The sequence below is a fragment of the Terrabacter sp. 2YAF2 genome (genome assembly GCF_052114705.1).
Taxonomy (GTDB): Bacteria; Actinomycetota; Actinomycetes; order Actinomycetales; family Dermatophilaceae; genus Terrabacter.
The window spans coordinates 1-57,671 of the sequence record NZ_JBFRFG010000007.1; the positions used below are offsets into that span (position 1 = coordinate 1).

General features: G+C 71.3%; 50 protein-coding genes and 1 pseudogene (1 of these 51 running past the window's edge). 22 read left to right on the plus strand and 29 right to left on the minus strand.

Translation table 11 applies throughout. The annotated features are described in order from the left end of the window. From AB4030_RS10260 to AB4030_RS10270, 3 genes and pseudogenes are all read left to right on the plus strand, one after another. A pseudogene (locus AB4030_RS10260) lies at positions 1-299 on the plus strand (TasA family protein); the annotation flags it as partial. A 74-nt stretch (positions 300-373) separates the two neighbouring features. Then, positions 374-1,303, plus strand: coding sequence for a signal peptidase I (locus AB4030_RS10265; protein WP_442279123.1), 930 nt, complete (start codon positions 374-376; stop codon positions 1,301-1,303). Position 1,304: 1 nt separating this feature from the next. Continuing rightward, entirely contained in the window at positions 1,305-1,718 is a 414-nt protein-coding gene (locus AB4030_RS10270; RefSeq protein ID WP_442279124.1) for a hypothetical protein, read from the plus strand. 42 nt (positions 1,719-1,760) lie between these two features. Here the strand turns inward: AB4030_RS10270 and AB4030_RS10275 are convergent, their stop codons facing one another. From AB4030_RS10275 to acs, 6 genes are all read right to left on the minus strand, one after another. Then, positions 1,761-2,630, minus strand: a complete 870-nt coding sequence (locus tag AB4030_RS10275; RefSeq protein ID WP_442279125.1) for a helix-turn-helix transcriptional regulator — start codon at positions 2,628-2,630, stop codon at positions 1,761-1,763. Between the two features lie 215 nt (positions 2,631-2,845). Continuing rightward, complete coding sequence (locus tag AB4030_RS10280; RefSeq protein WP_442279317.1) at positions 2,846-4,654, minus strand: DEAD/DEAH box helicase; 1,809 nt, start codon at positions 4,652-4,654, stop codon at positions 2,846-2,848. A 73-nt stretch (positions 4,655-4,727) separates the two neighbouring features. Next, positions 4,728-5,273: an NADPH-dependent FMN reductase gene (locus AB4030_RS10285; protein WP_442279126.1), complete on the minus strand. Its 546-nt coding sequence runs from the start codon at positions 5,271-5,273 to the stop codon at positions 4,728-4,730. Positions 5,274-5,434: 161 nt separating this feature from the next. Further along, entirely contained in the window at positions 5,435-6,463 is a 1,029-nt protein-coding gene (locus AB4030_RS10290; RefSeq protein ID WP_442279127.1) for a hypothetical protein, read from the minus strand. Between the two features lie 32 nt (positions 6,464-6,495). Further along, positions 6,496-6,975, minus strand: coding sequence for a TadE/TadG family type IV pilus assembly protein (locus AB4030_RS10295; protein ID WP_442279128.1), 480 nt, complete (start codon positions 6,973-6,975; stop codon positions 6,496-6,498). Positions 6,976-7,246: 271 nt separating this feature from the next. Further along, a complete protein-coding gene (acs, locus tag AB4030_RS10300; RefSeq protein ID WP_442279129.1) occupies positions 7,247-9,241 on the minus strand; it encodes an acetate--CoA ligase in 1,995 nt (664 codons plus the stop codon). A 218-nt stretch (positions 9,242-9,459) separates the two neighbouring features. Between acs and AB4030_RS10305 the strand changes: the two genes are divergently transcribed. Next, positions 9,460-10,284, plus strand: coding sequence for a lysophospholipid acyltransferase family protein (locus AB4030_RS10305; protein WP_442279130.1), 825 nt, complete (start codon positions 9,460-9,462; stop codon positions 10,282-10,284). Here the strand turns inward: AB4030_RS10305 and trpS are convergent. Further along, the gene (gene trpS, locus AB4030_RS10310) at positions 10,278-11,408 is read right to left on the minus strand and encodes a tryptophan--tRNA ligase (RefSeq protein ID WP_442279131.1); all 1,131 of its coding nucleotides are present in this window, start codon (positions 11,406-11,408) and stop codon (positions 10,278-10,280) included. The two genes, AB4030_RS10305 and trpS, sit on opposite strands and share 7 nt — an antisense overlap. Before the next feature lie 845 nt (positions 11,409-12,253). On the opposite strand from trpS, the gene AB4030_RS10315 reads away from it, so the two are divergent. The 9 genes from AB4030_RS10315 to AB4030_RS10355 all read left to right on the plus strand — a co-directional run bounded on the left by AB4030_RS10315 (position 12,254) and on the right by AB4030_RS10355 (position 20,456). Then, entirely contained in the window at positions 12,254-13,576 is a 1,323-nt protein-coding gene (locus tag AB4030_RS10315) for a ferredoxin reductase family protein (RefSeq protein WP_442279132.1), read from the plus strand. A gap of 520 nt (positions 13,577-14,096) precedes the next feature. Beyond that, a complete protein-coding gene (locus tag AB4030_RS10320) occupies positions 14,097-14,939 on the plus strand; it encodes a hypothetical protein (protein ID WP_442279318.1) in 843 nt (280 codons plus the stop codon). Positions 14,940-15,624: 685 nt separating this feature from the next. Then, complete coding sequence (locus AB4030_RS10325; protein ID WP_442279133.1) at positions 15,625-16,452, plus strand: hypothetical protein; 828 nt, start codon at positions 15,625-15,627, stop codon at positions 16,450-16,452. Between the two features lie 10 nt (positions 16,453-16,462). Next, positions 16,463-17,692 (plus strand): TadA family conjugal transfer-associated ATPase, encoded by a 1,230-nt coding sequence (locus AB4030_RS10330; protein WP_442279134.1) that lies wholly within the window; start codon positions 16,463-16,465, stop codon positions 17,690-17,692. Beyond that, complete coding sequence (locus tag AB4030_RS10335; protein WP_442279135.1) at positions 17,689-18,636, plus strand: type II secretion system F family protein; 948 nt, start codon at positions 17,689-17,691, stop codon at positions 18,634-18,636. The genes AB4030_RS10330 and AB4030_RS10335 overlap by 4 nt, the downstream gene beginning before the upstream one ends. Further along, positions 18,633-19,316 carry a type II secretion system F family protein gene (locus tag AB4030_RS10340; RefSeq protein ID WP_442279136.1) on the plus strand — a complete coding sequence of 228 codons (684 nt, stop codon included), beginning with the start codon at positions 18,633-18,635 and terminating at the stop codon, positions 19,314-19,316. The genes AB4030_RS10335 and AB4030_RS10340 overlap by 4 nt, the downstream gene beginning before the upstream one ends. Positions 19,317-19,459: 143 nt before the next feature. Then, positions 19,460-19,687 (plus strand): DUF4244 domain-containing protein, encoded by a 228-nt coding sequence (locus AB4030_RS10345; RefSeq protein WP_442279137.1) that lies wholly within the window; start codon positions 19,460-19,462, stop codon positions 19,685-19,687. Between the two features lie 89 nt (positions 19,688-19,776). Then, entirely contained in the window at positions 19,777-20,100 is a 324-nt protein-coding gene (locus tag AB4030_RS10350) for a TadE family type IV pilus minor pilin (RefSeq protein ID WP_442279138.1), read from the plus strand. Next, entirely contained in the window at positions 20,097-20,456 is a 360-nt protein-coding gene (locus AB4030_RS10355; protein WP_442279139.1) for an Rv3654c family TadE-like protein, read from the plus strand. The genes AB4030_RS10350 and AB4030_RS10355 overlap by 4 nt, the downstream gene beginning before the upstream one ends. A 136-nt stretch (positions 20,457-20,592) precedes the next feature. On the opposite strand, the gene AB4030_RS10360 is transcribed toward AB4030_RS10355, so the two are convergent. The 6 genes from AB4030_RS10360 to AB4030_RS10385 form a co-directional block, all read right to left on the minus strand. Beyond that, positions 20,593-21,057, minus strand: a complete 465-nt coding sequence (locus tag AB4030_RS10360; RefSeq protein ID WP_442279140.1) for an RrF2 family transcriptional regulator — start codon at positions 21,055-21,057, stop codon at positions 20,593-20,595. 319 nt (positions 21,058-21,376) lie between these two features. Continuing rightward, a complete protein-coding gene (locus AB4030_RS10365; protein WP_442279141.1) occupies positions 21,377-22,381 on the minus strand; it encodes a sulfate/molybdate ABC transporter ATP-binding protein in 1,005 nt (334 codons plus the stop codon). Beyond that, positions 22,378-23,187, minus strand: a complete 810-nt coding sequence (gene cysW, locus AB4030_RS10370; RefSeq protein ID WP_442279142.1) for a sulfate ABC transporter permease subunit CysW — start codon at positions 23,185-23,187, stop codon at positions 22,378-22,380. The genes AB4030_RS10365 and cysW overlap by 4 nt, the downstream gene beginning before the upstream one ends. Next, positions 23,184-24,152 carry a sulfate ABC transporter permease subunit CysT gene (gene cysT / locus AB4030_RS10375; protein WP_442279143.1) on the minus strand — a complete coding sequence of 323 codons (969 nt, stop codon included), beginning with the start codon at positions 24,150-24,152 and terminating at the stop codon, positions 23,184-23,186. The genes cysW and cysT overlap by 4 nt, the downstream gene beginning before the upstream one ends. 91 nt (positions 24,153-24,243) lie before the next feature. Continuing rightward, positions 24,244-25,275 carry a sulfate ABC transporter substrate-binding protein gene (locus AB4030_RS10380; RefSeq protein ID WP_442279144.1) on the minus strand — a complete coding sequence of 344 codons (1,032 nt, stop codon included), beginning with the start codon at positions 25,273-25,275 and terminating at the stop codon, positions 24,244-24,246. Between the two features lie 208 nt (positions 25,276-25,483). After that, positions 25,484-27,799: a DEAD/DEAH box helicase gene (locus AB4030_RS10385; protein WP_442279145.1), complete on the minus strand. Its 2,316-nt coding sequence runs from the start codon at positions 27,797-27,799 to the stop codon at positions 25,484-25,486. A gap of 124 nt (positions 27,800-27,923) precedes the next feature. On the opposite strand from AB4030_RS10385, the gene AB4030_RS10390 reads away from it, so the two are divergent. The 6 genes from AB4030_RS10390 to AB4030_RS10415 all read left to right on the plus strand — a co-directional run bounded on the left by AB4030_RS10390 (position 27,924) and on the right by AB4030_RS10415 (position 35,431). Then, on the plus strand, positions 27,924-28,295 hold the full coding sequence (locus tag AB4030_RS10390; protein ID WP_442279146.1) for an anti-sigma factor antagonist: 372 nt from the start codon (positions 27,924-27,926) through the stop codon (positions 28,293-28,295). After that, complete coding sequence (locus tag AB4030_RS10395) at positions 28,292-29,899, plus strand: DUF7059 domain-containing protein (RefSeq protein ID WP_442279319.1); 1,608 nt, start codon at positions 28,292-28,294, stop codon at positions 29,897-29,899. Before AB4030_RS10390 ends, AB4030_RS10395 begins: the two co-directional genes overlap by 4 nt. Positions 29,900-30,065: 166 nt before the next feature. Then, positions 30,066-30,776 carry a TetR/AcrR family transcriptional regulator gene (locus AB4030_RS10400; protein ID WP_442279147.1) on the plus strand — a complete coding sequence of 237 codons (711 nt, stop codon included), beginning with the start codon at positions 30,066-30,068 and terminating at the stop codon, positions 30,774-30,776. A 73-nt stretch (positions 30,777-30,849) separates the two neighbouring features. Further along, positions 30,850-32,580, plus strand: coding sequence for an ABC transporter ATP-binding protein (locus AB4030_RS10405; protein WP_442279148.1), 1,731 nt, complete (start codon positions 30,850-30,852; stop codon positions 32,578-32,580). Beyond that, positions 32,580-34,700 (plus strand): ABC transporter ATP-binding protein, encoded by a 2,121-nt coding sequence (locus tag AB4030_RS10410; RefSeq protein ID WP_442279149.1) that lies wholly within the window; start codon positions 32,580-32,582, stop codon positions 34,698-34,700. Before AB4030_RS10405 ends, AB4030_RS10410 begins: the two co-directional genes overlap by 1 nt. A 239-nt stretch (positions 34,701-34,939) precedes the next feature. Next, entirely contained in the window at positions 34,940-35,431 is a 492-nt protein-coding gene (locus tag AB4030_RS10415) for a hypothetical protein (RefSeq protein WP_442279150.1), read from the plus strand. Positions 35,432-35,709: 278 nt separating this feature from the next. On the opposite strand, the gene AB4030_RS10420 is transcribed toward AB4030_RS10415, so the two are convergent. Both AB4030_RS10420 and AB4030_RS10425 read right to left on the minus strand, forming a co-directional pair. Beyond that, entirely contained in the window at positions 35,710-35,871 is a 162-nt protein-coding gene (locus tag AB4030_RS10420) for a hypothetical protein (protein WP_442279151.1), read from the minus strand. An 86-nt stretch (positions 35,872-35,957) separates the two neighbouring features. Beyond that, positions 35,958-39,029, minus strand: coding sequence for an AfsR/SARP family transcriptional regulator (locus AB4030_RS10425; protein ID WP_442279152.1), 3,072 nt, complete (start codon positions 39,027-39,029; stop codon positions 35,958-35,960). Between the two features lie 257 nt (positions 39,030-39,286). Between AB4030_RS10425 and AB4030_RS10430 the strand changes: the two genes are divergently transcribed. Next, positions 39,287-39,823 (plus strand): hypothetical protein, encoded by a 537-nt coding sequence (locus AB4030_RS10430; protein WP_442279153.1) that lies wholly within the window; start codon positions 39,287-39,289, stop codon positions 39,821-39,823. A 93-nt stretch (positions 39,824-39,916) separates the two neighbouring features. On the opposite strand, the gene AB4030_RS10435 is transcribed toward AB4030_RS10430, so the two are convergent. The 14 genes from AB4030_RS10435 to AB4030_RS10500 all read right to left on the minus strand — a co-directional run bounded on the left by AB4030_RS10435 (position 39,917) and on the right by AB4030_RS10500 (position 56,387). Beyond that, complete coding sequence (locus AB4030_RS10435) at positions 39,917-40,594, minus strand: peptidoglycan recognition protein family protein (protein ID WP_442279154.1); 678 nt, start codon at positions 40,592-40,594, stop codon at positions 39,917-39,919. 94 nt (positions 40,595-40,688) lie between these two features. Further along, complete coding sequence (soxR, locus tag AB4030_RS10440) at positions 40,689-41,120, minus strand: redox-sensitive transcriptional activator SoxR (protein WP_442279155.1); 432 nt, start codon at positions 41,118-41,120, stop codon at positions 40,689-40,691. Beyond that, positions 41,121-41,684, minus strand: a complete 564-nt coding sequence (locus tag AB4030_RS10445) for an AAA family ATPase (protein WP_442279156.1) — start codon at positions 41,682-41,684, stop codon at positions 41,121-41,123. A 183-nt stretch (positions 41,685-41,867) separates the two neighbouring features. Then, entirely contained in the window at positions 41,868-42,773 is a 906-nt protein-coding gene (locus AB4030_RS10450) for an FHA domain-containing protein (RefSeq protein WP_442279157.1), read from the minus strand. Next, on the minus strand, positions 42,770-44,068 hold the full coding sequence (locus AB4030_RS10455) for a VWA domain-containing protein (protein ID WP_442279158.1): 1,299 nt from the start codon (positions 44,066-44,068) through the stop codon (positions 42,770-42,772). The genes AB4030_RS10450 and AB4030_RS10455 overlap by 4 nt, the downstream gene beginning before the upstream one ends. Next, entirely contained in the window at positions 44,061-45,440 is a 1,380-nt protein-coding gene (locus AB4030_RS10460; protein WP_442279159.1) for a protein phosphatase 2C domain-containing protein, read from the minus strand. The genes AB4030_RS10455 and AB4030_RS10460 overlap by 8 nt, the downstream gene beginning before the upstream one ends. Then, positions 45,437-47,881, minus strand: a complete 2,445-nt coding sequence (locus AB4030_RS10465) for a tetratricopeptide repeat protein (protein ID WP_442279160.1) — start codon at positions 47,879-47,881, stop codon at positions 45,437-45,439. Before AB4030_RS10465 ends, AB4030_RS10460 begins: the two co-directional genes overlap by 4 nt. Then, positions 47,878-49,116 (minus strand): hypothetical protein, encoded by a 1,239-nt coding sequence (locus AB4030_RS10470; protein WP_442279161.1) that lies wholly within the window; start codon positions 49,114-49,116, stop codon positions 47,878-47,880. Before AB4030_RS10470 ends, AB4030_RS10465 begins: the two co-directional genes overlap by 4 nt. Further along, positions 49,113-50,099, minus strand: coding sequence for a glutamate ABC transporter substrate-binding protein (locus AB4030_RS10475; RefSeq protein ID WP_442279162.1), 987 nt, complete (start codon positions 50,097-50,099; stop codon positions 49,113-49,115). Before AB4030_RS10475 ends, AB4030_RS10470 begins: the two co-directional genes overlap by 4 nt. Continuing rightward, positions 50,096-51,424, minus strand: coding sequence for a hypothetical protein (locus AB4030_RS10480; RefSeq protein WP_442279163.1), 1,329 nt, complete (start codon positions 51,422-51,424; stop codon positions 50,096-50,098). The genes AB4030_RS10475 and AB4030_RS10480 overlap by 4 nt, the downstream gene beginning before the upstream one ends. Continuing rightward, on the minus strand, positions 51,421-53,154 hold the full coding sequence (locus AB4030_RS10485) for an AAA family ATPase (RefSeq protein WP_442279164.1): 1,734 nt from the start codon (positions 53,152-53,154) through the stop codon (positions 51,421-51,423). Before AB4030_RS10485 ends, AB4030_RS10480 begins: the two co-directional genes overlap by 4 nt. 13 nt (positions 53,155-53,167) lie before the next feature. Then, positions 53,168-53,761: a hypothetical protein gene (locus AB4030_RS10490; protein WP_442279165.1), complete on the minus strand. Its 594-nt coding sequence runs from the start codon at positions 53,759-53,761 to the stop codon at positions 53,168-53,170. Positions 53,762-53,912: 151 nt separating this feature from the next. Beyond that, positions 53,913-55,172, minus strand: coding sequence for a toxic anion resistance protein (locus AB4030_RS10495; protein ID WP_442279166.1), 1,260 nt, complete (start codon positions 55,170-55,172; stop codon positions 53,913-53,915). Positions 55,173-55,607: 435 nt separating this feature from the next. Then, positions 55,608-56,387 (minus strand): DODA-type extradiol aromatic ring-opening family dioxygenase, encoded by a 780-nt coding sequence (locus AB4030_RS10500; RefSeq protein ID WP_442279167.1) that lies wholly within the window; start codon positions 56,385-56,387, stop codon positions 55,608-55,610. 207 nt (positions 56,388-56,594) lie between these two features. Between AB4030_RS10500 and AB4030_RS10505 the strand changes: the two genes are divergently transcribed. Both AB4030_RS10505 and topA read left to right on the plus strand, forming a co-directional pair. Continuing rightward, entirely contained in the window at positions 56,595-57,053 is a 459-nt protein-coding gene (locus AB4030_RS10505) for a GyrI-like domain-containing protein (RefSeq protein WP_442279168.1), read from the plus strand. Between the two features lie 204 nt (positions 57,054-57,257). Continuing rightward, positions 57,258-57,671: the start of a type I DNA topoisomerase gene (topA, locus tag AB4030_RS10510; protein ID WP_442279169.1), read on the plus strand. The gene runs 2,352 nt beyond the window's last position; 414 of the gene's 2,766 nt are visible here — the first part of the coding sequence; its start codon is at positions 57,258-57,260; the stop codon falls past the right edge of the window.

A 57,671-nucleotide genomic window follows, 5' to 3' on the forward strand; every position in this document is an offset into this window, starting at 1 on the left:
ACGCCACGAACGGCCTGCAGCTGAGCATCGACTCCTGCTCCAGCGCCTGGACCGAGGCAGGCACCGCACCGGCCTACACCTACACCTGCTCGGGCACCACCAAGACCGTGCTGTCCTCGCAGAAGGTCATCGGCGCCAACGTCGCGCTGGCCAACCTTGCCGCACTCACCAACGGCCAGACCGACAACCTGCGCGTCAACCTCGCCTTCCCGGTTGCCGCGGACAACACCTTCCAGGGCCAGAACAGCGTCATCAACTTCGACTTCACCGGCACCCAGCGCGCCGCCACCAACCGCTGACACCAGCGGAGCGCACCGGCTCCCGCCGCACGAGCGCTGGGTGCAGAGAACTGTAGACAACTCGGAGGAGACCGATGTCGACGAACCTGGCGGTGACAGGGCGGTTCCTGTGGCGTCTGGCGACGCGGCTGCTCCTCCTCGCGGCCCTCCTGTCGTTCGTCGTGGTCGCCCTCGGGCCGCGTGTCCTGGGCTACCGCACCGCCACGATGCTCACCGGCTCGATGTCCCCGATGATCAACCCGGGCGACGTCATCGTCAGCACGCCGAAGCCGGCGAGCGAGGTGAAGGTCGGTGACGTCGTGACCTACTACATCCCGGTCGAGGACCACCGCGTCGAGACCCACCGGGTCGTCAAGGTCACAACGGACGCCAACGGACGCCTGGCGATCGTCACGAAGGGTGACGCGAACGCCAAGGCGGACCCTTGGGTCGCCACGCTCGAGGGCGACACGGTGTGGGAGACCCGCGCCGTCGTCCCGCACGCCGGTAGCGTCATCCGCGTGCTGCGTGAGCCGTTCGTCCAGACCTACGTCCTCTGGGGCGCGCTGGCTCTCCTCATGGTCGTCGCGCTGCGCCGCATCTGGTCGCCGTCGCCGGCATTCGATGTCGAGGTGCTCGACGAGCTCGCCGACGAGCTGGGCAGCGTCGACGCCGCGTACGCGTTCGCCCGCACTTTCAGAGAGCTCATCGACGTCCGGATCCAGCGGATCGAGGAGGCCGTCGCCGCCGACGACACGACGGACGTGGTGGAGGCGGGACTCAGTCTCGAGGTCACGGCCGCCACGGTGGGGGCCGTGCGTCTCTCGGAGTGCAGCCACGCTGTCACCTCCGCCGTCGAGGCCGGCAACCGCCGGCGTGCCCGACGCGCCCTGCGCTCCCTGCGCCGGACCGCAGCCCCGACGGCCCGGGCCTTGGACGCCGTGCGTGACGTGCAGGTCACGACGTCCGTGAACAACCCGACGTCCGTGAACACCCCGGGGGACGCCACCAGGGTGGAGGCCTGAGGTGAGCCTCCGCCGCCGACTCCTCGCGGCTTCGCTCCTGCTCCTCGTCGGGGTCGGCGCGCCGGCAGCGGCCTGGGCAGCCTTCACGGCCAAGGCGTCCGGCACCGCGCGTGCTGCGACCCTGACGTTGCAGGCCCCGACCAACGCCGCAGTCACGTTCACCTGCCCAGCGAACGCGAACCAGAGCGTCGGCGGGGTGTCGATCACCGGCTGGGACGCGGTCACGGGCGCCACGAGCTACGTCATCACGCTGGCCACGCCTGCGGGCCCCACGGCGACGACCACGGCGACGGGGTCCTCCCCGCAGAGTCTGATGGTCGACCGCTTCCCCAACCACGGCACGTGGACGGTGACGATCGTGGCTCGCGTCGGCGCATGGACAGGACCTGCATTGTCGCAAAGCACCAGGTGCTGAGCGCCGATCGCACCGGTCTGGCGACCGGGGCATGGTGCCGGGTCAGTTCCGGTCGCGCAGCTCCGTCCACCATGCCGCCGCCGCGGCGCGGCCGCGATGGCCCGACTGCTCGTAGACGGAGCCGAGGTGCTTGCGCACGGTGCGCTCCGTGATGCCCAGCCGACGGGCGATGCGCACGTTGGTCCAGCCGGCCGCGGCAAGAGTGAGCACCTCGGCCTCGCGCTGGGTGGGGCGGTAGCCGGCGCTCAGCGCCGCGGCGGGCAACAGCGCCTTGTCGACGATTCCGGCGGTTGGGTCGGGGTGCTCGGTGCGAAGCAGCGCCGTGGTGGCCTCGAGAGCCGCCCGGAAGGTCAGCGCCGCCACGAGCGGCCGCTGGATCTGCTCGATGATCTCGACGTCGTCCGGTCGGAAGTCCGTATGCGTGCGGTGGGCTCCGAGGAACGTGACGGCCGTTGGTGACTGGTGCAGCATGGCGGCGATCGGGTAGCGGCCGTCGGCATGTCCATGCATACGCTCGTAGACGTCGGTGTGCCAGAACTCCCGAATCGACAGGAGATCACTGACCCGCGTCGCGTGGTCGGTCGAGAGCGTGAGGATCGCCGGGTGCTGGTCGGCGACCTCAGCTGCGAGACGGCCCATCTCGGCGGTGACAGGCCGCGACCCGTGCACGTCGACGGACACGTCGATGCCGCTGCGGCCGAGGTTCAGCCGCGTCAGTCCCACGCCGGCGTCCGCGCGCAGCACGGCCATGACGTCGGCCAGCAGCGGCGACAACGACTCACCGCGAGCCGCGGCGACGGCGAGGTCGCGCGCAGTGGCGGCCGCCGCCACTCGTCGCAGGTGCGCCATCCGTTCTCCCCCCGCGGCTGCCCGCGCCTGCACATCAGCCGTCGTCGTGGTCGGCTCGGCCACGACAGGTGTCAAGGTGTCGGAAGAGACACTCGTGCCGTGTGGAGCCGTTCTTCACAATGGCACGAAGGGGGACATCCGTGGCGGAAATGGGGACGTTCGGCGGTGGGAGGCCGAGCGGTTGCCACGCCGCGGGACATGTCGCCGGGATAGGGGCAGCAGCCCGTCAGGCACCCTCGCGTGGGGGTGCCTGACGGGCTGGGGGTCGACTGGCGCCGTCAGTCGCGCGGGCCCTTGCGGTGGGGCTTGGCCGGGCCGGAACGGCTGCCCCGCTCGTGCGACTCGCTCAGCTCGATGAGCTGGCCGGAGATGCGGGTCGACCGCAGCTTGTCCCAGGTGCCCGGCGGGAGCGTCGCTGGCAGCTCGACCAATGAGTGGTCGGCGCGGATGTCGATGTGGCCGAAGTCCTGCCGACCGAGGCCGCCCTCGTTGGCGAGGGCGCCGACGATCTGTCGCGGCTCGACCCGGTGGCGACGCCCCACGGCGATCCGGTACGTCGCCATGGGGCCCGAGGCGCCACGCCGTGGCCCCCGGTCACCGCGCTCGCCGCGCTCGCCTCGATCGCCTCGGTCGGCGCGGTCTCCGCGCCCCGACCGCGGGCCCCGGTCGTCACGACGATCGCGCGGGCCGCGGTCGTCGAACGTCCTTGCGGGACGGACCTGTTCAGGGTCGAGCAACATCGGCTCGTCGCCCTGCATCACGACCGCCAGCGCCGCAGCCACGTCGACCTCGGGCACGTTGTACTCGTTGACGTAGTGCGCCACGACGTCGCGGAAGGCCTCGATCCGGTCGGTCGTCAGAGCCGCCGTGATGGCGTCGTCGAAGCGGGTCAGGCGCGTGGCGTTGATGTCCTCGACGCTCGGCATCGTCATGGGGACGAGCGATTGGCGCGTGGCCTTCTCGATCGCCTTGAGCAGGTGGCGCTCTCGCGGCGTCACGAAGGAGATCGCGTCACCGCTGCGCCCCGCGCGACCGGTGCGGCCGATGCGGTGCACGTAGGACTCGGTGTCGGTCGGGATGTCGTAGTTGACGACGTGGCTAATCCGCTCGACGTCGAGCCCGCGCGCGGCGACGTCGGTGGCGACGAGGATGTCGAGCTTGCCCGACTTCAGCTGGTCGACGGTGCGCTCGCGCTGGTTCTGCGCGATGTCGCCGTTGATCGCCATCGCCGAGAAGCCCCGCGCCCGCAGCTTCTCCGCAAGGGTCTCGGTCTCGTTCTTGGTGCGGACGAAGACGATCATCCCCTCGAAGTTCTCCACCTCGAGGATGCGTGTCAGGGCATCGACCTTCTGCGGGTAGCTGACCGTCAGGTAGCGCTGCGTGATGTTCGGCGCCGTCGAGGTCTTGGACTTGACGGTGATCTCGACGGGGTCCTGGAGGTACTTCTTCGAGATGCGGCGGATCTGCGACGGCATCGTCGCCGAGAAGAGTGCGACGTGCTTGTCGTCCGGGGTGTCGGCGAGGATCGTCTCCACGTCGTCGGCGAAGCCCATCTTGAGCATCTCGTCGGCCTCGTCGAGCACGAGGAAGCGCAGCTCGCTGAGGTCCAGCGTGCCCTTCTCGAGGTGGTCCATGATGCGGCCCGGTGTGCCCACGACGATGTGGACTCCGCGGCGCAGCGCACTCAGCTGCACGCCGTACGCCTGCCCGCCGTAGACGGGCAGCACGTGCACGCCCTTGAGGTGGGCGGCATACCGCTCGAAGGCCTCGCACACCTGCAGGGCGAGCTCACGCGTGGGGGCGAGGACGAGCGCCTGCGGCTTCTTCTGCTTGAGGTCGAGCTGGCTGAGGATGGGCAGGGCGAAGGCGGCCGTCTTGCCGGTGCCGGTCTGTGCGAGCCCGACGACGTGGCGTCCTTCGAGCAGCGCCGGGATCGTCGCGGCCTGGATCGGCGAGGGGTACTCGTAGCCGACGTCGCGCAGCGCCTTGAGCACCTTGTCGTCGAGGCCGAGGTCGGCGAAGCTCACCTGGTCGGTCTTGGGTGCGTCCGCGGCGTCCGCGACGGGCTCGGGTGCTTCGGACTGCATGCTCTGCTCACTCACCCCCCTGACGGTAGTGCGTCAGGCGGGGTGCGCGACATTCCTCTGCCCGGCCGGGCGGTCAGGCGGTGGCGCCGACGGGCTCGTCGACCCTGGCGGCCAGCGCGTCGAGGAGCGCGCCGAGCTCGGAGCGGCGCTCGTCGGTGACGTCGAGCTCACCCGCGGGGGAGACGTCCTGCGTGAAGACGAGGCCGGTCGCGCCGACGACGTCGGCCTTGACGTGCTCGAGGACCTTCTTGAGGTCCGCGGTGGCGTCGCTCGCGCCGCTCCAGCCGTAGCCGACGAGCGCGATGGGCTTGGCGTCCCACTCGGCGAAGAGGTAGTCGATGGCGTTCTTGATCGGAGCCGGGAAGCTGCGGTTGTACTGGGGCGTCACGACGACGATCGCGTCGGACTCGAAGACCTTCGAGGCCCAGTCCTTGGTGTGCGGCTTGGCGTAGTTGCCGTTGCGCGGCATGTCCTCCTCGTCGAAGAACGGCAGCGAGGACAGGTCGAGCAGCTCGACCTCCCACTCGCTCGAGGGCGCCTGGGCCGCGACCCACTCGGCGACCTTGGGGCCGATGCGGCCAGGGCGGGTGCTGGAGACGACGATACGAAGTTGCTTCACGCTTCAACCAACTATCATGGCGTGCCGGGCATTCCCCCGCCGTCGCCTTCGTCGTATGGCGAAAGTCATGGAGATGGGGACGGGCACGCATCACCTCCGAGGGCTGCCCCTCGGGACGACGGTATCCAGCTGCCACCACCGCGCGGGGGCAGACCCGAGCGTCACTTGCGCAGGCCGGTGGCCCAGGCGTTGTATGCGGTGCACTGCACGATCCCGATGCCACACAGGTCGTTGATGTTGCCGCCCGGGCTGTAGGCGACGTACTGCATTTGAAAGTCCCCGTCCTTGGTGTACCCGAGGAGCTTCAGCTCGATGAACCCCATGATGTTGTACGTGGTGTTGGCGCCATGACCATCGATGGCGTCGTAGACGGGGTAGGCGAATACCCGGCCAAGGGCTGCGTCCAGGGCACTGGTGATGTTGTTCGAGTTGATCTTGTTGCCTGGGGCTCCGTCGGCTGCTACATGGGGAGGCGTTCCCGCCAGGGTGAGGTCGCTCAGACAGCCTTGGGAGATGGACTTGGCGATGTCGGGGACGCTGACCCCGTTCCCGCAGGCCAGCCACCCCCAGTTTCCGGAGCCGTTCCCGGTGCTGCATGCTGCGTTCCACACCTTGTCCGACGCGATGGTTTCCGTTCGGTACGGGAGACCGTTGGCTGCGTCTGAGGTCGCGTCGCTGGCGATGGCCTGTGCCTGCATGTTGCAGATTGCGAAGGGAAACACGCCATTGACCCTGTTAGCCACGCCAAGCGCCGCGCTGCCGTCGCGCGATGCAGTCACGGACGGAATTCCGACGATCTGGCCCAAGCTCGTGGGGACCGCCCGGGTGACGGTGACCGTCGCCTTCAGCATCCCGGTGTCACTGGGAAGCCCTGCCGCGTCCAGACATGCGAGCGTGACGGTCACGTTGATGCCGGTGTCCGTGCTGAGGCCGAAGGGACCGTTGACGTTGACCATTGACTTGGCGATGGTCAACGCTTGGCCGTTGTCGTTGTTGACGATGGTCCGACAGGTGTTCGGTACCGTCGGCGCGGCGTCGATGGCGTTGCGCTTCGCGTCGACGATCGCCAGGGCTGCGCTGTCGGCTCCAGCGCTGAACGCCATCGCCTGTGAGTAGGCGTTGCCGAAATCCGCAGTGAATGCGGCCAACGTCAAGATCGGGATGGTCAGGAGCGTGACCACGACGGCCACGGCTCCGCGCTCACCGCGTACGGGCCAGTTTCTCAGCTGTACTCGCACTGGAACACCCCCTTACCGGTGAGGGTGATGGGACTCAGGTAGGGCAGTGGGAACGGCGGTGATGACACGTACGAGGCGACCACCGTCAGTTGCTGGGTCGCCGAGGATTTCGTACACGGCGTGTTCGTGCTCGTTGCGCACGTGGCGGCCGGATCGCTTGTGGGCGCCGTCACTGTCACCACGACCGACCCGCTGTTCAGGCCGACAGCCCCGTTGGTGATGGCCGTGGTCAGCCTGGTCGAGATGGCGCTGCAAGACAGACCGGCTCCTGCGAGGTTCGGCACGACCCCGGCTCGGGCAGCGTCGCGTGCGGCGTTGTTGAGGGCGATCTGTTGGGAGAAGACGAAGCCGAAGTCGAGAATCCCGCCAAGGACGAGGACCAGGATCGGCGCGATCAGGGCGAACTCGACCGCCGACGCGCCCCGGTCGGATTTTCGTCCCCGCAGATGGCGCTTGATAGCCATGCCTTCGTGCCTCCCAACTGGCCGGCGCCACCCCTTTAGGAGGCCCGACACTCATGATGGCCGACGGACGACGACCGAATGGGTCAAACCGACTAAACCGTAGGAAACGCAGGCAAGCGCCCCACTGCGACGTCGGCGGCCGCCACCTCGGCTCGCACGGCAGGCCGGCGTCGGGAGCCGGCCGGCAAGCACTCCGCCCGCCTCCCCACGAAAGGGGAGGCGGGCGGCATACGTGCTCGGGCGGTAGGGAACGCGCGGGAAGCTCACATGATCAGCTGGCCGACATGCCCGTCTTGATGAGGTCCATGACCGAGCTGTCGGCGAGGGTCGTCACGTCGCCGACCTCGCGGCCCTCGGCGACGTCGCGCAGCAGGCGGCGCATGATCTTGCCGGAGCGGGTCTTCGGCAGCTCGCTGACGATCATGATCGAGCGGGGCTTCGCGATCGGGCCGATCTCCTTGGCCACGTGGTTGCGCAGCTCCTGGACGAGGTCCTTTCCCTCGCCCGGCTCGTCGGCCTCCTCGACGAACTCCTGGCGCAGGATGACGAAGGCGCACACGGCCTGGCCGGTCGTCTCGTCGTTCGCGCCGACGACCGCGGCCTCGGCGACCTTCGGGTGCGAGACGAGCGCCGACTCGATCTCGGCGGTCGAGAGGCGGTGGCCCGAGACGTTCATGACGTCGTCGACGCGGCCGAGCAGCCAGATGTTGCCCTCGGCGTCGTACTTCGCACCGTCGCCGGCGAAGTAGTACTTCTCGCCGAACCGCGACCAGTACGTCTCCTTGTAGCGCTCCGGGTCGCCCCAGATGCCGCGCAGCATCGACGGCCACGGCTTCGTCAGCACGAGGTAGCCGACCTGCTCGGGCGTCGTGAACGGCTGCCCCTCGTCGTCGAGGATCTCGGCGCTGATGCCGGGGATCGGCTTCTGTGCCGAGCCGGGCTCGAGCGTCGTGACCCCGGGCAGCGGGCTGATCATGATCGCGCCGGTCTCGGTCTGCCACCACGTGTCGACGATCGGGGCCCGGCCGCCGCCGATGTGCTTGTGGTACCAGAGCCACGCCTCGGGGTTGATCGGCTCGCCGACCGATCCGAGCAGTCGCAGCGAGCTCATGTCGAACTTCGCCGGGATGTCGGCGCCCCACTTCATGAAGGTGCGCACGGCGGTCGGGGCCGTGTAGAGGATCGAGACCTTGTAGTCCTGGATGATCTCCCACCAGCGGCCCTGGTGCGGGGTGTCGGGGGTGCCCTCGTACATCACCTGCGTGACGCCGTTGGTGAGCGGCCCGTAGACGATGTACGAGTGACCGGTGACCCAGCCGATGTCGGCGGTGCACCAGTAGACGTCGGTGTCGCGGTGCACGTCGTGGACGACGGCGTTCGTGTAGGCCGCCTGGGTCAGGTAACCACCGGTCGTGTGGAAGATGCCCTTCGGCTTCCCCGTGGTTCCCGAGGTGTAGAGGATGAAGAGCGGGTGCTCGGCCTCGAACGCCTGCGCCTCGTGGGTCGGGGCCGCCTTCTCGAGGGCCTCGTGCCACCAGACGTCGCGGTCGTTCCACGCCGTGTCCTGGCCGGTGCGCCTGACGACGAGCACGTGCTCGACCGACGTGTCGCCGTGGTCGAGGGCCGCGTCGACGGCCGGCTTGAGGGCCGAGGGTGCGCCGCGTCGGTAGCCGCCGTCGGAGGTGATGACGACCTTCGCCTCGGCGTCGTTGATCCGCGAGTGGAGCGCCTCGGCGGAGAAGCCGCCGAAGACGACGGAGTGCGGGGCGCCGAGACGGGCGCACGCGAGCATCGCGACAGCGGCCTCGGGGATCATCGGCAGGTAGATGGCGACGGTGTCGCCCTTGCCGACGCCGAGGTCGGCGAGGGCGTTCGCGGCGCGCTGGACCTCGGCGTGCAGGTCGGCGTACGTGATGTCTCGGGTGTCGCCCTCGGGCTCACCGACGAAGTGGATCGCCACCTTGTCGCCGCGACCGGCCTCGACGTGGCGGTCGACGGCGTTGACGCACGCGTTGAGCTCGCCGTCGGCGAACCACTTCGCGAAGGGCGGGTTGCTCCAGTCGAGCGACTGCGTGAAGGGCGTGCTCCACGTGAGGTACGTCCGGGCCTGCTCGGCCCAGAAGCCCTCGTGGTCGGCCTCGGCCTGCTCGTAGAGGTCGGCCGTGCCGTTCGCCTGCGCGGCGAAGTCGGGCAGGGGCGGGAAGGTCTGTCCCTCGTGGACGAGGTTCTGGAGCGGCTCTTCGCTCACGGTGTCACCCTTTCGCATCGACGGTGGTGCGGTCGCGCCACCCGCGCACTCGGCGGCCGGGCAACGTGGTTGGCACAACTCAAACGCAGGCTAGTTCGCGCTTCAAGGGTGGAGTGAGGCGGGTCTCATCGCTACCCGCGAGTAGCCCGGCGACCGGTCCCGCTCCACGGACGAGCGGTCTGGCCTCCCAGCGTGGCAGAGCCCATCCGCGCGCGCTCGGGGAACGAAGATGAGGTGTGACCGACCGGACCTACCGCCTCGTCGTCCGCGCGGCCCTCGCGGTCTTCGCGGTCCTCGGCCTGCGCGTCGACGTGCGCGGCTCGGAGTACCTCCCGCGAGAGGGCGGCGCCGTCCTCGCCAGCAACCACGTCGGTTTCCTCGACTTCCTCTTCGTCGGGCTCATCGGGCGCAGGCGGGGCCGCTTCGTGCGGTTCCTCGCCAAGCACGGCGTCTTCACCCCACCGGTCGTCGGCCGTGCCATGCGGGCCATGGGCCACGTCGCCGTCGACCGTGCGAACGGTGCGGTCGCCCTCCGCCACGCCGTCGCCCGGGCCCGCGCCGGGGAGGTCGTCGGGATCTTCCCCGAAGGGACGATCTCGCGCTCGTGGGAGCTGCGGCCGTTCCGCCCGGGGGCGGCTGCTGTCGCGACGTGGTGCGGGGTGCCGCTGCTGCCGGTCGCGGTGTGGGGCAGCCAACGCATCCACACCGTGGACGGTCGTCTCAGCCTGCGGCGCGGCACCGCCGTCACGATCCTTGTCGGCGAACCGCTGCGGCCGTCTCCCGATGCCGACCCGTATGCCGTCACCGAGCAGCTCCGCGCCCGCGTCGACAGCCTGCTCTCCGAGGCGATCGACACCCACCCCGACCGGCCGCGTGACGAGGCGGACCGCTGGTGGCTGCCTGCCTCGCGCGGCGGCACTGCGCCCGCCCGCGACGAGGGGCTTCGGCTCGACGAGGAGGCCATGCGCCGGGTCGACCTCGCGGCGGAGGCTCGAATCCTGCGCTCTCGCAGAGGTTCTCGCGTCCGTCGCTCGGCCGTTCCCGCGCTGCCGCCTCAGTAGCTCATCCCCATCACCGCCCGCACCGTCGCGAGCGTCCGCTCGGCCACCTCGCCCGCGCGTGCGTTCCCCTCGTGGAGCGCCGACGTCACGTATGCCGGGTCGCGGGCGAGGTCGGCACGGCGGGCCCGATGCCCGGCCAGGGACTCGTTGACAGCCTCGGTGACGACCGCCTTGAGGCCTTGGGCGCCGCCGTCGCCGATGCGCTCGGCCACCGACTCGGGTGGCTCATCGAGGAAGAGCCCTGCGATCGTCAGGAGGTTGGCGACGGCTGGACGGCCGTTGGGGTCGAACGTGATCCGCCGTTCCGAGTCGGTGCGGGCCGCGCGAATCCGGGCGGCGGTCTCGTCGGCGCTGTCGCGCAGGTTGATGACGTTGCCCTTGCTCTTGCTCATCTTCGTGCCGTCCGTGCCGAGGAGGAGCGGGACCTCGCTGAGCAGGGCCTCGGGCTCGGGGAAGACGCTGTGCCCCGCGGCATACCGCGTGTTGAAGCGGCGGGCGATGGCGCGGGTCTGCTCGAGGTGCGGCAGCTGGTCGCGGCCGACCGGCACGATCCGGCTGTGGCAGAAGAGGATGTCAGCAGCCTGGTGCACCGGGTAGGTCAGGAGCAACCCCGACAGCGGACGACCGTCGGACAGGGCGAGCTCGTCCTTGACCGTCGGATTGCGCCGCAGCTCGGCATCCGTGACGAGCGACAGGAACGGCAGCATCAGCTGGTTGAGGGCCGGGACCGCGCTGTGCGTGAAGATCGTCGTGCGCGCAGGATCGAGGCCGGCGGCGAGGTAGTCCAGGACGAGACCTTGCACGTTGGCCCCCATCTCGCCGACCGAGTCGCGGTCGGTGATGACCTGGTAGTCGGCGATGACGACGAATGTCTCGACTCCCTTGTCCTGCAGGCGGACCCGGTTCCGCAGGCTGGCGAGGTAGTGACCGATGTGGAGCGGTCCGGTGGGTCGGTCGCCCGTGAGCATCCGGAAGCGCGCGGGGTCCTCGGTGGCGTGCTCGTCGATGAGGGCGTCAAGGACCGCGCTGCGGTCGCGGGCCGCGGCGTACGTCGCGCTCTCGTCGTACGCGCTTGCTGGCGTCGGTGCAGTGGCGATGCTGGTGAGGGTGGGGCTGGTGGACATGGTCTCTCCTGTCGTGGTGGAGACCCACGGGAGGGACCGACCGCATGCCCTGTCGCCAGGAGAAACGCGAGGAGCCGCCCGTGGGCGGCTCCGGATATCGGGTTGGTTCGACGGGCCGCCTCAGCTGGGCAGCCACCACACGCGGATCGGTGCGACGGTCGAACTCATGACACTCAGACTACGCGGCAGGCACGTGTCTGGCGACTGCAGCCATCGATCTGTGCGCGGGGAGTGCTGTCGTCGATGCGCCCACATGACGAAATCGGCACGGCAGCAGCGGAATTGAGCCTACGGATGATGTTGCCCTCCATCTCCGCCGAAGCGTTCCGCCCGCGTTGGATGTGGCTCGGTGTGACGACGAGGAGCGGGGCGAAAACTCTATGAACAGAACGTCGACGCAGTCATCGAGCGCGCAGGACGGTGTCTGCACGGCCACGGAGTGTTCCGGGTCGCATCACAGTGAGGTGGAACTATCAATGACGATATGTCCTTCCGCGGTCGGATCCGGCAGAGGCTCGAAGCTCTCAGCTGCCACGCATCCAACTTGGCGTCGGCGGTCCTCCTCCTGCTTCTCGATCGATGCGCTCCGGTCGCACCCGCGCGAGCTCAATCGCTGACGCGCCGGGCGACACGCCTACAGCGTCAGCTCTGGATGACGCGCCCTTTCCGTCCAAGAGACGACGACGGTCGCGTCATCGCCCCCCATCGCTGAACTTCCGAGGAGACTCCGCATGCCTGATTCCCTGCCGACCCTCTCACCGCCCGAACCCCGCCTCGTTCCAGAAGCGCCGCCCCCGCGCTCGCACCCGAGCGGGCCAGTGGTCAGCGCGACCGTGGTTCGCCGAGTGTGCAGCGTGGTCTTCTGCGCCGGCCTGGTGTTCTTCGTCTACCTGTGGGTCCACGACGGCTCCCTGAGGCTCATGACGACCAAGACCGAAGGACCCCTGACCTACCCCGGCAAGCTCGCCGGGCTCATATCGGCCTATCTGATGATCGTGCAGGTCGTCCTGATGGCGCGTGTCCCGTGGGTCGAGCGCGCGTTCGGTCGGGACGGCCTCGTACGCATCCACCGCTTGACCGGATTCACCTCGCTCAACCTGATGCTGGCGCACATCCTGCTCCTCACGCTCGGCTACATGGTCCGCGATGAGCGCACCGTCCTCGGTTCGCTGTGGTGGATGATGGCGGACTGGCGAGGAATGATGCTGGCGACCCTCGGCACCGTGCTGCTGATCATGGTGGGAGTCACCTCCGGCCGAGCCGCCCGTAGACGTCTGCGGTACCACACCTGGCATCTGCTTCACCTCTACACGTTGCTCGGCATCGCACTCGTGGTGCCGCACATGATCTGGACAGGGAGCGAGTTCAGGCCGCACTGGGCCCAGATGATGCTGGTCGCTCTCTACGCAGCTGCTGTCGGTGCCCTTCTCGTCTTCCGTCTGGCCATGCCCCTGGTGCACTCCGTGCGGCACCAGGTGGTCGTTGAGCGCGTGGTCGAGGACGTCCCCGGCAACGTCTCCGTCCATCTGCGCGGTGTCGGCCTGGCTAGGCTCCGGCCGCAAGCCGGCCAGTTCTTCATCTGGCGCTTCCGCGACGGCCGGGGGTGGACGCGAGGCAATCCCTACGCACTCTCGGCCGCGCCGGGAGGAGACATGCTTCGCATCACCGCCAAAGAGGTCGGGGTCAACAGCCGCCGCCTGCGGGCCCTCCAGCCGGGCACCAAAGTGCTCTTCGAAGGCCCCTACGGCCGGTTCACCGGCGAGTCCCGGCACGGACGCAAGGTCCTTGCCATGGCATCCGGCATCGGGATCACTCCGGTGCGTGCGCTGATGGAAGACCTGGACTACGCACCGGGTGAGGCCGTCCTGCTCTATCGAGGATCCAGCGAGAAGGACTTCGTCTTCCGACCTGAGCTCGACGAGCTGGCTCAGCTGAGGGGCGTTCGCGTCGTCTACCTGCCGGGGCGCCGACCGAACGGACGCTCGTCGTGGCAGGCGGGGCCCGCCGTGGAGGACGACCACATTGCCCTCCAGCGGCTGGTGCCGGACATCCGTGAGCACGACATCTACGTCTGCGGTCCCGACGCCTGGGCGCGGTCCGCTGCCGACGCTGCCCGTCGCGCGGGCGTTCCGGCCACACACATCCATCTCGAACGCTTCGCGTTCTGAACGACGACGTCCTGGAGGCGACACCCATGGTCCGAAACACCGCGTGGTTGGTCACGACAGGCATCGCCGTCGTACTCGCCCTCGCCTACCCCACCAGTGCCAATCAAGGAGTGCCGTACGGGCGCACCCCTGGGGCCACCGCGACCACCGGAAAGACGGCGGTGGGAGCGAAGCCCTCTCCGTCGGTGACGCACGCGCCGGCGGCCGTTCCCAGTCGGTAGACGCGAGACGCGTGAGTCGCACCGGGAATCCGCAACGGGAGGATGCGCGTCCTTCGGAGGATCGCCGTCGCGGCCGGTGGCCAGCGGGCGCTGACCACCGGTCCCGGTGTCCCGGCACGCTCAGAACCTCTCCGACGCGACCCCTCCCACGTGGCCACGATCTCACCATGGGCAGGGCGGGATGCCGCGCGGGCGAGCCTAGGCTGAAGGGCGTGCCCGACCCGACCCGTACGACGTCCCAACAGCCGACCCATCAGGCGACCCAGCAGGCGGCCCAGCAGGCGGCCCAGCAGGCGGCCCTGCTCGACCAGCTGGCCGCCCTGACCGACCTGCCCGACGTGCGCGAGCGTGCCGACGCCGCGCGGGAAGCATGCACGAAGCTGCGGTTTCACGAGGCGCTGCGCCGGCGCATCCCGGAGGCCTCGGCCGAGTCACGCGTCCGCGGCGCCCAGGCGAGCGCGGCCCTCGACGGTGCGGAGTTCCCCGTCGACGTCGTGCGCGAGCTGATGAGCGGCGCCCGCGACTGGCCGGCGGACCTCGATCCAGGACTGCTCACGCTCAAGGGCGCCATCGCGGCGACTGCCGAGAGCGAGCGCGTCGTCTCACTCGTGCGCACCGCCCCGCTCCAGGCGCTGGCCCGCCTCCACGTCGCGGCCGCCTCGCCCGTCGTCAGCGGCGACGCGCTGGGTCGCCCGCGCATCGGCGACGAGGGTTGCTCCGAGCTCGTCGACCTCGGTCCGGCCCCGCTGCCCACGGTCGTCGCCGCCCGGCTGGCCTCCCTGTCGGACGTCATCGTCGCTGCGGCGGGCAGCAACCGGGTCCCGGCCGCCGTCGTCGCAGCCCTCGTCCACGCCGAGATCACCGCGGTGCGCCCCTTCGTCCACGGCAACGGCCTCGTCGCCCGCGCCATGGAACGGGCCCTCGTCCAGGCCCTCGGGCTCGATCCGACCGGCGTCGCGGTCCCGGAAGCCGGCCACGTCAGCAACGGCGGGCCGGCCTACCTCGGCGCGCTCACGGCATACGCCCACGGAGGGGCCGCCGGCGTCGGACTGTGGCTCTCGCAGGCAGGCGAGGCGATGGTCCGCGGGGCTGCGGAGGGGACGCGGATCAGCGACGCGGTGCGTGCGGGACGGTTGAGCTGAGCCTTGCTGGCAGCTCGCTCGGGGCGATTCGTGCGAGATGTCCAGCGGGGTGGACACTTTCTCGGCCCTCGGGGGCGGTGGGGGGTGTCGCCACGCCGACCGTCTGGAGTAGAACGGACTCAGGAACCACATCGCCGGGAGGCGTAGACCGGATCCACGCAAGTCAGCAGTCTCGAGAAGATGCCGAGTACCCACGCGAGAGCAGTTCACTTGGAACCGTCCACCCCCGGGCGCACAACCGGGGCGACACTTTGAGAATGCACGCCTGGTAGCCCGGAACTTCTCTGGAGGCCCTGCGACCGATGGTCGGAGGGCCTCCTTCTTGTGCGAAAATCTTCGGTTCTGGCGCCCAAACAGCGCGAATTTCTCGTGTCGTGACATCGGGTGAGGAATCACCGCGTGTCGTGACATCTCGGTTTGCAATCGGGAGGTCCAACGGCCACCATTGATGGTGGTGCTCCCCTCACGGGTCGAGCGCCGACGCGGTCTGGCTCCTCCCCCCCGGCGCCAGTCTCGTGAGGTGGCCTTCGTCTCCCCCCGGACGAGGGCCACCATTATGTCCGGGGCTGTTCGGGGCGGTTTCGCGGCCGGCGAGTTGTCCACACCTCCTCGGGGCCGAGCCCGTCTGTCCACCGGTGGGCGTATGCCGGTGGGCGCGGTCGGGCGTCTGGACGACGGTTGGCGCATGGGAAACGTCATCGCCTTAATGCCGGCCTCAGGTGGGGTCGGCTCCTCCACGCTCGCAGCCGCCGTCGCGGTCCGCGCCGCCGCAACAGGGCGGACGGTCGTCGCAGTCGACCTCGATCACGTGGCCGGGTGTCTGGACGTCCTGTTCGGGCTGGAGCAGGAGCGGGGGTGGCGTTGGCGCGAGCTCACCGAGGTCGCTGGCGTCGTCGACGGTCTGGGGCTCGCCGACGAGCTGCCGGTCTCCTGCGGGGTGCCGGTGCTGTCGGGGCGCAGCGGTGCGAGCTGGGCCTCGCCCGGGGTGGGTGCGGCCGGAGGTGGCGACGGGCCCGGGGAGGCCGGCTGTATGGCCGCCGGCTGGTTGGACACCCTGCCCGATGTCGTGGCCGGACTCGCCGACGCGCACGCCCTGACGGTCCTCGACCTGCCCCGCGACCCCGCCGTGCTCGATGCCGTCGGGCTGCTCGTCGATGCCGTCGTGGTGGTCGTCGGCACGCAGGTGCCCCAGCTCGCGGCCGCCTCCGCTGTCGTGTCGGGCGTCCGGGGACTGCTCCACCATCTCCGAGATGCCGACAGGTCGTGGGACGACGAGCCACTCCTGCCCATCGAGCCCTGGGTGGTGCTGCGCGGCCAGCGCGTCGAGGCCGACCTCGAGGACCTCGTCATGGACGAGCTCGACGTCCCGCTCGTCGCCACCGTCCGAGACGATCGGCGCACTGTCGCGGAGGCGTGCGAGGGGCTGCCACCCGGCGCCCGCGGACGAGGAGAGGTCGTGCGCGCGGCTGACGAGCTGCTGCTGCGCCTCACCGACCAGGCCCTCGCCGCATGAATGTCGCGGCATGAGTGTCGAGCCGCGGCCGGGCGGCACCCTCACCCCCGCTGTCTGGCAGCGGGTTCGCGCCGGCGTCGGACCCGATGGCGCCGCGGTCAACGCTGTGGCCGAGCAGGAGCGCGGCGCCCTCGGGGCCCATCGCGTGGCCGAGAGCAGGTCAGCACTGGCATCTCGGGTGCTGGGCGCCGGGCCCCTCGACCCGTGGCTCGCCGAGCCGGGAGTGACCGACGTCGCGGTCAACGGCGACGGCCGCATCTGGGTCGACCGCGGCCGCGGCATGGAGCCGGTGGGGGAGCGGCTCGACGCCGCCGACGCCCGTGGACTCGCTGTCCGACTCGCCGGCATCGCCGGCCGACGCCTCGACGAGGCGAGTCCGTGGGTGGACGGGCAGCTTCCGTCCGGCGCCCGGCTGCACGCGATGCTGCCTCCGCTCGTCGAGGGCGGCCCACACATCACCATCCGCGTGCCACCGAGAGAACCCGTCTCGTTGTCCGAGCTGCGGGAGCGGGACATGCTTCCGCCCGAGTGGGAGCCCGTGCTCCGTGCACTGGTCGAGCAACGGCTCGCCTTCGTCGTCTCCGGTGGCACGGGGGCGGGCAAGACCACCCTCCTCGCCGCCCTGCTCGGGTGCATCGACCCGGTGGAACGGCTCCTCGTCGTCGAGGACGTCCGTGAGCTGACGGTGGACCGCCCGCACCTCGTGCGGCTCGAGGCCAGACCGGCCAACGTCGAGGGCACGGGCGAGGTCACCCTGACGACGCTGGTGCGGCAGGCGCTGCGGATGCGTCCCGATCGGATCGTCGTGGGAGAGGTCCGCGGTGCGGAGGTGCGAGAGCTCCTGGCCGCACTCAATACCGGGCACGAGGGTGGGTGCGGCACCGTGCATGCGAACGCCCCGGCGGACGTCGTGGCCCGATTCGAGGCGCTGGGCGCGCTGGCCGGGCTGACGCCCGAGGCGGTCCGGGCCCAGCTGTCCGCGGCCATCGACGTCGTCGTCCACGTGACGCGTGATCACGGGCTGCGCCGGATCGCCTCGGTGGCGGTGCTCTTTCGTCGCGACGGCGACCCGTGCATCGTGCCGGCGCTCGAGTGGGACGGACCGAGGCATGCGCCCCGGTGCGCCGCCGGATGGCCGGCCCTGGCGGCCCGCCTCGGGTTGGGCACCGAGCTCACGGGAACGGCCACGGAGGGCGGACGCCTCGTGGACGACGGGCCGACGCTCACGGCGGCGTCATGACGGTCGGCACGGCAGGTGTGTCGGCGGCGCTGCTGCTGGGAGTCGCGGTGCTGCTCTGGCCGGGGCGAGCAGGAGGGCGGTCGCCTCTTGCCGGGCTTCGGGCCCGGGGCGCCTCCGCACCGCGCCCGACGTCGGCGCTCGATTACGGAGACGGGTCTGGCGAGGTGCTCCCGAGCATCTGGCAGCGGGACCCGGTCGACCTGTACCGCCAATGGCGCCTGCGTCGCCGTCCCGCCGAGCTCGTCGACGACGTGCTCGACCTGTTGCGTGGCATCGGCCCGGCACTGAGTGCCGGGCTGACCCCCACTCGAGCCATCGAGCTGGCCGCCACCTCCACCCTCGGCGTCGACCGGGTGCGCCACGCCCGGGAGGCGACCCGGCAGCGGAGCCGACGGACTGCCCGCCCGCCACGCCACTTTCGTCGCCCACGCGGCTGGACACCCTGGCGCCCCGCAGCCGACCCGGCATCCGCTGTGTCGGCAGTGGACGCGGACCTCGCCCCGCCGCGAGCCGACATCGACCGGCTCGTGGGTGTCCTGCTCGATGCCAGTGACCGTGCCGAGCCCACGTCTCCCGTCTGGGCGGCCTGGGCCGAGCGCAGCGCGTCCGCGGAGCTCGCCTTCGTAGCTGCGGCCTGGCGTCTCTCCGAGACCACCGGCGCCCCGCTGGCGTCGGCCGTCGACCGGGCCGTCCGTGGTCTCCTCGACGCCAGAGCGCGACGCGGCAAGGTGGCTGTTGCGGTGGCTGGGCCGCGCGCCACGGTCACCGTGCTCACCCTGCTCCCGCTCACCGGGCCGCTCTTCGGGCTGGCCTGCGGCATCGACCCGGCCACGCTCTACCTCGGGTCACCGATCGCCACGGCCTGCGCGGCGCTTGGTCTCGTCCTCTCGTGGGCGGGGCGGGCGTGGTGCACCCGGATGGTCCGGCGGGCGGTGCGACCATGACCCTTCCCCTTGTCGAGCACCTGAGTGCTGGACCGTGGCAGGCCTTCGTGGCTGCCGGCTCGGCAGCGGCTGCGGTGCTCGTGCTCCACGGCGCTCGCGAGGCTGACGACGGGGCTGGCACCTCCGACGGAAACGGCCCCCAGGACCCGGATGCCCTACCCGACCCTGAGGCGTCGGCTGCTGGGCACGCGCGGCCCACATCGCGACGGAGCCGCGGACGCAGGCCCAGGCACGACTCGGCCGACGACGGCGACGCCCAGGTCTCCTCAGCACTGGCCCTGCTGGCGCTGGCCTACCGTTCGGGCCTGCCCACGTGGGACGTCCTCGAGGCGGTCGCGGCAGGCTTGAGAGGCGGGGCGTCGACGGACCTGCGCCAGGTCGCAACCGCTCTCCGGTGGGGAGCGACCGACGCCGAGGCCTGGGCGTCGGTCGGCCCCGCGTGGGCGCCGGCCGCGCGGGCCGTCGCCATCGCGCACCAGGCAGGCGTGCCGCCGGGCGCGATGTTGCTCGCCGCCTCCGACGACCTGCGCAGCGCCGAGCTCGAGCGGCTCGAGGTCTCCGCGGCCAAGGTCGGGGTGCGGCTCGTCGCTCCGCTCGGTCTCGTGCTCCTGCCGGCGTTCTGTCTCACGACGGTCGCGCCCCTGGTCATCGCCCTGGCGGGCGACCTCCTGAGCGAGTGAAGACCGCCGCGGACCACCCGCCGGTGATCGACGTGCTTGCACATGCACGACAACCGCGTGCAGGTGGCCTCGTCCCACGAACCCGTGAGGACCACGACGTCCCGGGCGCTCCCGTCCGGGCCAGAAGAAGGAGAAGCAGAAGCATGACTCACGCACTGACCCACAGATTGACCCACAGATTGACCCGGCAGCTCACTCGCCCCAGGACGCCGCAGCTGCGCCGAGACTCGGGGATGACGACCGCGGAGTATGCCGTTGGCATCATGGCCGCCTGCACGTTCGCCCTCGTGCTCCTCGGCGTCGTCAAGTCCGACGCGGTGCGCAGCGCCCTGGCCGGGATCGTCCAGAGCGCCCTGGGGATCGCGGGGTGAGGCCGCGACGCGCTCGGTTCTTACGGGGTCGAGAGCGCGAGACAGAGTGCGGGACACAGCGCGGGACAGAGCGCGGGACAGAGCGGGGGATGGTGACGGCCGAGCTCGCCGTTGCCATCCCGTCCGTCGTGCTCGTGCTGGCCCTCTGCCTCGTGGCGGTCAAGGCGGCGGTCGACCAGATCCGGTGCGTCGACGCCGCGCGTGTCGCGAGCCGAGCCGCGGCCCGCGGCGACGACCCGGCGCGAGTGCGGGCGCTCGCGCTCGACTCCGCGCCGACAGGTGCGCACGTGCAGGTCGAGGGTGCCGGCGGGGGAGTGCGCGTCACCGTGTCGGCGCGCACCGGCGGATGGGGCGCCCTGCCCGGATGGGAGCTGAGCGCGTCAGCCGTGACGCCGGTCGAGTCCGCATCGTGACCAGGCGAGCGAGCGCGCTCCCGGATCGCGGGGCGGCAAGCGTCCTGGTCCTGGCGCTCGTGGGCGTGGTCCTGGCACTCACCGTCAGTGGTCTCGTCCTCGCGTCGGTCGTCGTGGCCAGCCAGCGGGCTCGCCTCGCGGCCGATCTCGGGTCCTTGGCGGGGGCATCGGCCATCCAGGACGGAGCCTCAGCGGCGGGCGCCTGCGCCGCCGCGCAACAGGTGATCCGCGCCAACGGGGCTGCGACACAGAGCTGTTCGTCGGTCGACTCCGTCGTCGACCTGCGAGTCGTGGTGGCCGCCGCTCTGTGGCCCGACCCCGCGGTCGCTCACGCTCGAGCTGGTCCCGAACGGTGACGCTCACCCGGGCGCTCACCCATGACGCTCACCCATGACGCTCACCCATGACGCGGGTCGGACGTGACGAGGGGCTTCGCACGGACCGGCTCTGTCGGTGTCGGGCCTTTCCGCCGTCACGGGCCCAGCGGGGTGCCTAGCGGTTCTGCCAGGCGTCGGGCGCGGTGAGCAGCTGGCGCACCCGATCAGGCAGGTCTCCCGTGCGCAGGTCCTCGATCGAGGTCTCGTCGAGCACCTCGCGCAGGCTCACGCGGACTGCCACCCAGAGGCTCGGCAGGTGGGTGGCGACGCCTCCGTACTCCGTCTCGTGGGGACGCAGGCCGCGCACCTCGGCGAGCGGGCCGTCGACGGCGCGGAAGATGTCTCCCACGCTGATCTCCGTGGCCGGGCGACCCAGGACGTAGCCACCCAGCGCCCCCCGACGGCTCAGCACGAGGCTGCCGCGGCGCAGGTCGGCGAAGATCGCCTCGAGGAACTTGCGCGGCAGCTCCTGCCGGGTCGAGAGGATGTCGATGCTGATCGGGCCTGAGCCCTCCGCGTCCGCCTCCGCGAGGATGAGCATCGCCCGGACCGCGTAATCGACTCGTGCCGAGATGTCCACGCGTGCAGTCTGCCGCACCAGGCTGAACGACTGCGCGACGGCCCCGGTCTCCTGCCCCTGTAGAGGGGTGGCTCGTTCAAGACGTCGACCACGGTCCCCCCGCCCCGGTCTCGATGTGGTGGCACCTCCGCGTGGTGGAACTGAGACGGCGAGGTGTCGTCCCCTCGCCGCCTCAGGTCCACCCCGAATCACCCGTGTCCCTAGCCACCCGCTCTCGTTGGGCGACTGCGAGAGGAACCTCGCGGCATACGTCAGGTCGTGGCGTGAGCGGCCACGCGCTCCGTCTCACCAAGACGTGTCCGAACTGGACGAGTGAGGATCAGACCGCGAGTGCCGCGTCGACGACACTCGACCGCCCGACGGAGCGTGCATGGACCCTCTCGCCCTCGCGGAGCTGCAGCTCGGCGGCTTCTCGGCGCGTGATCTGCGCCGCGAAGCGCTCACCGTCGTCGGTCCGTAGGTCGACGCGCACCTCGAAGCCCAGCGGTACGACCCGTTCGACGACGGCTGCCACGACACCGGCCGAGTCGGGAACGACGGCGTCGAGCGCCAGGGCCGTCGCGCGGTCGCGCTCGAGGACGATGTCATGGGGGCGCACCAGCTGGTCTCCCAGACGCGCCACCGACCCGAGGAAGCCCATGACGAAGTCGTTCGCGGGGCGCTCGTAGAGCGTCACGGGGTCGCCGGCCTGCTCGATGCGTCCCTTGTTGAGCACCGCGATGCGGTCGGCGACGTCGAGTGCCTCCTCCTGGTCGTGCGTCACGAGCACGGTCGTCACGTGGACCTCGTCGTGGAGGCGGCGGAGCCACTGGCGGAGGTCGGTGCGGACCTTCGCGTCGAGGGCGCCGAACGGCTCGTCGAGCAGCAGCACCTGCGGGTCCACGGCCAGCGCGCGGGCCAGGGCCATGCGCTGGCGCTGACCGCCCGAGAGCTGGGCCGGGTAACGGTTGCGGAAGCCCTCGAGGCCGACGATCTCGAGCAGGTCGCCGACCTTCTTGTCGATCTCGGCCTTGGGCCGCTTGCGGATCGCGAGGCCGAAGGCCACGTTGTCGCGCACCGTCATGTGCTTGAACGCGGCGTAGTGCTGGAACACGAAGCCGATCCCACGTCGCTGGGGCGGCTCGCTCGTCACGTCGCGTCCCTGGATCGTCACCGAGCCTGAGTCGAGCCCCTCGAGGCCGGCGATGGAGCGCAGGAGGGTCGACTTCCCGGAACCGCTCGGGCCGAGCAGCGCGGTCAGCGAGCCCTTGGGGATCTCGAGGCTGATGTCGTCGAGGGCGGCGAAGCTGCCGTAGTTCTTCCGGGCGTTGGTCACGGTGATCATCGGTCGCTCCTCTTGCGGTCGAGCACGGTCATGAGCAGCAGCACGACGAGCGCGATGCCCATGAGGAGGGTGGCGGCGGCATACGCGCCGTAGGTGTTGTGGTCGTCGATGTAGCGCGAGTGGACGAGGAGCGTCAGCGTCTGGGAGACCCCCGCGAAACCGGAGGAGACCATGATGACCGCCCCGAACTCGCCGAGCGCCCGGGCGACTGTGAGCACGATGCCGTAGGTCAGCCCCCACCGGATGGCCGGCAGCGTGATCCGCCAGAAGGTCTGCCACGGGTTGGCCCCGAGCGTCGAGGCGGCCTGCTCCTGGTCGAGTCCGATCTCGTGGAGCACCGGCTCGACCTCACGCACCACAAACGGCAGTGTCACGAAGATCGTCGCGAGGATCATGCCCGGCAGGCCGAAGATCACCTTGAAGCCGGCGCGGTCGAGGGCGCCGAACCAGCCGCCCGCGCCCCACAGCATGATGAGCGAGACCCCGACGACGATGGGCGACACCGCGAACGGGAGGTCGACGACGGCCTGGAGGAGTCCGCGGCCCCGGAACCGGCCGCCGCGCACCAGCGCCAGGGCCGTGGCCACACCGAAGACGACGTTGACCGGGACCGTGATGGCGACGATGAGCAGCGACAGGTTGAGGGCCGACTGGGCGGCCGGGGTGGAGATCGACGCGAGGAACTCCGACAGGCCGGGCGAGAAGGTGCGCCACAGGATGACGGCGATCGGGACGCCGACCAGCGCGAAGAGGTAGCCGAGGGCGACCACACGCAGCGACAGGCGGGTGCCGCGGGAGACCTTCATGAGTCACTCTCCTCACGTCGCTGACTCCGGCTCGACAGGACCCGCAGCACGAGCAGGGTCACGAAGGCGATGCCAAGCAGGGCCACCGACACCGCGGCTGCCGCCTGCGGGCGGTCGATCTCGATCTGCTGCTGGATGTACTGCGAGGCCACCTGCGTCTCGTGGGGGATGTTGCCGCCGATGAGCACGACCGATCCGTACTCCCCGATGGCACGCGCGAACGCGAGGCCGGTGCCACTGATGATCGCCGGAGCCAACGACGGCAGCACGATCCGGCGGAAGGTGGTCCATCCGGTCGCCCCGAGCGAGGCAGCCGCTTCCTCCACCTCGCGGTCGGTCTCGATGAGCACCGGCTGCACCGATCGGACGACGAAGGGCAGCGTCACGAAGAGCAGCGCCACGACCAGCCCCCAGCGGGTCGCGTTGAGCTGCACGCCGATCGGGCTGTGCGGCCCGTAGAGCGAGAGCAGCACGATGCTGGCGACGATCGTCGGGAGGGCGAACGGCAGGTCGATGAGCGCGTTGACGATCCGCTTGCCGCGGAAGTCGTCGCGCACGAGCACCCACGCCACGAGCGTGCCGACAACGGCATTGACGAGGGCGACGACCGCAGAGACGACGACCGTGACCGCCAGGGCCGCCAGCGCGGCCGGCGACGTGATCGCCTCCCAGAAGCCCGAAAGACCCTCGTCGAATGCCGCCACCGTCAGCGCGGCGAGGGGGAGCAGGACGATGACGCTGAGCCACAGCGTCACCATCCCGACGCCAAGTGGCCGGGCCAGGCGGAGGCGCCTCCGTGGGTGGGACGCCGCTGGGACGTCTGGCCCGGCACTCGGCGTGGAGTCCGGTGGCTGTTGAGAGCGCGTCGGCTCACCAGATCCGGACTGGTGCGAACCGTCCGACCGAGGCGGCAGCAGGGCCGTCGGGTCGGAGCCGCCCCGGCGCTCGTCGGTGTGTGCGGTCATCGCCGTCTCCATCTGGACGTCGGTCTTGAAGTCAGAGTCGGTCTTGAGGTCGAAATCGGTCTCGGAGTCCGTCGCGACACCAGGCCGGACGTCACCGCGAGGCCTTGTCGTAGATGACCGCGATGTCACCCACGTCCTTCTTGAAGAGCGTGCCGTCGACGGTCTTCCAGCCACCGAGGTCGGCGATGGTCCACAGCTTCGTCGGCGCGGGGAACTTCGCGGTGTAGGCCGCTGCGACCGTCGGGTCGACCGGGCGGAACCCCGCCTCGGCGAGCAGCTTCTGTCCCTCGGTCGTGTAGAGGAAGTCGTTGAATGCCGTCGCCTTGGCGAAATTCTTGCTGCCCTTGAGCACGGCCGTCGGGTTCTCGATCTTGAAGGTCGACGGGGGCGTGACGTGCTGGACGGGGTCGCCGTTCTTCTCGATGAAGAGCGCCTCGTTCTCGTAGCCGAGGAGCACGTCGCCGCTGCCCTGCAGGAACGCCTCGGTCGCCTCTCGCCCCGACTTCGGCTGGATCTTCACGTGCTGGCTCACGAGGGACTTGATGTAGGCCAGCCCGGCGGCCTTGTTCGTGCCGCCGTCGCTCTTGGCGGCGTAGGGCGCGAGCAGGTTCCACTTGGCCGAGCCCGACGAGAACGGGTTGGGCGTGACGACCTCGACGCCCGGCTTGAGCAGGTCGTCCCAGTCCTTGATGCCCTTGGGGTTGCCCTTGCGGACGACGATGGTCACGACCGAACCGAAGGGGATTCCCTTGTGCTCATTGGCGTTCCAGCTCGAGTCGACGAGTCCTGCGTCCACGAGACGGGTCACGTCGGGCTCGACCGAGAAGTTGACGAAGTCGGCCTCGGCGCCGGCGGCGACCTTGCGGCTCTGGTCGCCCGAAGCGCCGTAGCTCTGCTGGAACTGGACGCCTGCCCCGGCGGCGGTCTTCTGGAAGGCCGGGATGAGGACGTCGAAGGCGACCTTCGGGACGGAGTAGGCGTAGAGGTTGATGGTGCTCGTCGCGGCACGGGCAGCGGTGGACCCGGGCTGGGCCACGACGTCGCTGGCCCCGCCGGCGCACGCCGCCAGGCTGAGCGTCCCGGTCACGGCGAGGGTGGCGAGAAGAATTGGTGAGCGTCGCATCGACGGGCTCCTGACACGTGAGGACGGACGGGCGCGCATCGAGCGACAGGCCCTGGAGAGCGGCTGCTTTCCTACTGGGAGGATAGGAGTGTTTCCTACTTCACATATGGGAGTTTGAGAAATTGGGACGACGGGTGTCAACCGGTCAGGGATCCGTCTCAGACTCTGGTCGGGACCGGGGTCACCCGGCGGCGGCCACGGCCACGCGTCAGTGCACGGTCCCGGCGCATCGCAGGGTCAGATCGAGCAGCGCCACGGCCCCGACCTTGTCGAGCGGCTCGTTCCCGTTGCCGCACTTCGGCGACTGGATGCACGAGGGGCATCCGGAGGTGCACTCGCACGAGGCGATCGCTTCGCGGGTCGCCTTGAGCCACGGGCGGACTCGGCGATAGCCGCGCTCAGCGAAGCCGGCCCCACCGGGGTGCCCGTCGTAGATGAGGATCGTCGGCAGTCCGGTGTCCGGGTGCAGGGCCGTGGACACGCCGCCGATGTCCCACCGGTCGGCGGTGGCGAAGAGCGGGAGCATCCCGATCGCCGCGTGCTCGGCGGCGTGGGCCGCCCCGGGTATGCCGTCCTCGGCCACCCCGGCGCCGGCGAGGTCCTCGACGGGCATCGTCCACCACACGGCCTTCGTCGCGAGCGTGCGGGGCGGCAGGTCGAGCGGGTGCTCGCCGAGCACCTCGCCGCCGGGGAGGCGGCGCAGGAACGAGGTCACCTGATGGCGCACCGTCACGTGTCCGAAGGAGCAGCGCAGCGGACCCCAGTCCTCGTGCTCGACCTCGTGGACGATCTGGAAGTCGCTCACCGACTGCGCCTGCGTGGTCCAGCCCGGGTCTCCGCGCACCGCGAAGGCCGCGTGGTCGTCGAGGTCGAGCTCGGTGATGACCCATGTCTGGCCCTGGTGCAGGTGCACCGCCCCCGTGTGCACCTGCGAGTGCGCGGCGGCGTCGTCGACGGTGCCGACGACGCGCCCGGTCCGGGTCTCGATGATGCGGACGGGCTCGCCCGCGCCGCGCAGGGAGAGGTGATCGGCCGGGCGGTCCTCACGCCCCCAGAACCAGCCACGTGGCCGCTTCTTGAGGATGCCGCGGGCGACGAGCGCGTCGAGCAGCACCCGCGTCTGCGGGCCGAAGACGTCGATGTCCGCCTCGGTGACCGGCAGCTCGGCGGCCGCCGCCGCGAGGTGCGGCGCCAGCACGTGCGGGTTGTCGGGGTCGACGACGGTCGCCTCGATGCCCCGACCGAAGATCGCCTCGGGGTGGTGCACGACGAAGGTGTCGAGCGGGTCGTCGGCGGCGACGAGCACGGCGAGCGAGCGGGCGCCGGACCGGCCGGCCCGCCCCGCCTGCTGCCAGAGCGACGACAGGGTCCCCGGCCAGCCGGCGAGCAGGACGGCGTCGAGGCCGCTCACGTCCACCCCCAGCTCGAGTGCGTTCGTCGCCGCGAGCCCCAGCAGCTCCTTGGAACGCAGCGAGCGCTCGAGCTCGCGACGCTCCTCGGGCAGGAAGCCGCCGCGGTAGGCGGCCACGCGCCCCTCGTCGGCGACGGAGACCCGCTCCTTCGCGATGCGCGCCACGACCTCCACCCCGGCGCGCGACCGCGCGAAGGCGACGGTCTGCACGTGTTCGCGCACGCACCCGGCGAGCAGCTCGCCCGTCTCGGTGATGGTGCTGACGCGCTGCCGCTGCCCGGTCTCGTCGACGAGGAGCGGCGGCTCCCACAGCGCGAACGTCATCGACGCCCGGGGTGACCCGTCCCGCGTCACCGGGGTCACCGGCATACCGAGCAGGCGGGAGGCGTGCTCCTCGGGGTCGGCCACCGTGGCGGACGCGAAGACGAAGGTGGGCTCCGAGCGGTAGCGCGCGGCGACCCGGCGGAGCCGCCGCAGCACCGCCGCCATGTGCGCTCCGAAGACGCCCTTGTAGACGTGGCACTCGTCGACGACGACGTAGCGCAGCGCACGGAGGAACGAGCTCCAGCGCTCGTGCCCCGGCAGCAGCGAGTGGTGGAGCAGGTCCGGGTTGGTGAGCACGAGGTTGGCGTGGTCGCGGATCCACCGGCGCTCGTCGGTCGGGGTGTCGCCGTCATAGGTCGCGGGCCGCACGGCAGGCAGTGCGAGCCGGTCGATGCGGCTCAGCTGGTCGGCGGCGAGCGCCTTGGTGGGGGAGAGGTAGAGGGCGGTCGCGCCGCGACCGTTGGGGGCGCTCGCCCCTGCGACGAGGTCGCTGAGGATCGGCAGGTGGTAGCCGAGGCTCTTGCCCGACGCCGTGCCGGTGCTGACGACGACATGGCGTCCCGCGTGGGCGGCCTGCGCCACCTCGACCTGGTGCGACCACGGCGCCTCGATGCCCGATGCGAGCAGGGCCCCGAGGAGCGTCGGGTCGACCCACTCCGGCCACTCGCCGTGGACGGCGCGCCGGGCGGGCACCTCGTGGACGTGCACGAGCCGCTCGGGGTGGTCGCCGACGAGCGTGCGCAGGAGGTCCTCCGGCACGGGTCCCGTGAGCGCTGGCTCCCCGTTCATGTGGAGTAACCGTATGCCGTGGGGGTACGGTAACCGTCGTGCGGGGCAGGTTGCTGCGCAGTCATTCACACCCGATCGTGGCGCAACAGAAGTTCTGCACGTGCGGGCACAGGAGGGGACACAGGTGGATCTCTCGATCACCCGAGCCGACCACGGCGACCAGACCGTGGTGCACCTCGGCGGCGAGATCGACGTCTACACCGCGCCGCTGGTGCGCGAGAAGCTCGACGAGCAGATCCAGGGCGGCCGCACGCGGCTCGTCGTCGACCTGACGGACGTGACGTTCCTCGACTCGACCGGCCTCGGTGTCCTCGTCGGGCGGCTCAAGCTCACGCGCACGCGAGGCGGCTCGATGCGGCTCGTCGGGACGGACGACCGCGTGCTCAAGGTCTTTGCCATCACCGGTCTCGACAAGGTCTTCGAGATCCACCCCACCCTCGACGCGGCGCTCGCTGCGAGCGACGGTGCGGTGCGCGCGACGGGCGAGGGGTCCTGAACGACACCCCCGTCGCCGACAAGGCCCTGGTCGCGCTGCTCCGCGCGGACCTCGCGGCGGCCCGTTTCACGGTCGACGGCGTCGCCGAGCGGCTCGGTCCCGTGGCCTCCGCGGCGCTGCACCGGGAGCAGCCGCTGCCCGCGCTCCTCGCGACCGACCCCTCAGAGTTGTCTGAGCCGTCGGAGGCGGCGTCTTCGGTGGACGCGTGCGGCGTCCTCGTGCGCCTGTTCACCCTCGGTCGTCCGGTCCGCGAGTCGGCCCTGGCTGCTGCCCTGCCGTCGCTCGGCGTCGACGGGGCGGTGCGCCTGCGCCTCGTGCGCCGCGAGGGCGGGCGAGCGGGTTTCGGCTCCGGGCGCGAGGCCGCCGCCGACCGTGCCGTCCTCGCCACGTGCGACCTGCGCCCCTACGGCGACGACTCCCACGACTGGTGGGTGGCCTCCGACCTCTCCGAGCTCGTCGTGGGGGGCCCCTTACGGGTCGACCACGTGCTCGGCATCGGGGGTGCCTCGACGACGCTCGCGTCGTGGACCGTGCGTCGACCCGTGGGGCGGGCGCTCGACCTCGGCACGGGGTGCGGCGTGCAGACCCTGCACCTCCTCGGGCACGCTCGCTCGATCGTGGCCACCGACATCTCCGAACGAGCGCTGGCGTATGCCGCCTTCAACCTCGCGCTCGCCGCGTCAGCAGGTGCGGGCGCCGTCCCCGAGGTCGAGCTGGTCGCGGGTGACCTGCTCGACCCCGTCGCAGCACAGGAGTTCTCGCTCGTCGTCAGCAACCCGCCGTTCGTCATCACGCCGCGCGACGAGAGCCTCCCGCTCTACGAGTACCGCGACGGCGGCCGTGCCGGTGACGCCCTCGTCCAGTCGCTCGTCCGCCAGGTCGGTACGGTGCTCGAGCCCGGTGGCGTGGCGCAGTTCCTCGGCAACTGGGAGGTCCCGGCCGGTCGCTCGTGGCGCGACGTGTGGACCGAGTGGCTCGACGAGCAGGCCAGCGACGGCGTCGCCCTCGACGCGTGGGTCGTCCAGCGCGACTCGCAGGACCCGGCCGAGTACGCAGAGCTGTGGGCGCGCGACGGCGGTGCCCAGCCCGGCAGCGAGGCCCACTCGCAGCTGTATGCCGCGTGGTTGCGCGACTTCGCCGCGCGCGACGTCGAGAGGGTCGGGTTCGGGGTCGTCAGCCTGCAGCGGCCGGCCACCGACCGTCCGACCTGGCGCTCCCTCGACGAGGCCCACGGTCCGGTCGCGGCCCCCATGGGCCCGACGGTCGACGCCGGCCTGCGCGCCCGCACCTGGCTCTCCGAGCACTCCGACGACGACCTCCTCGACGTCGCGTGGTCCTGTGCGCCTGACGTCACGGAAGAGCGACACGGCACGCCCGGCGCCGAGGACCCGACCGTCATCCTCGTCCGTCAGGGCGGCGGCCTGGGACGCGTCGTGCGTGCCGGGACGCTGCTGGCGGCATACCTCGGCGTGGCCGACGGGGAGCTGACGGCTCGGGCGGCGCTCGACGCCATCGCCACGGTGCTCGGCCTCGACGCCGCCGATGTGCGCTCCGAGCTCGTCCCGCAGCTGCGCGACCTCGTCGCCGACGGCCTGCTCGTCTGAGCCGACCTCTCCAATCGAGAGAGCAATCCGTCCGGTCAGTGACACCGCTCAGTGACACCGCTCAGTGACACTGCGGGGCACCCGGGAAGCGGACGGATTGCCCTTTCGATGGGGGTTTCCCGCCAAAACAGTTGTGAGTGAGTGCTCACTCATTCATGATGGTCGGGTGTCGACACGAGTTGAGGGGGCCGCGCGGCCGGCCCAGCGCAGGGCGGCCCCGATGGACCCCGACGACCGGCGTGACGCCCTCATCGAGGTGTTCGTGCGGCTCGCCCACCGGGAGGGCCGCAAGCCGACGACGAGCGAGATCGCCCAGGAGGCCGGTGTCGCGGAGGGCACGATCTTCCGGGTCTTCCCGACCAAGGAGGTGCTCGAGAAGGAGGTCGTCCAGACCGCCTTCTGTCCGGCCCCCGTCCGGCGACGCATCGCCGCCATCGACCCCGAGGGCTCGCTGCGCGACCGGCTCGTCGACTTCACCCGCATCATGCAGACGCGCTTCACCGAGGTCTTCGGGCTGATGGGCGCGCTCGGCCTGACCGAGCCGCCCAACCGCGGCCCGCACCAGAGCTGCTTCGAGGCGGGCCGCCACCTGCGCGGGCACGCCGACGACGAGGAGCACGAGGCCGCGCACCAGCCGCTGCTCGAGGCGGTCCACGAGCTGCTCGTCCACGACGAGGACCAGCTCGTCGTCCCCGGCGCCGACGTCGTCCACCGCATCCGGCTGCTCACCTTCTCCGGCAGCCATCCCGGCATCGCGGACGGTCGGGTGCTGACCCCCGAGGAGATCGTCGACACCGTGCTGTTCGGGCTCGTGCGCCGCGGTGGCTGCGCCGAGGACAGTGAGCACGATCAGCACGGCGAGGGGTCGCGGCCGTGACAAACCAGTTGACCCTCACCCCACGTGAGTCCCTACCGTTCCTGAGCGACACCACGCACCGAAAGGCACCCCCATGCTGATCCGACTGCTCCGCAGTCACCTGCGCCCGTACTCGGGGCAGATCACGCTCATCGTGCTGGCCCAGCTCGTCAGCACCATGGCCTCGCTCTACCTGCCCAGCCTCAACGGCGAGATCATCGACGAAGGCGTCGCCAAGGGCGACACCAGCTTCATCCTCAGCCACGGCGCCCTCATGCTCGGCGTCAGCGTCGTGCAGATCACGGCTGCCGTGGCCGGCACCTTCCTCGCCGCCCGGGTCGCCATGGCGATGGGTCGCGACGTGCGCGGCAGGGTCTTCGGCAAGGTCGTCGAGTTCTCCGCGCAGGAGGTCACCCGCTTCGGGGCGCCGACCCTCATCTCCCGCAACACCAACGACGTGACCCAGGTCCAGATGGTCGTCTTCATGGGCTTCGCGCTGCTCGTGACGACCCCGATCATGATGGTCGGCGGCATCATCATGGCGCTCCGCGAGGACGTCGGGCTCTCGTGGCTCGTCGCCGTGGCCGTGCCGCTCCTCGGTCTCGTCGTCGGTCTCGTCATCTCGCGGATGGTGCCGTGGTTCGGCCGCATGCAGACCTCGCTCGACGGCGTCAACCGCGTCATGCGCGAGCAGATCACCGGCATCCGGGTCGTCCGCGCCTTCGTGCGCGAGGACCACGAGGAGTCGCGCTTCGCCGAGGCCAACGAGCGGCTCACCGACGCCGGCCTCCACGTCGGGCGGCTCATGGCGCTCGTCTTCCCGATCGTCATGCTGATCTTCAACCTCTCCACGGTGGCCGTCATGTGGTTCGGCGCCCACCGGATCGCGTCCGGCGACATGCAGATCGGCGAGCTGACGGCGTTCCTCAGCTACCTCGTGCAGATCCTCATGGCCGTCATGATGGCGACCTTCATGGCCACGATGATCCCGCGCGCATCGGTCTCGGCCGGCCGCATCGAGGAGGTCCTCGGCACCGAGTCGTCCGTGGTCGAGTCGGTGCAGCCGCTGCCGTTGCCGGTCGGCGCCGCGGGGCTCGAGGTGTCGGGCGTCGACTTCCACTACCCGGGCGCCGAGGCCGCCGTGCTCCACGACGTGTCCTTCCGGGCGCAGCCGGGTCGCACGACGGCCATCATCGGGTCGACCGGCTCGGGCAAGACGACCCTGCTCGGTCTCGTGCCGCGCCTCTTCGACGCCTCGGGCGGCAAGGTGCGCGTCGGTGGCGTGGACGTGCGCGACCTCGCGCTCGACGACCTGTGGAGCAAGATCGGGCTCGTCCCGCAGAAGCCGTACCTCTTCAGCGGCACGGTGGCGACGAACCTGCGCTACGGCAACCCTGAGGCCACGGACGACGAGCTGTGGGACGCCCTGCGCATCGCCCAGGGACAGGACTTCGTCCAGGCCATGGGCGGCCTCGACGCGGCGATCGCCCAGGGCGGCACCAATGTCTCGGGTGGCCAGCGGCAACGGCTGGCCATCGCCCGTGCCATCGTCAAGCGGCCCGACATCTACCTCTTCGACGACTCGTTCTCGGCGCTCGACCTGTCGACCGATGCCCGGTTGCGTCGGGCCCTGCGCCCGGCCACGGCACAGAGCACCGTCGTCATCGTGGCCCAGCGCGTGTCGACGATCGTCGACGCCGACCAGATCCTCGTGCTCGAGGACGGCCGCATCGTCGGCCAGGGCACGCACGACCAGCTCGTCGACACCTGTGAGACCTACCGGGAGATCGTCGAGTCCCAGCGCAGCGCGGAGGAGGCGGCCTGATGGCCGAGGGAGTCAAGACCACGGAGGAGAAGGCCGCAGAGGCTCGACGCGGCCCGGCCCGACGGGGCGGCCCGCCGCACATGCAGATCGGCCAGCCGGGGGAGAAGTCGCTGAACTTCGGCCCGTCGGCCAAGCGCCTGCTCGGCAGGCTCCGTCCGCACCGGGCCAAGGTGATCGTCGTGCTCGTGCTCGCCGTCGTCAGCGTGACGTTCAGCTCGGTCGGGCCGAAGATCCTCGGCCGGGCGACCGACCTCATCTTCTCCGGCGTCATCGGGGGCGCCATCAAGGCGCCGCCGGGCACGACGAAGGAGCAGGTCATCGCGACCTTGCGCGCCCGGGGCCAGACGACGTATGCCGACCTGCTGGGCAACGTCGACTTCACCCCGGGCCGGGGCATCGACTTCCACGCCCTCGCCAACGTGCTCCTCCTCGTCATCGCGCTCTTCGCCGTGGCCTCGCTGCTCATGTGGGTCCAGGGCTGGATCCTGCAGGGCGTGCTCGCCCGCACGATGTACGACCTGCGCCAGGAGGTCGAGGCGAAGCTCAACCGGCTGCCGCTGCCCTACTTCGACAACCAGCCGCGCGGTGAGATCCTCAGCCGCGTCACCAATGACATCGACAACGTCGGCCAGTCCCTGCAGCAGACGCTCTCGCAGCTGCTCAACTCCCTGCTGACGGTCGTCGCCGTGCTCGGGATGATGTTCTGGATCTCGTGGACGCTCGCCCTCATCTCGCTCGTGAGCATCCCGATCTCGATCGTCGTCACGAGTCTCATCGCGAAGCGGTCGCAGAAGCTGTTCATCCAGCAGTGGCGCAACACCGGCGAGCTCAACGGCATCGTCGAGGAGACCTTCACCGGCCACGGCCTCGTCAAGGTCTATGGCCGCCAGAAGGAGACCGAGCAGGCGTTCAAGGAGAAGAACGGCGAGCTGTACGAAGCGTCGTTCGGAGCCCAGTTCATCAGCGGCATCATCATGCCGGTCATGATGTTCGTCGGGAACCTCAACTACGTCCTCATCGCCGTCGTCGGCGGCCTCCGGGTGACGTCCGGCGCCATGAGCCTCGGTGACGTCCAGGCGTTCATCCAGTACTCCCGGCAGTTCACGCAACCGCTGACGCAGGTCGCCTCGATGGCCAACGTGCTCCAGTCGGGCGTCGCCTCGGCCGAGCGCGTCTTCGAGGTCCTCGACGCCGACGAGCAGGAGTCCGACCCCGTCGAGCCGGACCGCATCGAGGACCCGCACGGTGCCGTGACGTTCGAGGGCGTGTCCTTCTCCTACTCGTCCGACAAGCCGCTCATCGAGGACCTCGACCTCTCGGTGCGCCCCGGCCAGACCGTTGCCATCGTCGGACCCACCGGCGCCGGCAAGACGACCCTCGTCAACCTCATCATGCGGTTCTACGAGCTCGACGGCGGCCGCATCACGCTCGACGGCGTCGACATCCGCGAGCTCACCCGGCACGACCTCCGGTCCCGCATCGGCATGGTGCTGCAGGACACGTGGCTCTTCGGGGGCACGATCCGCGACAACATCGCGTACGGGCGCCCGGGTGCCACCGACGAGGAGGTCGTCGCCGCTGCCAGGGCGACCTACGTCGACCGCTTCGTGCACTCGCTCCCCGACGGCTACGACACGGTGCTCGACGACGAGGCGTCCAACATCTCGGCAGGCGAGAAGCAGCTCGTCACGATCGCTCGCGCGTTCCTCTCCGACCCGGCGCTGCTCATCCTCGACGAGGCGACGAGCTCGGTCGACACGCGCACCGAGGTGCTCGTGCAGCACGCCATGGCCGCGTTGCGGTCCGACCGGACGAGCTTCGTCATCGCGCACCGTCTGTCGACGATCCGCGACGCCGACCTCATCCTCGTCATGGAGGACGGCCGCATCGTCGAGAAGGGCTCGCACGCCGAGCTGCTCGCGTCCGGTGGCGCCTACGCCACGCTCTACGCCGCCCAGTTCGCGGGTGCCGCGGCCGACCTCGACGAGTCGACGGGCGCCCCGGGTCTGCCCGACGGCCTCCCCGAGATGGCGACGGTCGGTGCGGGCTCGCCCGGCCCGGCCGGCGGTCCGGGCGTCCCGACCCCGGACGCGGCCGTACCGGCCGACCCGACCGACTGAGCGACCCGCACGACGAGGGCCCCGCCGTCCGACGTGGACGGCGGGGCCCCTCGCGTATGCCGTGTGGTCGGCCGTTGTGGTCGGCGTTCGCCGGCCGGGTCGGGCGCCTCACAAGCGCAATCCGCTTTGTTAGCGGGTGGTTAGGGGGTCCCGTGACTCTGGTCCCACGCCCTCAAGGGGCGGGCCGGTCCGAATCCGGTCGACCTGCCCGATCGCTCGCCACCACAAGGAGATTGACCATGAACACTCGAGTCCGGAAGAGCGCCTTCCGCACCCTTGCCACCACCGTCGTCCTCGCCGCCGCAACCGCCGGCCTCGCCCCGATCGGTGCCATCGCGACGGCAGACGCCGCCGTGAACCCGATGGTCGCCCACGCTCGCAACTACCTCGGGACGACCCAGGGCCAGTGCAAGGTGTTCGTCCAGAAGATCTACGCCGAGACCCACGCCAACACGCTTGGCACCGGCTACTACCAGGCCTACATCAACGCCGGCTACCACCGCGTCGCCAAGGCCGACGTCGTGCCCGGCGACATCATCCAGGAGACCGATTCCGGCGCGCACACCACGGGCATCCACACCGCCATCGTCACGGGTGACCCGGCGGGCGTCGACATCCGGGTCATCGACTCGAACTTCGTCGCGTCGCTCAAGGTCGGCGAGCACACCTACAACCCCGACGCGCACGCCGCGTCCAAGGGTGGCGTCGCCTACTACTGGCACAAGGGCTGACGCCTCCGACAGCTGACGCGGTGGTGCCGCGGGGACCGACGGTTCTCCGCGGCACCCCCGCGTGTCTCGTGCGGCGTCTCATCCGGCGGTCCGACCGTGGCAGCCCGACCGTGGCAGCCCGACCGTGACACAGCCCGACCGTGACACAGCCTCGACCGTGACACCACGGTTGATGCATACGAACGAGGACCACGAACGAGGACCACGACGCTGCTGCGCGTCGTGGTCCTCGTGGTGCTCGTGGTCCTCGTGGTTCGGTGGTTCGGTGGGGCTCGGGGTCAGCTCCCGGCGACGTACTCGCACGGACCGTTCACGGACTGGACGCCCTTGACGCACCACGCGTCGACCGGGGCCGACGCGGCATGGCCGGCTGTCCCCGCGGCGAAGCCGAGAATGGCTGTGACGGTGAATGCCGCGGCGATGCGGATGGTCTGCTTCATGGTGGCGGTCCCCTTGACTCGTCGAGGGCTGGTGGATGCCTGCCCTGCTGATGAGCGCAATGTAAGGGCGCCCCGCCAACAAATCCCTAACAACGCGCGGGCGGGCCCCCGGCGGTGAGGGGCGGGAGCCGCAGCGCCTCACGGTCGAGCCCGAGCCGCCGAAGGATCGCGGTCACCTCGTCGGCATCGTCGGCGCCCGCCCGGCCACCGGATTCCTGGGCACGGGCGAGGCGGGCCAGGTCGCATGCGAGCTGCAGCTCGTCACCCTCCGTCCGGCGTCCGTCGACGAGCCGACGCGCCTGCCGCTCGGCCGAGCGCCAATGGCCCGCTGCGGAGTCAAGGTCGACGGCGAGACGGAGACAGTCGAGATCCTCACCGTCGACCGCGTGTGCGTCGAGCTGCGGTCGCGCGGCCCGCAGCTCCTCGTTCGCGCGCTCGAGCGACCCCCGGAGCAGGTGAGCCCGGCCGAGCTCGAGCCGGCAGTGGGCGGCGCCGAGCTCGTCGCGCAAGTCTTCGGCGATCCCCAGGGCCTCGATGAGCAGCGCCTCGGCTGCGTCGATGCGGCCGAGGCCGAGCAGGCCCTCTGAGCGGGTGACGAGCCAGATACAGGTTCGGCGCGACGACCCCTCTCGACGCGACGCCTCGACCATCGTCGCGAGCAACGGGTCCCCCTCGGCGGGGCGCCCCATGTTGCGCAGCACCACGCCCCGTTGACCGTCGGCGGCGGCTCGCCCCGACGCGTCCCCGCGCCGTTCCGCGAGGGCGGCGACGGCGGCATACGCCTCGAGGGCTTCGTCGAAACGGTTGAGCACCATGGCGGCCCAGCCGGCCTGCGCCGTCGAGGCCTGCTCGAGCGCCGTGTCGCCGATCGCGCGAGCAGTGTCGAGGCGGCGCGAGGCGACCTCGGGCAGCTCGGCGAAGCGTCTCGCCTGGGCGAGCACGCCGAAGAGCGCCCCGAGCAGCTGGGCGAGCAGGCCCTGGTCGCACGTCTCCGGGTAGTCGTCGAGCGCCAGACGCAGGACGCGCTCGCGCTCGTCGTCATAGGCGCGGACGGTGAGGAAGGTGCGCAGCGCGAGGGCGAGCCGGGCGGCCAGCTCCCGCTCCTCGAGGGCGACCGAACCGAGCACGGCCGCAGTGAGGTTGATCCGCTCGGCCTCGAACCAGTCGCTCGGCGCGCACGTCGGTGCCGGGGTGAGCGGTGCGGGGGCGTCATCGTGCACCGTGGCCGTCGGCCCGGGACCGTAGGTGCCGAGGTGCGCCTCGGCCACCTGGGCGAGGTCGAGCCACGCGGTGGCGAGACGCAGGGTGAGAGCGTCTCGGGCTGTCGAGCCCTCGGTGCTGAGCAGGCGCTCGCGGGACAGCTCGACCACGAGGCTGTGCACCCGGAAGCGAGCCTGTCCTGCTGCATCTCGTCCGCTGGGTTCGACGAGGTGCCGGTCGATGAGCTGGTCGAGGGCCTGGCGAGCCCCGGCGTGCGAGACACCCTCGCCCATGAGCAGCCGCGGCACCCATTCGGGCCACTCGCCGGACGTGACACCGAGGCGCGCGAAGAGGGTCGCCGCAGGCACGGTCAGGTCGCTCACCGATGCACCGATGCTCGCTCGGACGTCGATGTCCCCCACCGACAGCTCGTCGAGTCGGGCGTGCTCGCCAGACAGTCGGTCGCGCAGCTCGTCCAGCTCGAGGTCCGCGTTCGTCGCGAGCTTGGCGCCCGCGACACAGAGCGCGAGGGGAAGATGCCCGCAGAGGGCGCTGATCTCGGCGACGACCGTGTCCGTGCCCGTCGCCGTGACGGCGGGCCGGTCAGGACCGGCGAGCTCGACGATGAGGCGCGCGGCGTCCGCAGGGGCCAGGGGCGGCACCGTGTGGCGGCGGACGCCGACGAGCCCGGCCAGCTTGCTGCGCGAGGTGATGATGGCCGCCGAGCCGGGACCGGTCGGCAGCAGACGCAGAACCTGTGCCTCACTCATCGCGTCGTCGAGCACGACGAGCAGCCGCTTGCGGTCGATCGTGCTGCGGTAGAGCGAGATACGCTCGTCGGGGTCCGAAGGGATCAGCGACTGGTCCACGCCGAGCGTCCGGAGGAACCGCGCGGCGACGTCGTGCACGTCGGCGGACCCCCGCGGCCCGTGCCCGAGGGCGGCGTGGAGCGTGCCGTCGGGGTGGGTTTCACCGAGGGCGTGCCCGGCGGCGACCGCCAGAGCGGTCTTGCCGACCCCGCCGACACCGACGAGGACGACGACGGTCGGTCGGCCGCCCCGCGTCCGGGTGTCGCGGGACGGTACGACACCGAGGTGTCGCACCAGAGCCGTGAACAGGTCGTCCCTCCCGACGAGGGTCCAGGCCAGGGCCGGCAGCTCGCGGGGCACCGGTCGGGGCCGCGCCGTCGCCCAGGCCGCGGACGCCGCGGCGGAGCGCCCCTCGAGGATCTCGACGTGCAGGTCGGCGAGCGCCGCTCCGGGCTCGACTCCGAGCTCGTCGAGGAAGGTGCGTCTCAGTCGGCGGTACTCGTCACCGGCCTCGCTCCGCCGGCCGGTGGCGGCGAGGGCCCGGAGCCGGTGGGCGTGGAGGCGCTCGTTCCACGGGTCGTGGTGCAGCTGGCTGGACGTGGCAGCCAGGACCTGGTCGGGGAGGCCGGCGGCTGCGAGCGACTCCACGAGCAGGTCGACAGCACCCACCCGCTCGTCGTGCAGCGACTGCACGAGCGTGGACACCTCGGTGTCGGGGCTGGCCGGCGCCGCGTCGCTCAGGGGTGAGCCGCGCCAGAGGCCCAGGGCACGGTCGAGCGTGTCGGCGGCGCCGTCGGGATCATCCGCCTCAGCGCGGCCACGTGCGTCGGCGACGAGCCGGCGAAACTCCACGATGTCGAGCTGGTGCCGGCCCATCCGCAGCTGGTAGCCGAACGGGCGGGTCGCCACGAGGTCGCGATCGTGGATGGCGAGGCGGCGCCGCAGGCCGGCGATGAGGTTCTGCAGCTGCTGCTTGGCGGTCGGGGGCGGCTCGGTCCACAGCACGTCGATGAGCCGTTCGGTCGGGACGAGCCGGTCGGCGCCGAGAACGAGCATCGCGAGGACCAGACGCTCGCGGCCGCTGCCGAGAGGCACCTGGTCCCCGCCGTCGGTGAGGACCTGAACCGGCCCGAGCACCCCAAATCGCACGGGTCATTGATACCCGACGCCGAACATGACGGGGCAAGCCGAAATGCCGCGGCGCAGATCCGGTCCCGCCAGCGGCGCTCGGGGCCACGCCCTGGGCGGCGCCGTCACCGACGCGTCTCCCTTGGGTTAGTCGATTGTTACCGAGGCGTCGAATGGTGTCGGTGTCAAGCGCTCCGCTTGCAGAGCGGCACGGGTCCGCGTCGCTCGATCGAACGCGCGACGTGGCCCGACCCACCAGAACCGACAGGGAGAGACCCATGAAGACCCAGCCCACCCGACGCGTCGTCCTGCGCTCGGCGCTCGCGACCGCGGTGCTCTCGACCGCAGTCCTCACGGCCGGTCCGGCCCTCACGGCGCAGGCGGCCCCCAACGACCCGATCTCACGGGCCGACGTCATCGCGCGTGCCCAGAACTGGATGGACCGCAACATCCAGTACAGCCAGGCCGGGACGGCCACCGGTCCCAGCGGGACCTACTCCTGGCGCCGCGACTGCTCGGGCTTCGTCTCGATGGCGCTGAAGCTCGGGCCCACCGGCCTCAACGCACCGAACACGACGGCGCTCGCCGGCTCCGGCTACAGCTCCGGCATCTCCAAGACCAACCTCAAGGCCGGCGACTATCTCGTCGACGCAGGCAGCCACGTCGTCCTCTTCCAGAAGTGGGCCAATGCCGACCACACCCAGTTCTGGCTCTACGAGGAGTCCAACCCCAACGACGACATGAACCACCGCGTGGCCTCCCTCAGCAGCTACTCGGGCTACGTGGCGCGACGCGCCGACAACATCCGCGACTGAGACACGGCGAGCCCYCCGACGACGGCAGTGCCCGCCCCGATCCACCGGGGCGGGCACTGCCGTCTCACGGCCCCGGGAAGAGGCGCGGTGTCGCTACCACCCGGTGCGCTCGAGCGTCTGGCGGACCGAGTCGCGGATCGAGACCATGTCCCAGTTGAACGGGTCGGTGCGGCCCGTGGTGCTCGTCTCCTTGTGGGCCCGCACGTAGCGGTGGTCGTGCCCGAGCGCACCGACGATCCGGGCCGCAGCGAGGACGGCCACGGACTTCTGCACGCTCGTGGCGTACTGGGTGGGCTCGGTGGAGGTGGCGGCATACTCGATCTGGACGCCGACGAAGAGTGTGTCGGCGTCACCCTCGGGCACGGGCCCGCTCGCACGGGCCCGGCCTGCGTGGTGGGCACGACCGCCGGCCACCACCCAGCACTCCGCATTCCGGTCGATGAGCACGTGGCAGCGCGGGCCTCGCGACGCTGGTGCGTCGTCGACGCCGATCATCGCGGCGAGCGACGGTGCCGGGGCCTCCGGGGTCGCGAGTACCTCCGTGTGGTGGATGAGCACGCCCACGGGGGCGAACGGTCCCGCTTGCGCTCGCGAGCGCCAGCCGATGGTCTCGTGGACCGTCAGGCCGGCCTCGGACAGGGCGTCCGCCAGCCAGTCGAGGCCAGGGCCGCTCGCGCGGAGCTCGGACGCCACCGAGTCGTCGGACAGGCCCCGTCCGCTCGGTGACGATGGGCCAGCGGACGAGCCTCCGGAGCGTTTCGCAACGGACATCTGGGCCTCCTCCGATCGCGTCCGGGCGATCCGGGCGCGATCGAACCCTGCCGAGGGCCAGTAACAACGACCTAACCGCCGGACCGGGGCGGTCTCAGGGCTCGAGGAGGACGGCTCCGGGGCCCTGGTCGGCCAACCGGTCGGACGGGTTGTTGAGCGCACAGGTGCGCAGGCTGAGGCAGCCGCAGCCGATGCACGCGTCGAGCTGGTCGCGCAGCTTCTCGATACGCCGGATCTGCTCGTCGAGCCGCCGGCGCCAGCCCCGTGAGAGTCGAGCCCAGTCGCCGGCCGTGGGCGTGCGTCCCTCGGGGAGCGTGGCGAGGGCGGCGCCGATCTCGTCGAGCGAGAGACCGACCCGCTGGGCGGCACGGATGAAGGAGACGCGCCGGATGGTGGCCCGCTCGTAGCGCCGCTGGTTGCCGGTCGTGCGGACCGAGTGGATGAGGCCGAGGTCCTCCCAGTAGCGCAGCGCCGAGGTCGCCGCGCCGGTGCGCTCGGCCACCTGACCGATCGACAGCGCGGACATCTAGGCGATCCGCGCTTCCGCCAGCCGCGCGACGATCTCCTCGACGGTCTCGTCGGGCGTCTGCTGCGAGCTGTCGAGCCAGAGCCCGATGTGGGGCGTCTCGGTGCGCACCTTGTGGTCGAAGTCTCGGATCGACCAGAGGTCCCCGTAGCCGACCTTGACCCGCTCGGACTCGCGCTGCATGACGGTGCTGACGTCGGGGGCGAGCATGACGAGGCTGAGCGGTCGGGTCGTCACCTGCTCGAGGAAGGGCGCGAGGCTCGTGCCGACGAAGAGATCCTGGACGACGACGGTGAACCCGGCGTCGGCATACGTGTCGGCGGTGCGGGCGGTGATGCGGTGGCGCAGCACCAGCTGCCGCTCAGCCTCGGGGTCGCCCTGCGGCGACATGTCGGCGCGACCACGCACGACGACGCGTCGGAACTCGTCGCCGCGCAGGTGCACGGCGCGCGTGAAGCGCTCCGCAAGGAGCTGGGAGACGGTCGACTTGCCCGCCGCCATGACGCCGGTGACGACGATGACCTGCGGGTTGTCGACGGTGGAGGGGAGGGGCCGGTCGCTCACGTCGCACCACCCTAGGGGGCGCCGTGGCAAATGTCGCCAGCGTTCAAGTGACGTTCACGTATTCGGCTGGGAGGTGGGCACTCGACCCGACCTCCCTCGACCGCCCAGTTCCTCACGCGCGCAAAGGGACACGTGAGAGGCACGCGCAGCCGACCTCCGTCGTCGACTGCCCACTTCCCTACGTCAGGCGTAGGCCTCGACCTCGTCGGGAGTGGCACGACGAACGACGACGCGGGTCCACGCCCCGACGTAGAGCCGGTCGTCGTCGCTGAGCTCGGTCTTGGGTCCCACGGCGATGGACGTCGCGGGCAACGGTCCGGCCGCGGGCCCGACGAACGTGCCGTTGGAGCTGCCGAGGTCCTCGACGAACCAGCGCGTGCCGTCGGTGGTCAGCTGGGCGTGCCGTCGGCTGACGCCGGGATCGGACGAGAGGTCGATCTCGGGTCTCGTGTTCCTGCTCGTGGACACCCGGCCGAGCAGGACGCTGCGGTGGCGCAGGGGCATGATCGTCGGGAGCCCCGGAGAGGGACAGGGGTCTTCGGCCTCCTGGGTCTGGTACCAGTCGGGATCGACCCACACCTCCGCCAGCCAGTCGAAGGACTCGGGCGCCTCGGAGGAGTCGGACGCCCCCGCAGCCGGAGCGCCGGCGGTGGGGGCGGCGCCTACGCCGCCCGCACCGACCGGAGGCACGGCCTCGGCGTCGGGCTCGGTGTCGGCGAGGTCGCTCGGCCCCGCGGCCGGGTCACGTGGCATGGCGCCGGTCGTGAAGTCGTAGCCGCACGCCTCGCAGAAGAGCGCGCCGTCGGGGTTCTCGGTCGCGCAGTTGGGGCACTCGAGCACCGCCGGGGCCCCGGGAGCCCCCGGGGAACCAACGGACTCAGGGCCGCCCGAGGCGCCAGAGCCACCGGGCTCGGCAGGGGCAACGGACGGGGACAGGTCGAGCGAGGAGCCGGCCGACGAGGGTGTGGCGCTGGCACCGGCGGCGGTACCCGGGGGCGTTGGCTCGGCGCTCGCCACGATGGGGGATCCGCAGGTGTCGCAGTAGTCCTCGGCCTCGGACGTGTGTCCGTTGGGGCAGACCGCGCTCATCGGCGCACCCGGCTCGTCTTCGTCGACGCCGTGTCGAGCGACATCTCGTCGATCTTCGACGCCCCCTTCTTGAGCCGCACGGTGCCGGTGTCGGCGTCGTCGATGTCGACGACCTTCTTCAGGCGGGTCGTCATCTCGTCGTTGCCGGTGGCGTCGGCGAGCTGCACCGCGCGCCCGAGCTTGGCGGTCGCGACGTCATCCTGGCCGGCAGCCTTGGCCGCGAGACCCTCCTGGATGACCGTGGCCAGCTCGGCCTGCCCCGTGTAGGCGGCGACGGCGGGGTCGATGCGCGTGGTCAGTGAGTCGTCGTTGCTCCACTTGGCCTTGACGAGCGCCTGCGCCACGGGGTCACCACCGAGCGAGAACTGCACGCGGGCCGCAAGCTGCTCCTGGCCGAGCGTGCGGGCGGGGAGGCGCACGGCCACGTGGTAGTCGCGACTCTCGTCGGACCAGGCGCCGGTCGGGTAGGCGCCGGTGAGCGGGTTGACGACGGTGCGCCGCGAGGTGAGGTCCTCGAGGGTCGGCGAGACCTGCTTGACGAAGAGCAGCTCGGCCCCCTGCGGGACCCACACGCGCAGCTCGGAGTTGGCGACGCCGCGCGACATCGACGCGCGCATCATCGCCTCGAACTCGGCCGCCATCTCCTCCGGGGCCGGGATGAGGTCGACGGTGCCGAGCAGCGCCGAGGCGATGCCGCGCACCTCGTCCACGCGCCACTGGTCGCCGACGCCGCGGCAGTCGCACTGGAACGCGCCGACGCAGCTGGCGACCGCGGTCTGCAGCGAGGCCGGCGTCTCGCCCTCGTTGACGCCGTCGGTGAGCAGGATCGCGTGTCGCTTGGTCACGTACGGCACGGTCTCGAAGATCTGACGGGCGAGAGTGAGCCACGTGCCCATCGCCGTGCCGCCGTTGGCGCGCAACCCCTCGATGGCGCGGTTGGCCTCGCCCCGGGTGTGTGCCGACATCGGCACGAGCGCGCCCTGGTGGCTGTAGGGGTAGACGATCTGGGCCGTGCCGTTGCCGGAGACGATCGAGAAGAGCGTGCCGTCGACGATCTCGGCCAGAGCCGCCTTGGCAGCCTCACCGGCCGCCTGGACGCCACGGCGCCCCATCGAGCCGGACGTGTCGATGAGGATGACCTCGGCGGCCGATCCCGGGTCGGTCAGACCCGCCGAGGCCGCCGAGGCAGTCGCGGCGGACGCGCCGCTCGACGTCACCCGCACGATCGCGTGGACGTCGGTGCCACCGTCGGGCAGGAACTCGTTCTGGAACACCTCTGCGGTGAAGTCAGCCATCCGTCGGGTCCCCTTCCACCGGCGCCGCCGATGCGGTCGCCTCCGTCGTCGTGCTCGATCCTCGCCCAGCCAGTCGGGCGAGGGCAACCGTGATGTTGTCGCGTCCGCCCTGCTCGTTGGCGAAGTCGACGAGCGCCTGCGCCACCGTGGTCGGCGTCACGTCGTCGAGCCGCGCCGCGGTGTCGTGCAGCAGGCTGCGCAGGGCCTCGGCCTCGGAGCAGTAGTTCCAGAGGCCGTCGGAGCAGACCATGAGCCAGCCTGACGTCGCCGTCACGGTCGTCAGGTGCGGCGTGAGGTCGTCCGGAGCGTCCCGCCCGAGCCAACGCGTGATCGAGTGCGCGTGCGGGCCGGTCTCGGCCTCGAGCCGCGGGACGCCCGCCGCCATCTGCTCCTGGGCGAACGAGTCGTCGCGTCCCAGCTGGCTCGCCGGTTCCTCCGCGGCGTCGGGCAGCCAGTAGACGCGACTGTCGCCGACGTTGCCGGCGACGATGACGTCGTCCTCCACGACCGCGGCAGCGAAGGTGCACGACGGCGGGTTGGGGACGTCCTCGACCACGGCAGCGGCCACGGCCTCGTTGGCCCGGGCGACGGCGCTCGTCAACGCCCGCGCGGCTCCGGCCGCCCACGCGTCCGGGGTGCCCACCCCGCGAGGGAAGGGCTGGTCGAGCACGGCACGCGCGGTCTTGGCGGCGGCGAGCGACGCGATGTGCGAGTCGGTCGCCATCGAGACGCCGTCACAGACGACGAGGACCGCGCGCGACCCCGGTGGCTCGGTGGCACTGAGCGACATGGCGTCCTCGTTGCGGGCGTGGCGCCTGCCGATGTCGCAGACGCCGCCGACCCAGGCCGTCGGTGACTCGACGAGATGGTCGCGCGGGTTGGGCGGGGGCGTGCCGCAGTGGTCGCAGTAGCCGTCGACGATGCGTCCCTGGCCGCAGGCGTGGCAGGTCAGCTCGTCGTCGGCCGGCGCGACGGCGGACGAGGGCACGGCGCCGGTCCAGCCGACGTCGAGCGGCGACTCCTCACCGGCGGGCGCGGTCTGCGGCGTCGCCGAGGCGAGCACGGTGCCGTCCGACGGCGGGGCCGCTGGCGGCGTGCCGGTGGCGGCGCGAGCCGCGACGACGAGGTCGGCGCCGCAGGCCTCGCAGAAGCTCGACTCGGCCGGGTTGGCCGTTCCGCAGGCGGGGCACTCGCGGGAAGCCTCAGGCGCCTGCGCCGCCTGCGCGCTCGCCTGCGGTTCGCTGGTCGCCGGCGCGCTGGTCGCGGGGTCGGGATCGGGGTCGGGAGCGGGGCCGGGATTGGGGCCGGGATTGGGGCCGGGAATGGGGACCGGAGCGGGGTGGGCCGCTCCCGTCGTCGGGATGTAGGTCACCAGAGGCTCCAGGGTCGGATGGCGTTGGCCTCGTCGACGAGGGGAACGCGTTCGGACAGGTCGGGGGTGCGCTTGGCCAGCTCGCGCAGGGCCTCCTCGAGCCCGAGTCGCAGGCCGTTGGGGGTGCCCTTGTGCTCGCCCAGGCGGACATCGGCCTTGTTGCCGCTCTTCTCCACCGTCACGAGCGCCTCACGGTAGATCAGCGTGGTCAGCTCGGCCCGCCGCCGCGCCGACAGCGACGTGTCGTCGAGGGTGCGCAGCGCCTCGGCGAGGTCGGGCAGGCCGCGGTTGGCCCGGGCGAGCAGCTCGGCGAGACCTGCCCGAGCCGTGCGGTAGGCGCTCGACTGCACCGGCACGAGGCGGTATGCCGCGACCGCGCCGTCGACGTCCTTGCGCGCTGCCCGGATGCGGGCCACGCCGAAGGCTGCCATCGGGACGTAGGTCGCGTCGGTCCGGGCGCACGCGACGTAGAGGTTCTCGGCGACCGCGTCGTCGCCGGCCTGCTCGGAGGCCTGGGCGAGGGCGAGCTTGGGTGCGAGCTCGCCCGGGACCTGGCCGTAGACGGCGTTGAACGCGGCTTGGGCAGCACGTGAGTCGCCCCGCTCGAGCGCGGCCAGCCCCTGGATCCAGACGGCGCGCCACTCCCACGGGTCGGCGCTCAGCAGCTCGGCCGCCGTGGACTCGGCGACGTCGGGCTTGTTCGCGTCGAGGGCCGTGCGCGCCTGCTCGAGCAGCACTTCGGTCGTGCGCACGGCAGCTCGCTTGAGCGTCGCCAGTCGTTCCTCCGGTGGGCCGGTGACCGTCGTCAGCCACCCGGCCTGCGGGTCGTGCGGGTCTCGGCGCAGGGCCGGCAGGTTGCGCCAGTCGTCGGGCTCGACGCCCGGCGTGGGCACGTCGAAGAGGAGCGAGCCGACCGTGGTCGTCGCGGCGCCCGACCCGCGGTCGAGGGCGACCACCTCGCGCAGCACCCCGACCATCTGCGAGCGCAGCTCGTCGGCGGAGACGAAGCGGTCGTCCCGGTTGGGGGCGCACGCCTTGGCCACGAGCCGGTAGAACGAGTCGTAGCGCTGGAAGACCGGCACGGTGTCCTGTGCGGGCAGCGTGTTGAGGTAGGTCGTCTGGTAGCCGCGGAACTCCATCGTCAACACCACCAGGGTGCGCCCGATCGTGTAGATGTCAGAGGCGGCGGAGACGCCGAGCTCGGCCACCTCGGGAGCCTGGTAGCCGACGGTCCCGAAGATCGCGGAGTCCTCGTCGTCGGCGCGGCGCACGCCGCCGAGGTCGATGAGCTTGACCTCGTCGCCGACCTGGATGATGTTGTCCGGCTTGAAGTCGCAGAAGACGAGGCCCAGATCGTGGAGGTACTGGAACGCCGGCAGGATCTCGAGGATGTAGGCGAGGGCCTGGTCGACGGGCAGCGGGTCGTACTTCCCGGCAGCCTGCAGGCGCTGCTTGAGGATGGACTTGAGCGAGGTTCCGCCGACGTACTCCATGACGATGTAGCCGGCGTCGTCGTGGGTCACGAAGTTGTAGATCTCGACGATGCTCGGGTGCGAGACCTGTGCGAGGAAACGCTGCTCGGCGATCGCCGCCGCGAGGGCGTCGGGGTCGGCGGAGTTGAGCAGGCCCTTGAGCACGACCCAACGGTCCGACACGTTCTTGTCGCGGGCGAGGTAGATCCAGCCGAGGCCGCCGTGGGCGAGGCAGCCCGCGACCTCGTACTGCCCGGCCACGAGGTCACCCGCCTTGAGCTTGGGGTCGAAGGAGAACGGGTGGCGGCACTTGGGGCAGAAGCCCGTGGTGCGCCCGGTCTTGCCGTCGCGGCCGCGCCCGACGGGCTCACCGCACTTGGGGCAGTAGCGCTTGTTCTCGGGCACCGTCGGGTTCGTCAGGAGAGCCTTGGCGGCGTCGATCTCGGGAGCCGGACGCACCGTCGTGATGCCGCCACCGAGCCGTGCCGACCGGAGCCGCTGTGACCCCCCGGTGCGCCGGGTCGCGATGGATCCGGCCTCCCGGGCTCGCTTGGAGCCCAGGGCGGCCGACGCGAGGTTGCTCGAGGCGGCCGATCGCGTCGACATCTCCGGACCGACCCCGCCCGTGCCCGCGGTCCCCGCCGTCCCTGCCGCCTCGGCGCCCTGGCCGTCAGGGCCCGGGGGCTCCGCGGGCGCGGCATACCCGGCGACGCTCAGCTGGTCGGCAGGGGTTCCGCAGACGTTGCAGTAGCCGGCCTCGATCGTGCCGCTGCACCCGGGTTGCTGGCAGGCGCCGCCCTCCGGGATCGACGGTCCGACAGCCGGTGCCGGGGTGGGCGCAGGAGCCGCGCCGCGGGGCGCTGCGGCCCCCACTGCCACGGGGACCGGGTTGGACCCTGCGGCCATGCCGCACACGTCGCAGTAGCCGTCGATGATCGTTCCGGTGCAGCCCGGCTGCGTGCAGGTCATGGGCGGGGCCTCTGGGGTCGGGGTGCAGGAGGACGGGGAGCGGTGCGTCCGGTGCGCGGAGCGGGCCGGGTCGCCGCGTCGACGTAGGCCGCGAACGCGGCCGCCAGGGCCCGGGCCCTGGCGATGGGCAGCGGCCGCGCCGCGAGGGTCTCGTCGAGCCGACGTCGCAGCTCGGACACGTCGTCGGCCCCTTCGGGCGCCAGCATCGCGGACGAGGCCATGGCCCCCACGGCGCCGACGAGCCCGACGACCTCGTCGCGCTCGGCCAGCCCGGCGGCATACGTCTCGTGGGCGAGGTCGAGGGCGCGCGAGACGCGCTCGAGCTTGCTGCGGTATGCCGTGAGCTCGGCTGCCGCCTGCGGCACCGGTCCCAGCGCGCGGACGTTGGGGATGGCGAGGTGCGGAGCGGGGGTGATCGCCTCGAGGCAGGCGCGTTCGAGGGCTCGGATGGCGGCGGCGCGGGCGTCGAGCTCCTCGACCTGTTGCTGGGTGCGCACGCGGCTGCGGGCGGCCGAGGCGCGTTCGGCGGCGGCGACGATGAGGTCTCGCTCGAGCACGGCGACATCGATCTCGAGCGGGCCGATGATGCCGCCGACGTCGGCGCCGCGACGGGCGCGCTCGACGAGGTCGTCCATGCGCCGGTCGAGCCGCATGATCTTCTCCGTGGCCTCGTCGCGCTGGGCTCCGGCCGGGACGAGCGGGATCTGGTCGCGAGTGCGCTCGATCCCTGCGCGCACCAAGGTGATTCGCTGGGTCGCCTCGGCCGCCCCGGGCGCGAGGGAGGCGCGTGCCTGCAGGGTGCGCGTCAGCGAGTCGAGCAGTCGGCACGCCTCGGGCAGGCTGACGGCGAGCGAGCCGCTCGACGGCAGCGACAGGTGCTCGGTGGTGTTGGAGTCGAGGCGACCGTGGATGAGGGTCGAGAGGCGTTCGGCCTCGACGGGCCCGACCCGGCCACCGTCGAACGTCGTCTCGAGCAGGGTCAGGCGGTCACTGACGGCCTTCCAGAACGTCAGCGCCACGGTCAGGTCGTTGGTGATGGCGACCTGCTCGGCCTGGGACAGCTTGAGGACGGCACGGTCGACCTCGCCGAGGTCGGCTCGACGCTGGGCCACCCACTCCCGCAGGGCATTCAGGTAGGTCTGGGCCTCGGGCGCCTGGACGGGCACGCCGAGGCGTCCGGGCGCCGTCGGCGCGACGGTGCCCGGGTCGGGGTGGCTCTGCGGCACGGCCGTCATCGTCCGTACACCGGGGTCGGGGGAGCCGGGGCGGGCCCGAGCGGTGCTGCGAGCCAGCGGTTGTAGGTCGCCTTCCACTGCCCGTCGGCCTCGAGGTCGGCGATGACGCGGTTGACGTAGCGGGCGAGGTAGGTGTCGGCCTTGTTGAGCCCGAGGCCGTAGGGCTCGACGGTGATGGCCTTGGCGCTCGTGACCACGGTGTTGGGGTCCTGCGCGGCGAGCCCTGCGAGCACGGTGTCGTCACCGGTGATGGCGTCGGCCTTGCCCTGCTGGAGGAGCACGAGGCAGCCGGTGTGCGTGCCGGCGGTGACGACGACAGGACCTTTCACCTGCTGCAGCTTCGTCAGCGACGTGGTCCCGGTGGGCGCGCACACCCGCTTGCCCGTGAGGTCGGTGAGGCTGAGGTCCTTGGCGCCCGGAAGCGCTTTGCTGACGAGGACCTTCTGACCGGAGCGGTAGTACTCCGCGGAGAAGGCGATGTCGTTCCAGCGGCCGCATGTCATCGACAGGTTGCGGGCGACCATGTCGACCGAGCCGTCCTGGAGCAGCGGGATGCGATCCGCTGCCGTGATGACGCGCAGCTGGAGCTTGCCGGGGTCGCCGAAGATCGCCTTGGCGACGGCGCGGGCCATGTCGATGTCGAAGCCCTCGATGCCGCCGGTGAAGGCGTTGCGGGCCCCGAAGAGGTAGGTGTCGGCGGAGACCCCGACGGTGAGGTAGCCCTTGTCGATGATCTTGCGCATCGCCGCGTCGGTGATCTCGCCGCGGCTGGGGAGCGTGGGGAGCGGGTCGTAGGACTGCGTCGCGTTGGTGCACGTCGGCGCTGCGACGGCGGGGGCGCTGCTCGACGGCTTGGGCGCGGTGGTCTGCGGCAGCGGCGTCTCGGCGTACGTGACACCCGAGCAGCCGGCGAGCACACCGAGGCCCGCCACGGCGACGAGGGCGGACAGCCGACGGCGCACCACTGACATGAGGACGCTCATCGGTACTCCTCGATCCGCTGGCCGATACCTCGGACCACGAGCCACGACGCGACGAGTGCCGCGAGGGCGACGACGAGGGCGATGAGCGGGGCGCTGCCACCGAGGCCCCGGAGGCTGGAGACGGTGGTCCTCGCGGCGTCGTCGCGGGCCTGCGTCACGGCCGTGTCGAAATCGCCGAACGTCTTCGCTGCCCCTCCGGCGGATGTGCTCGTCGACAGCTTGACGGCGTCGTCCCACTTGCCGCCGTCGTCGAGCGAGCGCACCTTCTGGTGCGCGGTTACGTAGTCGGTCCAGAGGATGCTCAGGGTCGTGGACTGGTCGATCCCCTCGAGGGTGTTGCGGACGGCGGACTCGTTCGTCTTCCACGCCGCCTCGTTGGTGGCTCCCGAGCCCCGGCGGATGAGCGTCAGGCTCTCGTTGGCGCGGGCGTCGTTGGCGGCCGTCGTGACGTCGGCGAGGGCGACGGCCCGCTGGTAGTCGCCCTGGGACACCCCGCGGGTCGCGCTCCCGATGCCGGTGATGATGGTCGCCGTCACGAAGAGGGCGACGAGGAGCAGCGCGATGGCGCCCGTCAGCGACGGGTTGAGGTAGCGGTGCGTCCGCCGGGCCAGCCAGACCGCGAGCGCGACGAGGCCGATGAGGGCGGCGACGCCCACGAGCAGCTGGAGGCTCGAGTTGCTGCGGTCGAACTCCTTCTGGGAGCGGTCCTCGTTGGTCTGGACGACCTGCGTCACGATCGGGATCGCGTCGGAGCGCAGCCCGGCGCTGGCCTGGGTGAGGTACTGCGCGCCCACCGGGAGGCCGAGGCGGTTGTTGGAGCGGGCCTGCTCGACGAGGGCGGCATACGTCTGCACCCGCTCGGCGAGCACGCCGAGCGCCTTGCCGTCGGCAGGCTGGGCGGCCGCGGCCTCGGCGATGCCGCGGGCGACCCGGGCCATGGCGCCCTCGTAGCTGGCGCGGGAGTCGGCGGACTCGAGGCCGCCGACGAGGAAGGCGTTGGTGGCCACGGCGTCGGCGCGGAGCAGGTCGACGTGGATCGACTGGGCGCGGATCACCTGCGCCGTGTTGTTGGCGGCCCGCTCGACCGCCGCCTGCGAGGCGAGCAGCGCGTTGACGCTCACCGCGCCGAGCACCACGGCGGCGATGACCCCGAGGAGGCCGAAGAGCCGCATCCGGCCGGGGGTGCCGTGCAGCAGCCGGTCCACCATGCCGCGCGCCCCGGGGATGCTGCCCGCGATGGTGCGCGGCTGCTGGCCGGTCCGGCCCGCGCCGGACGACGCGCCCGCCGGGATGGCGACGGGGATGTTCGTCGTCGGTGCGCTCATGCGGTGTCCTCGTGCTCGTTCGCGCTGGGGTCGTGCGGCTCGTCCTGTGCGTCAGAGACTGCCTCATCGGTGCCTGCCGAACCATCAGGGTCTGCCCTGACCTCTGCCCTGACATCCCCCCTGACATCCGCCGGATCCTGCGGCTGGGCCGCCGGTGCGTCGGTTGCGTCGGGGGCGTCGAGGTGGTCGGGCTGCTCGGGCTCGTCGGGCTGCTCGGTGAAGTCGTCTCCGGTGAGTAGACGCAGGTCGTCGCGACTCGGCTCCTTTGCGTCCTTGAGCCGCCACGCGTGGCGCCCGACGGCGTGCTCGAAGAGGTTGCGCGAGAAGCGGCCGTTGCCGAAGGCGGGCGTGCGCGGCGTCGCCTCGAGCTGGTGCCGGACGCGGCGGCGGGCGTCGTCGGTCAGCTCGTAGTCGCTCCCCGTCGCGATGGAGTCGAGGATGGCGAGCAGCTCGTCGTCGGAGTAGTCGTCGAACTCGATCGTCGTCGTGAACCGGCTGGCGAGACCCGGGTTCTGGGCGATGAAGCCGACCATGGGCTCGGGGTAGCCCGCGACGATGACGACGAGGTCCTCGCGGTGGTCCTCCATCTCCTTGACGAGGGTGTTGACGGCCTCCTGTGCGTACTGGTCGCCGGTCAAGCCGTAGGCCTCGTCGATGAAGAGCACTCCTCCGACGGCGTTGGCGACGACGTCGGCCGTCTTCATCGCCGTCTGGCCGACGTAGCCCGCGACGAGCTCGCTGCGGTCGACCTCGACGAGCTGGCCCTTCGGGAGCAGGCCGAGGGCTCGGTAGATGCCGCCGACGAGTCGGGCGACGGTGGTCTTCCCGGTGCCGGGGTTGCCGACGAAGATGAGGTGGCGGCTCATCTTGGGGGCCCTGAGGCCTGCCTCGGTGCGCATCCTCTCGACGGACAGCAGCGCGACCTGCCGGTGGATCTCCCTCTTGACCCGCGCCAGCCCGATCATCGCGTCGAGCTCGGCGAGCAGCTCCTCGACCGACTTCTCGGGCTCGGCCGGCTCCGCGGACGGCTCGGTGGGGTGGCTCGGTTCGCCCTGTGTCGCGGCTGGGATCGCGGTGGGCCCGGTCTCCTGCTGGCGTATGCCGTCACCTACCTCTGGGGTGGCGCCGCCCGGCCCCTCGGCCGGGTCACCCGGTGACGACGGCACGCGGGTCAGTCCCCACGAGCGGAGCACGGCATCGGTGCCCGGCCCCTCGGGGAGCGGTGGGAGGATGCCCGACCACGACCCCGACCACGACGGGCCCGACCCGGGGTCGTCGGGTCCGGCCTGGACCAGGGTGCCTGGCGCGCCCGGTCGCACGGCGGCGAGGTAGGTGGCGGAGGTCGCCGTGGCCTTGGCGATGGCGTCGATCGGGGCCGTGCCGAGCATGACGGCGGACGACGCGACCTCCGTCAGCGCCTCGGCGTACTCGGCGGCGAGGGTGTGCCGGGAGACGATGAGGGCCTCGAGCAGGTCGGTCGGGGCGCCGCGCCAGCGACGGCCGCGGGACGCGGCGTCGAAGAAGGCCTCGTTGATGCGGCCGAGCTCGGTCAGGCGGGGGTCGGCGACCCGGGCCCAGTGGGCGGCGGCGCCGGGCACCGACTCGGCGAGGGCCGCGGCGACGCGCAGGCCCTCGTCGCGAGCGGCGGCCGGGTCGAGGCCGGCTTCCGCCGCGATGTCGGTGAGCTGCTCCAGGCTCTCGGCCAGACGGGACTCAGTGGGGCGGCTCATGCGTCACTCCGGCTCATTCCGGCGGGGCCAACGGGTGGGGCGGTGCGGGGGACGCGGGCAAGGCGGGCGAGGCGGGCGAGGCGGCAGCCAGGCCGGGCTGGTCCCGGAGGTCTCCTGCTGCACCATCCGCGGGGGGAGGGGAGACCTGGACCGGGTCGGGGCCGAGCCCGAGGGCGCCCCCTGACGAGGCCTGGCCGAACTTCTGCTCGAGGAACGCCCCGTGCACGATGATCGCCTCGGCGTCGGCACGGCATACGGCGTCGTAGACCTTGTCCATCGTCGTGCCGAGCAGGTCGAGCTGGTCGACGAGGAGCATGACCGAGCTCTTGCCCGCCTCGATGGGACGCGTGTCGGCCCAGTCGCGCGGGAGGCGGAGGTAGTTGCCGATGGCCACCGGGAGGTAGTCGGTGGCCGTGGCCATGACGCTGTAGCCCTGGCTGCTGCCGAGCCCCAGGTTGGCCAGGCGGGGCAGCGTCTGCCGGACGATGCGCGTGACGCGGAGCAGGCGCGAGAGGACGACCCCGGGCACGCGGCCCTCGCGGGCCTGCAGCTCGATGGCGTCGAGCGCTCCGAGCAGCTGCTCGGTGGTCGGTGGTCCCGAGCGCACCGGCTCAGGTGCCTCGGGCCGGTCCAACCCGAACCACGACCGGATTCCCACTGCGTTGTTCCCCTCTGGTGTTCGCGCGACCGGCTGTCGACCGGCCACGCCACTCCTGCTTCACGGCTCTCGGACCTCGGCAGCACTCACCGACCTGAGCTCACCGCCCCGAGCCGAGGTCGAGCAGGCCGGGCGCGGAGTTCTCGGCGCGGCGGGCGTCCTGCTTCGAGACACGGTCGAGGTAGGACCGTGACTTGGCGACCTCGGTCTCGAGCGTCCCGATCGTCGCGGCCATGTTGTCGAGCGCGCGGACCTTGAACTGGTCGATGGTGTCCATCGTCTCGTAGATGTTGGCGAACGCCTTCTGCAGCGACTCGATCGAGAGCGTCGAGCTGGCCGACTGCTCCTGGATGCGGGCCGAGTTCTGCTTGAGGGCCTCGGACGTGCGCTCGATGATGCTCGAGGTGGTCGTGTTGAGGGCGGTGATCTGGTCGAGCACGAGCTGCTGGTTGTTGAGGGCCTGGGCCACGATGACCGCGGTGCGCAGCGCCGAGACCGTCGTCGTGGTCGCCCGGTCGACGCCCTTGATGAGCTCGATGTTGTTCTTGATGATGATGTCGATGGCGAGGTAGTTCTGGATGGACACGGCGAGCTGGGTCAGCAGGTCCTGGTGCTTCTGGCGGACGTAGAAGAGGACGTCCTCGCGAAGCGCCTTGGCCTTCTCCGGGTCGGTGGCCTCGAGGGTGGCGACCTGCGCGGCCAGCCGGGCGTCGAGGCGCTCGGCGACGTAGACGTACTGGTTGAGCCGGCCCATCGACTCCCAGAGGTTCTTCTTCTCGAGGTTGAGGGCGACGTTGTCCTTGACGAGCTCGTCCTGGCCGGACTGGAGCGAGTGGAGGATGCCGTTGAGGTGGCTCTGCGCCGACTGGTACTTGCGGAAGTAGTCGTTGACCCGGTCGCCCATCGGGATCATGCCGAGGAACTTCTTGGCGCCGGCGGCCTGGCCGGGATCGAGGTCCTCGACGGTGCGACGCAGGTCGAGCAGGGTCTTGCCGACCTTGGAGTTGCCCGACAGGCCGCCCTCGTTGATCGCCTTGACCGGCATCTGCAGCATGCGGTTGCTGCTCTCGGCGGCGAAGCGCACCTCGTCGTTGCCCATGCTGCGCACGTCGGCGGCCTTGGTCTCCCACTCGGGGGAGCGGGCCGCGGCCTTCATCAACGAGTTGAGGTAGCTGTCGACCTTGGCATCGAGCCCCGGCAGCGCCGCCTCGGGGACCGCCGGGGCCATCTTCGGGGCCGCGGTCTCGGCGACCGGTGCGGTCGGGGCGGGAGCCGTGAGGATGAACGCGTCGCCGGGCGGCGGCTCGAGGGGAGCGACCTGCGCGGGTGTGGCTGCCTGGGCGGCGGGCTGGTCAGTCATGTGGAGCGGGTCCTTCCCTCACGTGCCGGCCGCGTCGGCGACGCGACCGAAGTCCCTCGCCCGTCGGCACGAGACGAGCCGCGGGCCGTGGGAGGTGCACCGCGATGGCGCACGACACACGCCTGCAGCGCGCTCGTCGGGCGTACGGCCACTCTACGTGCCGTGCGCCTGCGACGGGTGGGCGAACGCGTGGGTTCCGTCGCCCAGCGGACCCCTTCGGACCGCTCGTGACCCCGGCGAGGAGAGCGACCGCGGCTTGGAGTCAGGGGAGGTTCCGAGCCGCGGTCGCGTTCGTGGGGCACCCACACCTGTCGAACGGGTGGGGTTACCCGCCGGTTCCCGGATCCGCCGGGTCAGTGGCCGTGGTGTGGCCGTGGTGTGGACGTGGTGTGGACGTGGTGTGGCCGTGGTGTGGCCGTGGCCCGCGGCGAGGGCTCAGCCGAACTGCCAGGACCGCTTGCTCAGGCCGAACCAGAAGCCGTCGATGACGCTCTTGTTGTCGAGACCGCCGGACTCGTAGGCGGCTCCAAGGGTGACGAAGAGCGGGGCGAAGTGCTCGGTGCGCGGGTGGGCCTCGTGGGCGGCCGGGGCCTTGTCGAGGAAGTCGAGCAGGCTGTCGATGTCCTGCGCCTTCATCGCCTCCTGGGCCCAGTGGTCGAACTCAGCGCTGGCCGCGGGGGGCAGCGCGTCGGAGCCGGCCCGTGGGTTGAACCAGCGCAGGTTGTGGGTCGTGAAGCCGGATCCGACGATCATCGTGCCCTGCTCGCGCAGCGGTGCGAGGCGTCGGCCGATCTCGAACAGGCCCCTCGGGTCGAGCGTCGGCATCGACATCTGGAGCACCGGGACGTCCGCGTCCGGGAACATCTCCTTGAGAGGGACGTAGGCGCCGTGGTCGAGCCCGCGCGCCTCGTCCCGGTGCACCTGGTGGCCGGGCCAGGTGAGCAGCTTGGTCACCTCGTCGGCGAGCGCGGGCGCGGCGGGGGCGTCGTAGGTGACCTCGTAGTACTTCTGCGGGAAGCCCCAGAAGTCGTAGGTCAGCGGTGCGCCGGTCGTCGAGCCCAGCGTCGTCGGGGCGTCCTCCCAGTGCGCGGAGACCATGAGGACGCCGTGGGGCTTGGGCAGGTCGGCGGACCACCGGGCCAGCTCGTCCGTCCAGCGCTCGTCGTCGGCGAGCGGCGGCGCGCCGTGGCTGAGGTAGAGGACGGGGGCAGACATGGCAGTTCCTTCCGCAGTTGTTGAACTCTAAACTATCAGGGGAACGTGACCTTGGTCCTCATCATTCCCGAGGGCGTATGCCGTCCGGTGCCCTTCCATGAAAGTGCGGTCACGTCACGCCGTGCCACGTCACCTCACATCTCGCCACGTCGAGGGCCGGGTCCTTCGGCCCTGTCGATGCCGCGTCCGGCGGGCGACGCTGGAGCGATGAACGAGATACGCACGGTCGAGGCCGCCGAGCAACCCACGGCCGTCCTGCGGGCCTCGGTGCCGATGGATGAGCTGCCCACCTTCTTCGCCCGGGCCTTCGCCGCCACCGCGGCCGCACTGGCGAAGCAGGGCCACGCGCCCGCAGGCCCGCCCTTCGGGCTCTACCGCGGCATGCCGACGACGGTCGTCGACGTCGAGGCCGGCTTCCCCGTCTCGACCCCGGTCGAGCCCACCGGCGACGTGGTGCCGAGCACCCTTCCGGGCGGACGCGCCGTCGAGGCCGTGCACATCGGGCCCTACGACACCATGGGCGAGACGTACGGCCAGGTCGAGCAGTGGATGGTCGGCCAGCGGCTGGTGCCAGGCAAGGTCGTCTGGGAGAGCTACCTCAGCGACCCCGAGCGGGAGCCCGACCCGGCCACGTGGCGCACGGTGGTCCACTGGTCCGTGTCCTGAGCCCCGCACCAGCGGTGGGCCGGGGGTGGGTCCCGGCAGCCCTCGGGACGGCGCGTCCCGAGCTCGCCGGGCGGGACGGCATACGCCCTCCACGGCGGATGCCGTGAGGCCGCACCCGGCGCGGGCTGTTACGGTCGGTCCGCGTCCACGTCGGGGCAGCGACGAATCCGCTGCACGTGAGATGCGGGAAGTTGAAGGTGCACCATGGCCGCAGGCAAGGGCCGCAAGCTCGTCATCGTGGAGTCGCCCGCCAAGGCGAAGACCATCGCCGGCTACCTCGGAGGGGACTTCGAGGTCGAGGCGTCCGTCGGTCACATCCGTGACCTGCCCAACCCGTCCGAGCTGCCCGCCGACATGAAGAAGGGCCCGTTCGGCAAGTTTGCCGTCGACGTTGACAACGGCTTCGAGCCGTACTACGTCGTCGACCCGGACAAGAAGAAGAAGGTCGCCGAGCTCAAGCGCCTGCTCAAGGACGCCAGCGAGCTCTACCTCGCCACCGATGAGGACCGCGAGGGCGAGGCCATCGCGTGGCACCTGCTCGAGGCGCTCAAGCCGCGGGTTCCGGTCAAGCGCATGGTGTTCCACGAGATCACCCGCGAGGCGATCCAGCGCGCCGTC

Bases quoted from the DNA above. Each gene is read 5' to 3' on its own strand.
- AB4030_RS10470 (WP_442279161.1), bottom strand. From the start codon at position 49,116: ATGACGGCCGTGCCGCAGAGCCACCCCGACCCGGGCACCGTCGCGCCG.
- AB4030_RS10350 (WP_442279138.1), top strand. From the start codon at position 19,777: ATGGTGACGGCCGAGCTCGCCGTTGCCATCCCGTCCGTCGTGCTCGTG.
- AB4030_RS10435 (WP_442279154.1), bottom strand. From the start codon at position 40,594: ATGTCCGTTGCGAAACGCTCCGGAGGCTCGTCCGCTGGCCCATCGTCA.
- AB4030_RS10365 (WP_442279141.1), bottom strand. From the start codon at position 22,381: ATGATCACCGTGACCAACGCCCGGAAGAACTACGGCAGCTTCGCCGCC.
- soxR (WP_442279155.1), bottom strand. From the start codon at position 41,120: ATGTCCGCGCTGTCGATCGGTCAGGTGGCCGAGCGCACCGGCGCGGCG.
- AB4030_RS10420 (WP_442279151.1), bottom strand. From the start codon at position 35,871: ATGAAGCAGACCATCCGCATCGCCGCGGCATTCACCGTCACAGCCATT.
- AB4030_RS10455 (WP_442279158.1), bottom strand. From the start codon at position 44,068: ATGGCTGACTTCACCGCAGAGGTGTTCCAGAACGAGTTCCTGCCCGAC.
- AB4030_RS10495 (WP_442279166.1), bottom strand. From the start codon at position 55,172: ATGACTGACCAGCCCGCCGCCCAGGCAGCCACACCCGCGCAGGTCGCT.
- cysT (WP_442279143.1), bottom strand. From the start codon at position 24,152: ATGACCGCACACACCGACGAGCGCCGGGGCGGCTCCGACCCGACGGCC.
- AB4030_RS10500 (WP_442279167.1), bottom strand. From the start codon at position 56,387: ATGTCTGCCCCCGTCCTCTACCTCAGCCACGGCGCGCCGCCGCTCGCC.
- cysW (WP_442279142.1), bottom strand. From the start codon at position 23,187: ATGAAGGTCTCCCGCGGCACCCGCCTGTCGCTGCGTGTGGTCGCCCTC.
- AB4030_RS10405 (WP_442279148.1), top strand. From the start codon at position 30,850: ATGCTGATCCGACTGCTCCGCAGTCACCTGCGCCCGTACTCGGGGCAG.
- AB4030_RS10280 (WP_442279317.1), bottom strand. From the start codon at position 4,654: ATGCAGTCCGAAGCACCCGAGCCCGTCGCGGACGCCGCGGACGCACCC.
- AB4030_RS10480 (WP_442279163.1), bottom strand. From the start codon at position 51,424: ATGAGCGCACCGACGACGAACATCCCCGTCGCCATCCCGGCGGGCGCG.
- AB4030_RS10465 (WP_442279160.1), bottom strand. From the start codon at position 47,881: ATGACCTGCACGCAGCCGGGCTGCACCGGAACGATCATCGACGGCTAC.
- AB4030_RS10430 (WP_442279153.1), top strand. From the start codon at position 39,287: ATGAAGACCCAGCCCACCCGACGCGTCGTCCTGCGCTCGGCGCTCGCG.
- AB4030_RS10485 (WP_442279164.1), bottom strand. From the start codon at position 53,154: ATGAGCCGCCCCACTGAGTCCCGTCTGGCCGAGAGCCTGGAGCAGCTC.
- trpS (WP_442279131.1), bottom strand. From the start codon at position 11,408: ATGTCCACCAGCCCCACCCTCACCAGCATCGCCACTGCACCGACGCCA.
- acs (WP_442279129.1), bottom strand. From the start codon at position 9,241: ATGCGAAAGGGTGACACCGTGAGCGAAGAGCCGCTCCAGAACCTCGTC.
- AB4030_RS10340 (WP_442279136.1), top strand. From the start codon at position 18,633: ATGACCCTTCCCCTTGTCGAGCACCTGAGTGCTGGACCGTGGCAGGCC.
- AB4030_RS10265 (WP_442279123.1), top strand. From the start codon at position 374: ATGTCGACGAACCTGGCGGTGACAGGGCGGTTCCTGTGGCGTCTGGCG.
- AB4030_RS10385 (WP_442279145.1), bottom strand. From the start codon at position 27,799: ATGAACGGGGAGCCAGCGCTCACGGGACCCGTGCCGGAGGACCTCCTG.
- AB4030_RS10345 (WP_442279137.1), top strand. From the start codon at position 19,460: ATGACTCACGCACTGACCCACAGATTGACCCACAGATTGACCCGGCAG.
- AB4030_RS10295 (WP_442279128.1), bottom strand. From the start codon at position 6,975: ATGGCTATCAAGCGCCATCTGCGGGGACGAAAATCCGACCGGGGCGCG.
- AB4030_RS10475 (WP_442279162.1), bottom strand. From the start codon at position 50,099: ATGAGCGTCCTCATGTCAGTGGTGCGCCGTCGGCTGTCCGCCCTCGTC.
- AB4030_RS10335 (WP_442279135.1), top strand. From the start codon at position 17,689: ATGACGGTCGGCACGGCAGGTGTGTCGGCGGCGCTGCTGCTGGGAGTC.
- AB4030_RS10410 (WP_442279149.1), top strand. From the start codon at position 32,580: ATGGCCGAGGGAGTCAAGACCACGGAGGAGAAGGCCGCAGAGGCTCGA.
- AB4030_RS10505 (WP_442279168.1), top strand. From the start codon at position 56,595: ATGAACGAGATACGCACGGTCGAGGCCGCCGAGCAACCCACGGCCGTC.
- AB4030_RS10325 (WP_442279133.1), top strand. From the start codon at position 15,625: ATGGGAAACGTCATCGCCTTAATGCCGGCCTCAGGTGGGGTCGGCTCC.
- AB4030_RS10415 (WP_442279150.1), top strand. From the start codon at position 34,940: ATGAACACTCGAGTCCGGAAGAGCGCCTTCCGCACCCTTGCCACCACC.
- AB4030_RS10330 (WP_442279134.1), top strand. From the start codon at position 16,463: ATGAGTGTCGAGCCGCGGCCGGGCGGCACCCTCACCCCCGCTGTCTGG.
- AB4030_RS10380 (WP_442279144.1), bottom strand. From the start codon at position 25,275: ATGCGACGCTCACCAATTCTTCTCGCCACCCTCGCCGTGACCGGGACG.
- AB4030_RS10450 (WP_442279157.1), bottom strand. From the start codon at position 42,773: ATGAGCGCGGTCTGCCCCAACGGACACACGTCCGAGGCCGAGGACTAC.